The organism is Streptomyces sp. NPDC091377, assembly GCF_044757045.1.
Lineage (GTDB): Bacteria > Actinomycetota > Actinomycetes > Streptomycetales > Streptomycetaceae > Streptomyces.
On record NZ_JBIVUE010000006.1, the window covers coordinates 397,237 to 452,619 of the forward strand.

At 71.2% G+C, this 55,383-nt stretch carries 55 protein-coding genes and 3 pseudogenes (2 of these 58 cut by a window edge); 37 read left to right on the plus strand and 21 right to left on the minus strand.

Features of this window, described 5'->3' with window-relative positions; translation table 11 throughout:
• On the minus strand, positions 1 to 238 hold the 5' end (the start) of the coding sequence (locus ACIQNG_RS16510) for a helix-turn-helix domain-containing protein (RefSeq protein ID WP_401485575.1). The gene continues 944 nt to the left of window position 1, outside the view; 238 of the gene's 1,182 nt are visible here — the first part of the coding sequence; it begins with the start codon at positions 236 to 238; its stop codon lies beyond the left edge, outside the window.
• Positions 239 to 376: 138 nt separating this feature from the next.
• Here ACIQNG_RS16510 and ACIQNG_RS16515 point away from each other — a divergent pair, with 138 nt between their 5' ends.
• The 7 genes and pseudogenes from ACIQNG_RS16515 to ACIQNG_RS16545 form a co-directional block, all read left to right on the plus strand.
• Positions 377 to 745: a hypothetical protein gene (locus ACIQNG_RS16515; protein WP_401485576.1), complete on the plus strand. Its 369-nt coding sequence runs from the start codon at positions 377 to 379 to the stop codon at positions 743 to 745.
• Positions 746 to 798: 53 nt separating this feature from the next.
• Complete coding sequence (locus ACIQNG_RS16520; RefSeq protein WP_401439786.1) at positions 799 to 930, plus strand: hypothetical protein; 132 nt, start codon at positions 799 to 801, stop codon at positions 928 to 930.
• A 342-nt stretch (positions 931 to 1,272) separates the two neighbouring features.
• A complete protein-coding gene (locus ACIQNG_RS16525) occupies positions 1,273 to 2,310 on the plus strand; it encodes a DUF6082 family protein (protein ID WP_401485578.1) in 1,038 nt (345 codons plus the stop codon).
• A 315-nt stretch (positions 2,311 to 2,625) separates the two neighbouring features.
• A complete protein-coding gene (locus ACIQNG_RS16530) occupies positions 2,626 to 2,907 on the plus strand; it encodes a hypothetical protein (protein ID WP_401485580.1) in 282 nt (93 codons plus the stop codon).
• Positions 2,904 to 3,854, plus strand: coding sequence for an MvdC/MvdD family ATP grasp protein (locus tag ACIQNG_RS16535; protein WP_401439791.1), 951 nt, complete (start codon positions 2,904 to 2,906; stop codon positions 3,852 to 3,854). Before ACIQNG_RS16530 ends, ACIQNG_RS16535 begins: the two co-directional genes overlap by 4 nt.
• On the plus strand, positions 3,836 to 4,981 hold the full coding sequence (locus ACIQNG_RS16540; RefSeq protein ID WP_401485584.1) for a protein-L-isoaspartate(D-aspartate) O-methyltransferase: 1,146 nt from the start codon (positions 3,836 to 3,838) through the stop codon (positions 4,979 to 4,981). Before ACIQNG_RS16535 ends, ACIQNG_RS16540 begins: the two co-directional genes overlap by 19 nt.
• Before the next feature lie 478 nt (positions 4,982 to 5,459).
• Positions 5,460 to 5,687: pseudogene (locus tag ACIQNG_RS16545) on the plus strand (cystathionine beta-synthase); the annotation flags it as partial.
• A 496-nt stretch (positions 5,688 to 6,183) separates the two neighbouring features.
• Here ACIQNG_RS16545 and ACIQNG_RS16550 read toward each other — a convergent pair.
• Complete coding sequence (locus tag ACIQNG_RS16550; protein ID WP_401485716.1) at positions 6,184 to 6,615, minus strand: hypothetical protein; 432 nt, start codon at positions 6,613 to 6,615, stop codon at positions 6,184 to 6,186.
• Positions 6,616 to 6,811: 196 nt separating this feature from the next.
• Between ACIQNG_RS16550 and ACIQNG_RS16555 the strand changes: the two genes are divergently transcribed.
• The 3 genes from ACIQNG_RS16555 to ACIQNG_RS16565 all read left to right on the plus strand — a co-directional run bounded on the left by ACIQNG_RS16555 (position 6,812) and on the right by ACIQNG_RS16565 (position 9,865).
• Positions 6,812 to 8,305 (plus strand): aromatic amino acid ammonia-lyase, encoded by a 1,494-nt coding sequence (locus ACIQNG_RS16555; RefSeq protein ID WP_401439794.1) that lies wholly within the window; start codon positions 6,812 to 6,814, stop codon positions 8,303 to 8,305.
• Positions 8,302 to 9,180, plus strand: coding sequence for a MurR/RpiR family transcriptional regulator (locus ACIQNG_RS16560; RefSeq protein WP_401439795.1), 879 nt, complete (start codon positions 8,302 to 8,304; stop codon positions 9,178 to 9,180). Before ACIQNG_RS16555 ends, ACIQNG_RS16560 begins: the two co-directional genes overlap by 4 nt.
• Positions 9,181 to 9,271: 91 nt before the next feature.
• Entirely contained in the window at positions 9,272 to 9,865 is a 594-nt protein-coding gene (locus ACIQNG_RS16565) for a hypothetical protein (RefSeq protein ID WP_401439797.1), read from the plus strand.
• A 105-nt stretch (positions 9,866 to 9,970) separates the two neighbouring features.
• On the opposite strand, the gene ACIQNG_RS16570 is transcribed toward ACIQNG_RS16565, so the two are convergent.
• The 5 genes and pseudogenes from ACIQNG_RS16570 to ACIQNG_RS16590 form a co-directional block, all read right to left on the minus strand.
• Positions 9,971 to 10,345, minus strand: coding sequence for a hypothetical protein (locus ACIQNG_RS16570; RefSeq protein WP_401439930.1), 375 nt, complete (start codon positions 10,343 to 10,345; stop codon positions 9,971 to 9,973).
• Between the two features lie 38 nt (positions 10,346 to 10,383).
• Positions 10,384 to 10,773 (minus strand): annotated as a pseudogene (locus tag ACIQNG_RS16575) (roadblock/LC7 domain-containing protein); the annotation flags it as partial.
• Between the two features lie 91 nt (positions 10,774 to 10,864).
• Positions 10,865 to 11,611 carry a transcriptional regulator gene (locus ACIQNG_RS16580; RefSeq protein ID WP_401485586.1) on the minus strand — a complete coding sequence of 249 codons (747 nt, stop codon included), beginning with the start codon at positions 11,609 to 11,611 and terminating at the stop codon, positions 10,865 to 10,867.
• Positions 11,608 to 12,045, minus strand: coding sequence for a hypothetical protein (locus tag ACIQNG_RS16585; protein WP_401485588.1), 438 nt, complete (start codon positions 12,043 to 12,045; stop codon positions 11,608 to 11,610). The genes ACIQNG_RS16580 and ACIQNG_RS16585 overlap by 4 nt, the downstream gene beginning before the upstream one ends.
• A gap of 280 nt (positions 12,046 to 12,325) precedes the next feature.
• Positions 12,326 to 13,720: a diaminopimelate decarboxylase gene (locus ACIQNG_RS16590; protein ID WP_401485590.1), complete on the minus strand. Its 1,395-nt coding sequence runs from the start codon at positions 13,718 to 13,720 to the stop codon at positions 12,326 to 12,328.
• 195 nt (positions 13,721 to 13,915) lie between these two features.
• On the opposite strand from ACIQNG_RS16590, the gene hutU reads away from it, so the two are divergent.
• From hutU to hutI, 4 genes are all read left to right on the plus strand, one after another.
• A complete protein-coding gene (gene hutU / locus ACIQNG_RS16595; RefSeq protein WP_401439803.1) occupies positions 13,916 to 15,580 on the plus strand; it encodes a urocanate hydratase in 1,665 nt (554 codons plus the stop codon).
• A 227-nt stretch (positions 15,581 to 15,807) separates the two neighbouring features.
• Positions 15,808 to 17,010, plus strand: coding sequence for an allantoate amidohydrolase (locus ACIQNG_RS16600; protein WP_401485718.1), 1,203 nt, complete (start codon positions 15,808 to 15,810; stop codon positions 17,008 to 17,010).
• Entirely contained in the window at positions 17,007 to 18,347 is a 1,341-nt protein-coding gene (locus ACIQNG_RS16605) for a formimidoylglutamate deiminase (RefSeq protein ID WP_401439805.1), read from the plus strand. Before ACIQNG_RS16600 ends, ACIQNG_RS16605 begins: the two co-directional genes overlap by 4 nt.
• Before the next feature lie 59 nt (positions 18,348 to 18,406).
• On the plus strand, positions 18,407 to 19,591 hold the full coding sequence (gene hutI / locus ACIQNG_RS16610) for an imidazolonepropionase (protein ID WP_401439806.1): 1,185 nt from the start codon (positions 18,407 to 18,409) through the stop codon (positions 19,589 to 19,591).
• A gap of 246 nt (positions 19,592 to 19,837) precedes the next feature.
• On the opposite strand, the gene ACIQNG_RS16615 is transcribed toward hutI, so the two are convergent.
• On the minus strand, positions 19,838 to 20,710 hold the full coding sequence (locus ACIQNG_RS16615; RefSeq protein ID WP_401485593.1) for an RNA polymerase sigma factor SigF: 873 nt from the start codon (positions 20,708 to 20,710) through the stop codon (positions 19,838 to 19,840).
• Between the two features lie 286 nt (positions 20,711 to 20,996).
• Between ACIQNG_RS16615 and ACIQNG_RS16620 the strand changes: the two genes are divergently transcribed.
• The 6 genes from ACIQNG_RS16620 (at position 20,997) to ACIQNG_RS16645 (ending at position 26,812) form a co-directional block, all read left to right on the plus strand.
• Positions 20,997 to 21,374 carry an STAS domain-containing protein gene (locus tag ACIQNG_RS16620; protein WP_401439810.1) on the plus strand — a complete coding sequence of 126 codons (378 nt, stop codon included), beginning with the start codon at positions 20,997 to 20,999 and terminating at the stop codon, positions 21,372 to 21,374.
• A gap of 516 nt (positions 21,375 to 21,890) precedes the next feature.
• Positions 21,891 to 22,538 carry an ATP-binding protein gene (locus ACIQNG_RS16625; protein ID WP_401485595.1) on the plus strand — a complete coding sequence of 216 codons (648 nt, stop codon included), beginning with the start codon at positions 21,891 to 21,893 and terminating at the stop codon, positions 22,536 to 22,538.
• A 170-nt stretch (positions 22,539 to 22,708) separates the two neighbouring features.
• A complete protein-coding gene (locus ACIQNG_RS16630) occupies positions 22,709 to 23,452 on the plus strand; it encodes an LPXTG cell wall anchor domain-containing protein (protein ID WP_401485596.1) in 744 nt (247 codons plus the stop codon).
• A gap of 26 nt (positions 23,453 to 23,478) precedes the next feature.
• Positions 23,479 to 24,387, plus strand: a complete 909-nt coding sequence (locus ACIQNG_RS16635; protein WP_401485598.1) for a hypothetical protein — start codon at positions 23,479 to 23,481, stop codon at positions 24,385 to 24,387.
• Positions 24,388 to 24,395: 8 nt separating this feature from the next.
• On the plus strand, positions 24,396 to 25,514 hold the full coding sequence (locus ACIQNG_RS16640; protein WP_401485720.1) for a neocarzinostatin apoprotein domain-containing protein: 1,119 nt from the start codon (positions 24,396 to 24,398) through the stop codon (positions 25,512 to 25,514).
• Positions 25,515 to 25,555: 41 nt separating this feature from the next.
• Positions 25,556 to 26,812 (plus strand): hypothetical protein, encoded by a 1,257-nt coding sequence (locus tag ACIQNG_RS16645; RefSeq protein ID WP_401485722.1) that lies wholly within the window; start codon positions 25,556 to 25,558, stop codon positions 26,810 to 26,812.
• Positions 26,813 to 26,888: 76 nt separating this feature from the next.
• Here ACIQNG_RS16645 and ACIQNG_RS16650 read toward each other — a convergent pair whose 3' ends face one another.
• Positions 26,889 to 27,071: a hypothetical protein gene (locus ACIQNG_RS16650; RefSeq protein ID WP_401439816.1), complete on the minus strand. Its 183-nt coding sequence runs from the start codon at positions 27,069 to 27,071 to the stop codon at positions 26,889 to 26,891.
• Between the two features lie 317 nt (positions 27,072 to 27,388).
• Between ACIQNG_RS16650 and ACIQNG_RS16655 the strand changes: the two genes are divergently transcribed.
• The 4 genes from ACIQNG_RS16655 to ACIQNG_RS16670 all read left to right on the plus strand — a co-directional run bounded on the left by ACIQNG_RS16655 (position 27,389) and on the right by ACIQNG_RS16670 (position 29,985).
• Positions 27,389 to 28,231 carry a helix-turn-helix domain-containing protein gene (locus tag ACIQNG_RS16655; protein ID WP_401485724.1) on the plus strand — a complete coding sequence of 281 codons (843 nt, stop codon included), beginning with the start codon at positions 27,389 to 27,391 and terminating at the stop codon, positions 28,229 to 28,231.
• Positions 28,210 to 28,404, plus strand: a complete 195-nt coding sequence (locus ACIQNG_RS16660; protein ID WP_401485600.1) for a DUF397 domain-containing protein — start codon at positions 28,210 to 28,212, stop codon at positions 28,402 to 28,404. Before ACIQNG_RS16655 ends, ACIQNG_RS16660 begins: the two co-directional genes overlap by 22 nt.
• 88 nt (positions 28,405 to 28,492) lie before the next feature.
• Positions 28,493 to 28,846, plus strand: coding sequence for a hypothetical protein (locus ACIQNG_RS16665; protein ID WP_401485602.1), 354 nt, complete (start codon positions 28,493 to 28,495; stop codon positions 28,844 to 28,846).
• A 197-nt stretch (positions 28,847 to 29,043) separates the two neighbouring features.
• Positions 29,044 to 29,985, plus strand: a complete 942-nt coding sequence (locus ACIQNG_RS16670; protein ID WP_401485604.1) for a hypothetical protein — start codon at positions 29,044 to 29,046, stop codon at positions 29,983 to 29,985.
• Between the two features lie 53 nt (positions 29,986 to 30,038).
• Here ACIQNG_RS16670 and ACIQNG_RS16675 read toward each other — a convergent pair whose 3' ends face one another.
• The 8 genes from ACIQNG_RS16675 to ACIQNG_RS16710 form a co-directional block, all read right to left on the minus strand.
• Complete coding sequence (locus tag ACIQNG_RS16675; protein WP_401439938.1) at positions 30,039 to 31,460, minus strand: NAD(P)/FAD-dependent oxidoreductase; 1,422 nt, start codon at positions 31,458 to 31,460, stop codon at positions 30,039 to 30,041.
• 51 nt (positions 31,461 to 31,511) lie between these two features.
• The gene (locus ACIQNG_RS16680; RefSeq protein WP_401485606.1) at positions 31,512 to 32,663 is read right to left on the minus strand and encodes a M24 family metallopeptidase; all 1,152 of its coding nucleotides are present in this window, start codon (positions 32,661 to 32,663) and stop codon (positions 31,512 to 31,514) included.
• Positions 32,664 to 32,726: 63 nt separating this feature from the next.
• Positions 32,727 to 33,863, minus strand: coding sequence for a class II histone deacetylase (locus ACIQNG_RS16685; RefSeq protein ID WP_401485608.1), 1,137 nt, complete (start codon positions 33,861 to 33,863; stop codon positions 32,727 to 32,729).
• Positions 33,864 to 33,874: 11 nt separating this feature from the next.
• Entirely contained in the window at positions 33,875 to 34,291 is a 417-nt protein-coding gene (locus ACIQNG_RS16690; RefSeq protein ID WP_401439836.1) for a cupin domain-containing protein, read from the minus strand.
• Positions 34,292 to 34,423: 132 nt separating this feature from the next.
• Positions 34,424 to 35,695 (minus strand): ABC transporter ATP-binding protein, encoded by a 1,272-nt coding sequence (locus ACIQNG_RS16695; protein WP_401485610.1) that lies wholly within the window; start codon positions 35,693 to 35,695, stop codon positions 34,424 to 34,426.
• A 1-nt stretch (position 35,696) separates the two neighbouring features.
• Positions 35,697 to 36,500, minus strand: a complete 804-nt coding sequence (locus tag ACIQNG_RS16700; protein WP_401485612.1) for an ABC transporter permease — start codon at positions 36,498 to 36,500, stop codon at positions 35,697 to 35,699.
• Between the two features lie 3 nt (positions 36,501 to 36,503).
• Entirely contained in the window at positions 36,504 to 37,487 is a 984-nt protein-coding gene (locus ACIQNG_RS16705) for an ABC transporter permease (protein WP_401485614.1), read from the minus strand.
• 77 nt (positions 37,488 to 37,564) lie between these two features.
• Positions 37,565 to 38,617, minus strand: a complete 1,053-nt coding sequence (locus ACIQNG_RS16710; protein WP_401439842.1) for an ABC transporter substrate-binding protein — start codon at positions 38,615 to 38,617, stop codon at positions 37,565 to 37,567.
• Positions 38,618 to 38,747: 130 nt separating this feature from the next.
• On the opposite strand from ACIQNG_RS16710, the gene ACIQNG_RS16715 reads away from it, so the two are divergent.
• A complete protein-coding gene (locus tag ACIQNG_RS16715) occupies positions 38,748 to 39,527 on the plus strand; it encodes a TetR/AcrR family transcriptional regulator (RefSeq protein WP_401439843.1) in 780 nt (259 codons plus the stop codon).
• A 127-nt stretch (positions 39,528 to 39,654) separates the two neighbouring features.
• On the opposite strand, the gene ACIQNG_RS16720 is transcribed toward ACIQNG_RS16715, so the two are convergent.
• The gene (locus ACIQNG_RS16720; protein WP_401439844.1) at positions 39,655 to 41,148 is read right to left on the minus strand and encodes a peptide MFS transporter; all 1,494 of its coding nucleotides are present in this window, start codon (positions 41,146 to 41,148) and stop codon (positions 39,655 to 39,657) included.
• A 466-nt stretch (positions 41,149 to 41,614) separates the two neighbouring features.
• Between ACIQNG_RS16720 and ACIQNG_RS16725 the strand changes: the two genes are divergently transcribed.
• Positions 41,615 to 42,292 carry a response regulator transcription factor gene (locus tag ACIQNG_RS16725; RefSeq protein ID WP_401439845.1) on the plus strand — a complete coding sequence of 226 codons (678 nt, stop codon included), beginning with the start codon at positions 41,615 to 41,617 and terminating at the stop codon, positions 42,290 to 42,292.
• 177 nt (positions 42,293 to 42,469) lie between these two features.
• A complete protein-coding gene (locus tag ACIQNG_RS16730) occupies positions 42,470 to 43,741 on the plus strand; it encodes an ATP-binding protein (protein ID WP_401439846.1) in 1,272 nt (423 codons plus the stop codon).
• Between the two features lie 28 nt (positions 43,742 to 43,769).
• Here the strand turns inward: ACIQNG_RS16730 and ACIQNG_RS16735 are convergent, their stop codons facing one another.
• On the minus strand, positions 43,770 to 44,366 hold the full coding sequence (locus ACIQNG_RS16735; RefSeq protein ID WP_401439848.1) for a GtrA family protein: 597 nt from the start codon (positions 44,364 to 44,366) through the stop codon (positions 43,770 to 43,772).
• A gap of 219 nt (positions 44,367 to 44,585) precedes the next feature.
• Here ACIQNG_RS16735 and ACIQNG_RS16740 point away from each other — a divergent pair, with 219 nt between their 5' ends.
• The 4 genes from ACIQNG_RS16740 (at position 44,586) to ACIQNG_RS16755 (ending at position 49,247) form a co-directional block, all read left to right on the plus strand.
• The gene (locus ACIQNG_RS16740) at positions 44,586 to 45,746 is read left to right on the plus strand and encodes a 5-(carboxyamino)imidazole ribonucleotide synthase (RefSeq protein ID WP_401439850.1); all 1,161 of its coding nucleotides are present in this window, start codon (positions 44,586 to 44,588) and stop codon (positions 45,744 to 45,746) included.
• Positions 45,743 to 46,273: a 5-(carboxyamino)imidazole ribonucleotide mutase gene (gene purE / locus ACIQNG_RS16745; protein WP_401439852.1), complete on the plus strand. Its 531-nt coding sequence runs from the start codon at positions 45,743 to 45,745 to the stop codon at positions 46,271 to 46,273. Before ACIQNG_RS16740 ends, purE begins: the two co-directional genes overlap by 4 nt.
• 422 nt (positions 46,274 to 46,695) lie before the next feature.
• Entirely contained in the window at positions 46,696 to 47,916 is a 1,221-nt protein-coding gene (locus ACIQNG_RS16750) for a dipeptidase (RefSeq protein WP_401485617.1), read from the plus strand.
• Between the two features lie 212 nt (positions 47,917 to 48,128).
• Positions 48,129 to 49,247, plus strand: coding sequence for a dipeptidase (locus ACIQNG_RS16755; protein ID WP_401439855.1), 1,119 nt, complete (start codon positions 48,129 to 48,131; stop codon positions 49,245 to 49,247).
• Between the two features lie 60 nt (positions 49,248 to 49,307).
• Here the strand turns inward: ACIQNG_RS16755 and ACIQNG_RS16760 are convergent, their stop codons facing one another.
• On the minus strand, positions 49,308 to 49,451 hold the full coding sequence (locus ACIQNG_RS16760) for a hypothetical protein (RefSeq protein WP_401485619.1): 144 nt from the start codon (positions 49,449 to 49,451) through the stop codon (positions 49,308 to 49,310).
• A 492-nt stretch (positions 49,452 to 49,943) separates the two neighbouring features.
• Here ACIQNG_RS16760 and ACIQNG_RS16765 point away from each other — a divergent pair.
• The 5 genes and pseudogenes from ACIQNG_RS16765 to ACIQNG_RS16785 form a co-directional block, all read left to right on the plus strand.
• Positions 49,944 to 50,405 (plus strand): annotated as a pseudogene (locus ACIQNG_RS16765) (DUF6879 family protein); the annotation flags it as partial.
• Positions 50,365 to 51,198 carry a helix-turn-helix domain-containing protein gene (locus ACIQNG_RS16770; RefSeq protein WP_401485621.1) on the plus strand — a complete coding sequence of 278 codons (834 nt, stop codon included), beginning with the start codon at positions 50,365 to 50,367 and terminating at the stop codon, positions 51,196 to 51,198. The pseudogene ACIQNG_RS16765 and the gene ACIQNG_RS16770, both read left to right, overlap by 41 nt.
• Positions 51,199 to 51,292: 94 nt before the next feature.
• Entirely contained in the window at positions 51,293 to 51,781 is a 489-nt protein-coding gene (locus ACIQNG_RS16775; RefSeq protein WP_401485623.1) for a glycine-rich domain-containing protein, read from the plus strand.
• Between the two features lie 30 nt (positions 51,782 to 51,811).
• On the plus strand, positions 51,812 to 52,054 hold the full coding sequence (locus tag ACIQNG_RS16780) for a hypothetical protein (RefSeq protein WP_401485625.1): 243 nt from the start codon (positions 51,812 to 51,814) through the stop codon (positions 52,052 to 52,054).
• A gap of 252 nt (positions 52,055 to 52,306) precedes the next feature.
• Positions 52,307 to 52,792 carry a hypothetical protein gene (locus ACIQNG_RS16785; protein WP_401485627.1) on the plus strand — a complete coding sequence of 162 codons (486 nt, stop codon included), beginning with the start codon at positions 52,307 to 52,309 and terminating at the stop codon, positions 52,790 to 52,792.
• Between the two features lie 72 nt (positions 52,793 to 52,864).
• Here the strand turns inward: ACIQNG_RS16785 and ACIQNG_RS16790 are convergent, their stop codons facing one another.
• The gene (locus ACIQNG_RS16790; protein WP_401439866.1) at positions 52,865 to 54,022 is read right to left on the minus strand and encodes an acyl-CoA dehydrogenase; all 1,158 of its coding nucleotides are present in this window, start codon (positions 54,020 to 54,022) and stop codon (positions 52,865 to 52,867) included.
• A gap of 190 nt (positions 54,023 to 54,212) precedes the next feature.
• Here ACIQNG_RS16790 and ACIQNG_RS16795 point away from each other — a divergent pair, with 190 nt between their 5' ends.
• Positions 54,213 to 55,383, plus strand: partial view of a UDP-glucose dehydrogenase family protein gene (locus tag ACIQNG_RS16795; protein WP_401485726.1) — the 5' portion only. Its footprint extends 170 nt past the window's final position; only the first 1,171 of its 1,341 coding nucleotides appear in the window; its start codon is at positions 54,213 to 54,215; the stop codon falls past the right edge of the window.

The following is a 55,383-nucleotide window of genomic DNA, read 5'->3' on the forward strand; positions in this document are numbered from 1 at the left end:
GTAGATCAGACTGCTCGGAGGGGCCAAGGAAGGGTTGCCCGTAGATGCGTTGGGTCGGGACCTTCATGGCTTTGGACAAGGCAGCCACTACCGGAGGTGTAGCGGGGCGGAGCCCTACCTCGATCTTGGACAAGAGCGACACGGAGATTCCGGCGAGGCGGGCGAGCTTGGCTTGGCCCAGTCCTCTGGCTTTACGCAAGACGGCGATGTTCTCACCGGGTGCAGGTGTGCTGTCCATGTCTCTACTGTTCCACGCCCGGGTGCCGACGACCCATCAGAGCCCGTACCAACAGGGCCCGTTGTGAAAGCCTTGTGTTAACTGATCTTGGGCCCCTGGAGTTGTCTAGTAACAGACAGCGAAGGGAGACGCGCGGTGGTGACAAGCAAGACCGAAGCAACCCCCCTCATCGAAGGGCGTGGGCAGGGGCTTATAGAGCCCGAGTGGATTCGGGATGTGGTCGCCACGGCGCTCGCGATGAGGGTGGGGGTGTCCACCAGGACTGACATCGACGCGCGTATTACGGAACTCACGGTACATCTGTCTGACTTGGTTGACGTCCTGGCCGCCGACCCAGACCAGGCCGTGGAAGACCTCCGCCGCGCAGCCCACAGGCACATGGACCCCAGCGTCAGACCGACTCGGGAGACGCCGACCTTCCAGGCGTACACCTACATGCGGGAGCGTGCACAGCTCACCCTCGGTCTGCTGCGGGTCTTCACGGCCAAGCACGAGGCAGAGCCGTGAGGCCCAAGCAGTGGACCTTGGGATGGTGCTTGCTCTGCCGGGATGCCGTCCTCGTGACGTGGATCGGCCCGATCACCGTCAACGAGACCTATGCACCGGCCTTCGCCTGTGCGGCGTGCTGTGAGTGGGCGGACACGTATGTGCGCTCCTACGTCGTGCTCTACGACCAGCGCCCCGCCACATAGCTCCCGCTCCCATCCGGTGGTCGGCCCGGAGGGGAGCGGGTTCCATCAGAACTCGGACCGGAAGAACTCGATCATGACGTGTGCGACACAGCGGCAGGGAGGAGCTTGCTCCGGCTGCGGGGAGTGCTCTCCGGAGCAGTTTCTTCCTGCGCAGGATCCCTCCTTCGGCGCCGGTGAGCCGGGTGGGGACCGGGACGCGCATGAACAGCCAAGGGAGCACCCTCGCTGAGTCGTCCGGTTGCCCAACTTCCGCTCCGCTGAGGGCTAGTTGCGATGGGTCTCCCCCTGACCATCGGATCCCTGGGCGCGGCGGGCCCCCACTTCATCACGACAGGAGTTGCCTTGAAGTTCACCACCGTCTCTCGTGCTGGATTGCTGGCACTTGGCGCTGCCCACCTCTTCCAGTCGGCCCGGCACCACCGCGATCTCGTACACCTGAGTCCCAATGAGAAGCACGCGGAGATGCTCCGGGCCGTCGCCGGCAGCGAGGCGCTCACGGAAACGGTGTGGCCCGAGTGCGGTCACCGTGAGACCGGTCAGATGCTCTACGCCAACGGCTGGATGAGTCTGTGGTCCCTCATGCTGCGGACCGGCTTCTCCAGCGAGACGCACCTTCGCGCAACGCTCAAGGGATTCATGGAGAGCGAGACGGGGCGCCGCTACTGGGAGCGGGCTCGGGTCCAGCGGAAGGCCACGGCACGGAGCCGCTACGACCACATCATGCATGACTTGGCCGATGAGGCGCACGCTGCCGCTGTGGCGGAGGCGTGCCCCGGCAAGGCTGACGAGTTCACCCGCACTCTCGCGCGTTACACCGCCCCTCCGCCCCGGCGGGCGGGAACACAGGGCCTTGTCATCTGGCGGGGCAAAATCGCGATGGTCACCCGCGAGTACCTGGGCGACCAGGACGACAAAGAGCGCTGGGGCCTGCCCGGAGGCCACGCCCGCGCGGGCGAATCCCACCCCGAGGCGCTCCGCCGGCTCTTGGCCACGAGGCTGGGCGTCCAAGCCGAGGTGGGAAAGCTGCTCGCGGTCGACTACGTCCCCGCAGGGCGCTTCGTAGAGGGACAGGTCCACATCTACCGCGTGGATCTTCCGGCCGACGCTGAACCCGCCCTGACCGAGAAATCCGGCTTCGGCAATCTCCGGTGGGTAGACCCCGCCGACATCAGCAGTCTCTACGAGGATCCCGATTCCCACAGCTACAGGCGACTGCGGCACACCCTGAATGCGTACGACACGGGAACTGCCGCCGAGCTGCACCACGGGCACCCCCGCACCTCGGCCCAGGCCGCCGAAGTGCCCCGTTCTGCGGCAGGTTGGACCCTGCCGCAGGACGGGCCAGACCCTCTCTGCACGGCCTTCGGCAGGAGACTTTGAAGCCAACGGGAGGCGGAGTGCCCGGCAGAGAGAGCCCGCGAATCGCTGCCAGCGTCAGGTACCAACGGCCACGGCTGGTCGTTCGCGGGCACCGCTCCCTGTAGCTCAGTCAGGAAGAGCCCGAGCGTCAACTGACGCCAGCGTTTCTGGGATGCGTTGCGCTGTTGCGGTTGCATGGCCCGCAACAGCGCCGGAGGATCCGGTTCGAGTCCGGACAGGGAGGCGACGGCCCGACTACGGCGCAATGCGAAGGGCGGGCGGTCAGGGCGGTTTGCAGGTCCATACCGGAGTAGGTCTCACACGACAGGGAGTCACATGAATCTCATCCAGGCACTTCCCCTTGGGCGACTGGCCCCGACCAGCAGTGTCCCAACGGAGCTTCGTCCGTACGCCCTTCAGGGTGCGCGGTTCCACGTCACTGACCTCACGGCCCCGCCCGCGGAGACGCGGATCTACGATCCTCTCTCACAGACCGCCTCCATGAGCGACGGTACGCCGCTCGTGGCAATGGCGACGAGCCAGAAGACAAACCCGGACGGCGACCCGGGAAACCCGCCGCCGAACGACGAGGGCGCTGACCCCGGGTACGTCGAGTGACCGTGCTCGTAGTTGACGGCCCGTTCGAGGCCGGAACCGACCTCATCGTTGGTGAGCTGGCTTCGGCGGGCGTCTCCGTCTTCCGCATGGACACAGCTGAATTTCCGCTTGAGCTGGAATTCCACTCGACTTTCTGCAAGGGCCAGTGGAACGGCTTACTGGCTACCAATCATCGCAGGGTGTCGCTCTCCGACATTAAGGCCGTGTACTGGAATCGCCCCGGAACCTTCCGTTTCCCCGGCCTCTCTGAGGCTGATGAGCACTACGCCCGCGGAGCGGCCAGAATCGGCCTGGGCGGCATCCTGGCAAGCATTGATGCCCCGTTCATGAATCACCCGTCCAGGGCCACCTACGCGGAGTTCAAACCCCAGCAACTCCGCATTGCCGGCGCCGTGGGGCTCGCGACTCCGCATACTCTCATCACGAGCGATCCGGATGCTGTGCGGCGGTTCGCACGACTCGTTCACGGCCCGATCATCACGAAGCCGCTGGGAGCCCCCGTCGTTGCGCACAAGAGCGGGTGGGACCAGATGTACACCCGCCGTGCAGACCTGTCGGATCTCAAGGGCGTTCCCATTACTGCTCATCTGTACCAAGAAGAGGTCGCGAAAGACTTCGAGGTACGTGCCATGTTCATCGGCGGTACCTGCTATAGCGCACGCATTGACGCGGGCAGTGATCAGGCTCGGCTGGATTACCGGTCCGACTACGACGCGATCACGGTCACACCCATGCCGACGCCCGCAGCAGTGCAAGAGTCCTTGCACAGGTACGCCGCTGCGTTCAACCTTGCCTACTTCGCAGCCGACTTCATCGTCACACCGGCAGGTGAGTGGGTATTCCTGGAGGCCAACCCTTCCGGTCAGTGGGCTTGGGTCAATTCTGTGGATCTGCCTCTCGCCGCCGCTTTCGCCAAGACCCTGGAGGAATGGTGCAGCAATCGCTGAACTGGAAAGGCATGGCGGCGAACCTTGCCGCTGAACTGAAGGCAACAGGAGACCTCACGGCGCGGAGCTTGATCGATGCCGTCTCCGCGACACCCCGTCACCTCTTCGTGCCCCGGTACTTCCAGAACTCCGGAGGTGCTCCAACCCTCTGGCAGGAGCGCACGGAACCGGACGGCGAAAGCTGGCTCAGGCCGATCTACTCGAACACCACGTTGGTCACCGCGCTCGACCAGGCCGAGCAGGTCACGAACGGCTGGCATGGGATTCCCACGTCATCCAGCACCCAGCCGAGCCTCACGTGCCGCATGGTCGAAGCACTCGACGTCCGCAGTGACGACCGGGTCCTGGACGGCGGCCTCGGCACTGGCTACCAGGCCGCTCTGATCGCCTCACAGCTCCGCCACGGAAGTCAGCTGACTGCCTGCGATCTGAGCGGCACTTCCGAGGCAGGCAAGCGGCTGGTGCAACTCGGACATGACGTCGATGTACTGCCGGCCGACGCAACGTCTCAGGCATTCAACAAGAAGTTCGACAAAGCAATCTTCTCGTTCGGCCTCCCCCGGATCACGGACACGATCCGTTCCGCGATGGCTCCGGGCGGACATCTGATCGCCAATGTCCTCGGCCCCCTCAGCGCCGCCCTGGTGCTCCTGGAGGCCGACGGAGACGGCAACCTCAACGGTCCGTTTCTCCAGGGCGGGGGGCTGTTCATGCCTGCCCGTCATAAGGACAGGGACCCCGTGTCGCTCCCGGCGCAGGTCCCCGCCTCCCAGGGGCTCACAGACATCCCGGTCGAGACCTTCGACAACTACCAGTTCAAGTTTCTGTTGGCTGCCCATCTGCCGGGTGTGAATCTCCAGTACGGCACGGAAGAAGGCCAGAGCACGCGCCGCCTGGTCATGCCCGATGGCCGGTGGTGTGAGTTGGCCTACCGCGATGCCAGTCCAAGGGAACCCCGGTATTACGGCCAGGGGGCCCCGGAGATCTGGAAGACCCTTCGGTGGGCGTGGCAGTGGTGGACAAAGCGCGGCATGCCTCGGTGGGAGCGCTTCGGTCTGACCGTCACTGACGCAGGGCACAGGCTTTGGTATCAGAGCCCCGAGGGCGAGTCGTGGGCCGTGGGGTAGCCCACAAATCCGGTAGTACTCAGGCCCCCTTGGCGACAAGGGGGCCTCTTTTCCCTGGATGTGGCGTGGATGATTTACAGGTGTTCCGCAACGGCTGAGGTACACGAAATAATTCTCAGGCTCGCAGAGATGTCTGTAGCCGACGACCGAGACGAAATTTACTGGGCGCGATACGAGTGACCACTGTCGTGCTCCCTTGGGGGTCCCCACGACTTCCACGCCGCGTTTCTCTGTGGAATAGCGGCGGGTAAGGACTATTTTCCCTGCTGGGACGATTTTTCTTCCGCGCAATGGTTCAATGCGTTTCTGGCGTGCCACATGCAGGCACCAGAGCGTGAGGAGTGGTGTGAGGCATACGCCTCCCATCATTAATGTTGTTACCGCACCCATGTGATGCAGCATTACGGGCCCCCTGAGGGACCTGACAGGCCCGCGGTCGGCGGCCGAGGGGGGGCTCGAAGTGTGTTCGGGGCGATCAGGGCGCGAGTTGCTCGACGCCCTCTTCAACCGCCGTGCCTCCCTGGACGACCCGCTGGAGAAGCACATGTCGTCGCCCCTGCCGCAGGTCGGCTCCGGGGAGCCGGTCTCCGACCTGATGCAGGTCCTCGGCACCGCGGACGCCGCGATCGTCCTGGTCGAGGGCAAGCCGACCGGCGTGATCGGCCGCCAGGACCTGCTGGCGTTCCTGGCGAAGACCGGCAAGTAGCACCCGGCCCCGCCGGGCGGCTCGCGGGCCGCGGCGACATGCGGGCTTCGCGGAAGTGGTACGAGCGCGTCACGTCGGCGCAGCACCGGCTTAACACGGGTCCGGCACATTGGTGGCTGTCGGCAGGGCGGGAGCGGCTCCCCGCCCCGGCCGGCGCCGAACGGCGTCAAGGACCTCCGGAGCGGCTCCCGGACCTCCACCGACGCCTGTGGACGCGCGCACCGGCTCGACCGGCCCGCGTCCTTCGCGGGGACCGCCGTCGTCCCGCCCCCCGTTGACGGGGGTGCGGCGGTCCCCGCGCATACGTTCCCCGGGGCCCGGGGCCCGGGGCACTGGTCCCCCGTATGCCCGGCGGACCATTCACCGGGGCACTGGTCCCCCCGTACACCCGGCGGACCAGTCCCCCGGGGACCGGCCACCCCCCGTACACCCGGCGGACCAGTCCCCGAGGACCACCCCCCCCGTACGCCCGGCGGACCCCTGGTCCTCTAGTCCCCTAGTCCTCCCAGCGGTCCTCGTCCTTCGGGCGTTTTCTGCCGCGGGTGCCGAAGAGGTCGGGGTTCACGCGGGTGGCCTGGAAGACGTTGACCCCGACGATGCCCGCCCACGCCACCAGCAGGCCCGCCAGGTCGGCCACCCCGCCGCCGATCGCGGACAGCGGGATCGCCAGCACCAGCGAGACGATGCCGAAGCCGAAGCGCTCGCCCCAGGAGTCCGTGGGCGCCGGGGAGCGGCTGTCGCGGGCCTTCGTCATCTGGTGCTCGGCCAGCTGACGGCGCACCCGCCGGTCCACCGCCCCGTCGATGCGCTGGTCCACCTTCTCCAGGAACGAGTCGACCAGCGCGGACTCGTACTCCTCGCCCAGCTCCCTGCGGGCGTGCAGGGTGGCGTCGAGTTCCTTCTTGAGGTCGGCGTCGTGCCCGTCCATTCCGCTCATGCGCTCCACCGTAGGCAGCCGCCCGCACGCCCGCACTGGGGTTAGCCCCCGTTTCCACCGGAGGCGGGCCCGCGGGATCTCCCGGGCCGCCCAGCAGTCTCCCTTGCCCCGCTGTATAGCGTCATGCAGAGTTCTCCCAGCGTGAATAGGCTGGTGTCCGGGTCGGTCGAGGGGAGCGTGGGCGGTGGTGGCGTCGCGGAGTGTGCTGACCCCGGCCGGGATCGTCGTCCTGGACGGCATCGGCCTGCGGGTCGAGGACGTCGTACGCCTCGCCGACCGCGGCGCGCGCCCCGTCCCCGGCACCGACGCGATGAAACGGGTCGAGGTCTCCTGGGACGCGGCCCGCCGCATCGCCGCGACCGGACGCGTCTACGGCCGCTCCACCGGCGTCGGCGCCAACCGCGGCGAGTCCGTGCCGACCGAGTCCGCCGCCGGGCACGGACTGCGGCTGCTGCGCAGCCACGCCGGGGGCATCGGCGCCGAACTGCCCGCCCGGCAGGTCCGCGCGATGCTCGCCATAAGGGCCAACCAGCTCCTCGCGGGCGGCGCCGGGCTGCGGCCCAGCGTGGTCACCGCCCTGTGCGAGGCGCTGGAGAGCGGCGCGCACCCGGCCGTCAACGAGTTCGGCTCGGTCGGCACCGGCGACCTCTCCGCCCTCGCCCAGCTCGGCCTCGCCCTCGCCGGGGAACACCCCTGGCGCGGCACCGGCGCCCCCGCCCCGCAGCCCCTCGACAACAACGACGCCCTCGCCCTGATCAGCAGCAACGCCCTCACCCTCGGCCAGGCCGCGCTCGCCCTCGACGAACTGCGCGGACTGATCGCCGCGACCCAGGTCGTCGCCGCGCTGTCGCTGCTGGCCGTGGACGGGTCGCACGAGGCGTACGCCGCGCCCGTGCACGCCGCCCGCCCCCACAAAGGGTCCACCGAGGTCGCCCGCCGGATGCGTGAGCTGATCGGCGCGCGGGACCGGCCGACGCCGCCGCTCGGGCGGATCCAGGACCCGTACGGCTTCCGCTGCCTGCCCCAGATACACGGGCCCGCGCACGACGCCGCCGACGCCCTGGACGACGTACTCGCCGTCGAGCTGAACTCCGCCGCCGAGAACCCGCTGATCTCCGCCGAGGATCTCGCCGCCTACCACCACGGCGGCTTCTACCAGGCCCAGCTCGCCCTCGCCCTCGACCACTTCCGCCTCGCCCTCACCCAGGTCGCCCGGCTGTCGACCTCCCGGCTCTCCACCCTCAACGAGCCCGCGTACACCCGCCTCAAGCCGTTCCTCGCCGACCAGGAACCCGCCTCGTCCGGGGTGATGATCCTGGAGTACGCGGCCGGCGCCGCCCTCGGTGATCTGCGGGCCTTCTCCGCGCCCGCCTCCCTCGGGCACGCCGTGCTCTCCCGCGGCGTCGAGGAGCAGGCCAGCTTCGCCTCGCTCGCCGCCCGGCAGACCCTGCGGGCCTGCGGCGCGTTCCGGCTGGTCGTCGGCTGCGAACTGGTCGCCGCCGTACGGGCCCTGCGCCTGCGCGATCTGAGCCCCGACCCCGGCCTGCCGGCCGGCCGGGCCCTGCGCCTGGCCACGAAGGCCCTGGACCCGGACCTCGCCGACCGCCCGCTCACCGACGACGTGACCACGGCGGCGGCACTTCTCGACCGGTTCACCGACATCTGGAGGGGCAGCACGTGACGAGCGGGACGCAGGGCCAGGAGGCCGCCGAGGAGCGGGTGCCCGACAGCGCCGCCGCACGGCTCCAGGCGCTCTTCGAGGGGCACCGGCTGACCCCCACCCAGCGGCGGATCGCGCACAGCATGGTGCGGCGCGCCGCCGACGTGCCGTTCCTGTCCAGCGTCGAACTGGCCGAGCTGGCCGGCGTCAGCCAGCCCTCCGTGACCCGCTTCGCGGTCGCCCTCGGCTTCGACGGGTACCCCGCCCTGCGCCGCCATCTGCGCGAGGTCGCGCCCGCCGAACCGGCCCCCGACAACGGCACCTACAACGCCTACCAGCAGGCGGTCGAGGCCGAGATCGAGAACCTGCGGCAGCTCGCCGAGACCCTCGCCGACCCGCGCCCGGTGCGGCGCGCGGGCCGGATCCTCGCCGCCTCCCGCCCGCTGCCGGTGCTCGGCCTGCGCGCCGCCGCCGCGCAGGCGTACGGCTTCAGCTACTTCGCCGCCAAGGTCCATCCCGACGTACGGCTCCTGGACGAGGGCGGCACGATGCTCCAGGACCGCATCGCCGCCGCCGTCCACGCCGGGGCCTCCGCCCTGCTCTGCTTCGCGCTGCCCCGCCATCCGCGCGAGGTCGTGGAGACCCTGACCTACGCCAAGGAGGCCGGACTGACCGTCGTCACGGTCGCCGACTCCGCCTTCGCCCCGGTCGCCAAGGTCTCCGACCTGCTCCTGCCCGCCGCCGTCGGCACCGGCCTCGCCTTCGACACCGCCTGCGCGCCCATGCTGCTGGGCCGGGTCCTCCTGGAGGCCATGTGCGACGACCTGCCCCAGGCCCAGATCCGGCTGGAGGAGTTCGACGCGCGGGCGGCGGCGCGCGGGCTCTTCGTGGAGTAGCCGCACCCCACGGCGGGGCGTTCTCAGACGGGTCTCAGCTTTTTCCGCTAATCTCCGGCGCCCGGACACCACAGGCCGAGGAGGCGGGAACATGGCACACGCGGATCGCAGGGCTCAGGGTTTGGCTCGGGTGGCCGTCGTCGTACGGGCCGGAGCGGGGCCGCTGTGGTGGCTCGGGGTGTTCGCGGCCGGGATCGGGGTGCTGCCGCCGGGGATCACCGGCCGGCGCATCGGGGTGCTGGCCGGGGCGGCGCTGTTCATCGTCGCGTTCGCCGTGGTCGCCCTCGCCCGCCGCAAGCGGTACGTCGCCCTCGCCGACGGCGCCGCCCGCGCGGGCAAGCACGATGTGCTCCAGGACCGGGCCGTGACCACCCGCAACTGGCGGCGCGGACACCGCTGGTGGCTGGTTCTGGCGTTCCTCGCCGCGCTGGGCGGCGCGTTCGCGGTGCCCGCCGCCGGGGGGATGCTGCTGGCCGGCTGCGGAGCGGGGCTGCGCCTCAAGGCCGCCTGGCTCGGCCGCCGCGAGCAGACCGAGGAGGCGCTGCTGTGGGTCCGCGTCGACTGGCTCTCCGGTGGCGGCGGACGCCCGGCCGGCCCGGCGGTCAAGGCGTACCGCACCACCGGTGTCGCGGCGGGCGACGCGGCCCCGGGCGGGGCCCGCCGCCGCACCGGCGCGCCGGTCTGACCCGCCCCGCGGAGCCGGACCTCCGGCTCAGACTTCCCGCTCAGACCTCCGACTCGGACTTCCCGCTCAGACTTCCCGCTCAGACCTCCGGCTCAGACTTCCGGTTCAGACTTCCAGGTTCTCCTCGATCTTCTTCAGCTGGTGGCGGGCCATCGCCAGGTTCGCCCGGCCGGAGTCCAGGACCAGATAGAGGAAGAGTCCGTTGCCGCCGCGGCCCTTGAGCAGCCGGATCAGGTGGTACTGGCCGGACAGGGTGATCAGGATGTCCTCTATCTCGGCCTTCAGGCCCAGGTGCTCCATCGTGCGCATTTTCGCCCGCACCACGTCGGTGTTGCCCGCCGCGGCCACGTTGAGGTCGAAGCTCTTGCTGCCGCCCAGGGTGCCCAGGGCCATACCGCTGGTGTAGTCGACCAGCGCGACCCCGGTGGCGCCCTCGATGGAGGAGAGCGCTTCCTTGAGGGCGGTCTCGGTGTTCGCCATGGTGATGGTGTCCTCTCGGTTCTTGCTGTCTGTCATTTCGGGAGCGGGGCGGCGTCCAGGAGGGCGCCTATCCGGGCGGCGGCGCGGCGGCCCTCCAGATGGAGGCGGCCGACGTTGACGCGGTCCTCGGTGAGCAGGGTCAGTACGGCTGTACGGCCCGCCGCGTACGTCGCCACATAGCCGCGTGTGCCGCGCAGCAGCAGTTCGCGCAGCTCACCGCGGGCGGTGGCGTCCGTGGTGCGTACGGCCACGCCCAGCGCGGCGGCGGTGAGCACGGCCAGGCCCTCCGGTTCGACGCCGGGGGTGTCGTGGGCGACGACCAGGCCGTCGACCCCGGCCGCGAGGGCGCCGGTGAGCTGGGGCATCAGGGCGCGCAGCCGGTGGAGTTCGTCCAGCACGGGCGTCGGGCGGCCCGTCGGGAGGTTCATGGGTTCGCTCCTTTCGGCGTACGTCGTCCGGGTGTGCGTCCGCGTCCGCGTGGGCGGGTGCGTCCGCGTCTCGTCGTACGGTCGTCGGCGGTCAAAGGGCCTCCAGCGCATCCCTGAGCCTCTTCAGCAGGGTGATGTCGGGGTCGGCGGCACGGTCGTCCCGGAGCGGCCCCGGCCTAACCAGCCCCGCGGCGGCCAGCCGCCGTACGTCCACCAGGGTGTGGAAGGCGAGCCGGCCCAGGTCGCGGGCGATCTCCGGTGCCGTACGGATCCCGTCCACCCGCTCCAGCACGGCCCACTGGCGGGCGGTGACCGAGCGCGCGGCGGTCCCGGCCGGGCCCGGCGCGGCGGGTGCGCGGGTGAGGGGCGCGGTGTCGGCGCGGGCGTCGGGCCAGATGCGGTGGAGCAGTGCCCGGCGGCGTACGACCGACCGCTCCAGCACCCCCACCGGCACCGGTCCGCCGTGCTCGGGCGGGGGAGGGGCGCCGTACCGGAAACGGCCGGGCACGCTGCTGGGCGCGAGCGCGAAGTACGCGGCGTCGTAGAGGGCTTCGAGGCGGTACAGCTCCCACGCGCCCTCGGCGAGCGGCCGGTCGTCCCCCGGCGCGGTGACCGGCCGCCGTGGCGCCGAGGGGCTCTCGGCGTACGTCACCTGCCCGTCGGTCAGATGCAGGGTGCCGCGTTCGCGGTGCAGGGTGCCGGTGGCGTGTTCGGCGGCCAGCCGGGTGAGCATGGGGGAGACCACGACGGGTACGGCGGTCCGGGGGGCGGGCGCCGCCGCCCGGGGCGCGGGGTGGGACCGGGACGGCAGTGGAGGCTTGGTGGCCACGGCGCTCACCCCAGCACCAGCCGGCCGGCCATCTCCCCCAGACGGATACGGGCGAGCGCGAGGTTCCCCTCGGCCCGGCCGAGCCACACATGCAGGAACACGGTGCTGTCGAAGCCCGTCGGCAGAAAGCGCAGGACGTGATAGCCGTCCCGGGTCGTGACGATCAGATCCTCGACCGGAAGCCCGCCCGCGCCCCCCGCCCCGCCGTCCGCCGCCCCGCCGTCCGCCGCCGGGGTCCCCGACCCGTCCTCCGGCGCGAAGACCTTCAGCTCCATCGCCGGACGGGCCAGTTCCGCCGCCTCCGCCGCCGCGGCCTCCGCGTCACCGCCCGGGAACTCTCCTACGACCCCCAGCGCCAGCCCGCTCGTCCAGTCCACCAGCGCGGCGCCCCGCGCGCCGGGCAACCGCATCGTCTCCAGCAGACACTCGTCGATTCCGGGCACGCCTGTCTCCCCTCCCGCCTGGTGTGCGCATGAGTGACGTAGAAACTACGCACCGTACGGGCGGCTGGTGAGGCTTCCGGCATTTTCCAGTGGAACATGCATCCGTCGTACTAGTGTTGGTCAACTGACGTGTGTCTCACCGGGATTGACGTTCTCCGACCGGTCTGAACCGCCGGGTCCGGGTCATCGGACCGGGCCACCGGGCCACCGGGTGATCGGACCGGGCCACCGGGCCGACCCGCCGGACCGACCCACCGGACCGACCCGCCGGTCCGGGCCGTCAATGGCTCTCGGGGGCGCACAAGGTGGTGAGCGCGTCCGTGTGCGCCTCTCCGGACTCCGCGACGATCTCCTCCAACCGCTGCGGCTCACGCACCGTCGCGAACCCCGTCCCGCCCCTCTCCTCGGGACCCTCCGTCACGAACCCGTACACCCCCGGCCTGCCCAGGGAGTTGTACGAGTAGTGGTGGGCGAAGTAGTACGCGCCGGTGTCCAGCGCCGCCGCGTAGTCGCCCTGCTCCAGCAGGGGCAGGGCCCGGCCCTCGGCCAGCAGGTCGCCCGAGAAGCAGGCGGGGCCCGCCACGTCCTGCACCACCGGGGGCCCCGCCTTCGGCCGCCCCTCCGTGTCGTACCCGGTGATCCGCAGCGGCCACGCCTGCGGCGCGTACACCGTCCGCGTCGCCACCTGTACGCCCGCGTGGGTGACGGCGACCGGCCGCCCGCCCGCGCTCTTCGCGTACTCCACCCGCGCCACCACCGTGCCGTGCTTGGCCAGCAGCGACCGCCCGAACTCGGTCACCAGCCCGTACCGCCCGTCGAACAGCCCCGGCACCGCCTCCCTCAGCACCCGCGCGTACCGCGCGTACGTCGGGGTCTCCGCGTCCGAGTCGAAGTTGACCGGCAGTCCGCCGCCGATGTCGAGGGTGTCGATCTGGCGCCGCCCGATGCGCGCGTTGATCTCCTCCGCCAGCGCGTACGTCTCCGCCACGCCCCGCGCCAGCAACTCCAGCGGGATGCCCTGCGACCCGGTGTGCGAGTGCAGCCGGGTCAGCCACGGCCGCTCCAGGAACATCCGTACGATCCACTCCCGCGCCCCCTCGTCCCCCAACGCCACCCCGAACTTCGAGGTCGCCGTGGAGGTGGACGTGGACGCGATCGCGCCACCGCCGACCTGCGGATTCACCCGGATCCCCAGCGGCGAGCGGCTCGGCGCGGACCGCATCAGCGCGTCGATCCGGGCCAGTTCCTGCGGGTTGTCGGCGTTGAGCGCGACCCCCAGCGCCAGCGCCTCGCGCAGTTCGGCCGGGGTCTTCGCGGGCGAGTCCAGCACCGTCCGCTCCGGCGGCAGCCCCGCCGCCCGGGCCAGCGCCAGCTCACCGGGGCTCGCCACCTCCGCGCCGATGCCCTCCTCACGCAGCAGCCGCAGCACCGGCACCAGCGGGCACGCCTTCACCGCGAACGCGTGCAGCACCGGCGTGCCCGCCGCCGTCACCTCGGCGAACGCCGCCCGCAGTGCCGCCGCCGACTCGCGGATGCCGGTGACGTCCAGCAGCCCGACGACCGGAGCGGCCGGGCCGAGCAGCCCCTGCTCGACGGCCGCCCGCACCGCCGCGTCCCGCCGCACCGCCCGCGCACCGGCCCGCCCCTCGTCCGTGGCCGCACGCACCTCGGTCATGTCGCCGTCCCCCGTTCCGTACGCAGCGTGTGAACCGTTCGACCCCATGGGTCCAGCCAAACATCCGCCATCGGCGCGTGCCGGGCCACCCCGGTATTGACTAGCCCTATTCATCGGATCAGGATGTGAATAGCTGAGGTATCAGAGTGCACGGGCGTCGCCGCTCCGCGACACCGAACCGGCCAGGAGGCAGCCATGTCAGGACCCCGCCCCGTCCGAGCCCCCCGAGGAACGGAGCTGAGCGCCCTGGGATGGCAGCAGGAAGCCGCCCTCCGGATGCTCCAGAACAACCTCGACCCCGAGGTCGCCGAGCACCCCGACCAGCTCGTCGTCTACGGCGGCACCGGCAAGGCCGCCCGCGACTGGCGCTCCTTCGACGCCATGGTCCGCACCCTCCAGGGGCTCAAGCAGGACGAGACCATGCTCGTCCAGTCCGGTCGCCCGGTCGGCGTCATGCAGACCCACGAATGGGCGCCGCGCGTCCTGATCGCCAACTCCAACCTCGTCGGCGACTGGGCCACCTGGGAGGAGTTCCGCCGCCTGGAGGCCCTTGGGCTGACCATGTACGGTCAGATGACCGCCGGGTCCTGGATCTACATCGGCACCCAGGGCATCCTCCAGGGCACCTACGAGACCTTCGCCGCCGTCGCCGCCAAGCGCTTCGGCGGCAGCCTCGCCGGGACCATCACCCTCACCGCCGGACTCGGCGGCATGGGCGGCGCCCAGCCCCTCGCCGTCACCATGAACGACGGCGTCGTGATCTGCGTCGACTGCGACCCCCGGGCCATCGAGCGCCGGATCGAACACCGCTACCTCGACGTCCGGGCCGACAGCCTCGACCACGCGCTCCGGCTCGCCGTCGAAGCCCGGGACGCCCGCCGCCCGCTCTCCATCGGGGTGCTCGGCAACGCCGCCGAAGCCTTCCCGCAGCTCCTCGCCCAGGGCGCCCCCGTCGACATCGTCACCGACCAGACCTCGGCCCACGACCCGCTCGCCTACCTCCCGGCCGGTGTCGCCTTCGAGGACATGGCGTCCGCCGCCGCGAAGGACCCCGCCGGGTTCACCACGCGGGCCCGCGAGTCCATGGCCCGGCACGTCGAGGCGATGGTCGGCTTCCAGGACGCCGGCGCCGAGGTCTTCGACTACGGCAACTCCATCCGGGGCGAGGCCCAGCTCGCCGGATACGACCGGGCGTTCGCCTTCCCCGGCTTCGTCCCCGCCTACATCCGCCCCCTGTTCTGCGAGGGCAAGGGCCCCTTCCGCTGGGCCGCGCTCTCCGGGGACCCGGCCGACATCGCCAGGACCGACCGGGCGATCCTCGACCTGTTCCCCGAGAACGAGTCCCTCGCCCGCTGGATCGAGCTGGCCGGTGAACGCGTCCGCTTCCAGGGGCTGCCGGCCCGAATCTGCTGGCTCGGCTACGGGGAGCGGGACAAGGCAGGCGAGCGGTTCAACGACATGGTGGCGAGCGGAGAGCTGGCCGCCCCGCTGGTGATCGGCCGGGACCACCTCGACTGCGGGTCGGTCGCCTCGCCCTACCGGGAGACCGAGGCCATGCGGGACGGCTCCGACGCCATCGCCGACTGGCCGCTCCTCAACGCCATGGTGAACGTCGCCTCGGGCGCCTCCTGGGTCTCCCTCCACCACGGGGGCGGCGTCGGCATGGGGCGCTCCCTGCACGCCGGTCAGGTGACGGTCGCCGACGGCACGAAGCTGGCGGGTGAAAAGATCCGCCGGGTGCTGACCAACGACCCCGGGATGGGCGTGATCCGGCATGTGGACGCCGGGTACGACATCGCGGAGGACGTCGCGGAGCAGCGGGGCGTCCGGGTACCGATGCGTGAGGGTGACGAGGCGTGAGGGACGGCAAGGCCGCCGGCAAGGACGCCGGAAGGGACGAGGACAAGGCCGCCGGCAAGGACGCCGGAAGGGACGAGGACAAAGTCTCCGGCAAAGAGGTCGGCAAAGACGCCGGCAAAGAGGTCGGCAAAGACGACGACAAGGCCGCCGACAGGGGCGACGGCGACGGCGACGGCGGCGGGGCCCGCGACCGCGCCCGACCGGTACCGGGTGCCTCCTTCCACACCATGTGGCGGGAGCTGCTCCCCGTAGGCCGGCACCCCGACTCGCACGGCTACCGGCGCTTCGCCTGGACCCCGGCCGACGCCGACTGCCGGGGCTGGTTCGAGGAGCAGGCCGTGGCGCGCGGACTGCGCCACGAGGTCGACCGGAACGGCAACCAGTGGGCCTGGGCCGGGGACCCCGCGCTCGGGGACGCGGTCGTCACCGGGTCCCACCTGGACTCCGTGCCCGACGGCGGCGCGTTCGACGGCCCCCTCGGTGTGGTGTCCTCCTTCGCCGTGCTCGACGAACTGCTCCGGCGCGGCGTCCCGCTCGACAGACCCCTCGGCATCGTCAACTTCGGCGACGAGGAGGGGGCGCGGTTCGGGCTCGCCTGCGTGGGATCCCGGCTGACGGCGGGGCGTCTCAGCCGCGAGGACGCCCACCGGCTGACCGACGCTGACGGCGTCACCCTGCCCCGGGCGATGGAGGCCGCCGGTCACGACCCCGGCAGTATCGGCGCCGACCCCGAGCGGCTGGCCCGGATCGGCGCGTTCGTCGAACTCCACGTCGAGCAGGGGCGGGCCCTCGATCTCAGCGGTGACGCCGTCGGCATCGCCAGCGCCATCTGGCCGCACGGACGCTGGCGGTTCGACTTCCGGGGCGAGGCCAACCACGCCGGGACGACCCGGCTGGCCGACCGGCGCGACCCGATGCTGCCGTACGCCGAGACCGTGCTGGCGGCCCGGCGCGCGGCGCTGCTCCACCGGGCCGTCGCCACCTTCGGCAAGGTCGCCGTCGAACCCAACGGCGTCAACGCCGTCCCCTCCCTGGTCCGCGGCTGGCTCGACTCCCGGGCCGCCGAACAGGGCGACCTGGACGCTGTCGTCGCCGAGATCCAGGACACCGCCCGGTCGTACGCCGAGGCGCACGGCGTCGCTCTGGACGTCACCCGCGAGTCCTTCACCCCCGTCGTGGAGTTCGACCACGCCCTGCGCGACGAGATCGGCCGCATCCTGGGCCGGGACACCGACCTCACCGTGCCCGTCCTGGGCACCGGGGCCGGGCACGACGCCGGGATCCTCTCCGGCAGCGTCCCGACCGCCATGCTGTTCGTCCGCAACCCGACCGGTGTCTCGCACTCCCCGGCCGAGTCCGCCGCCGAGGACGACTGCGTGGCCGGAGTGCTCGCGCTGGCCGACGTACTGGAAGGGCTGATCCGCGCATGACCCGGACCCGCACCTACTGGCTGGAACACGCCTGGCTCGCCACCCATGTCGAACCCGGCGTCACCCTCACCGTGCGCGACGGCCGCGTCCACACCGTCGCCACCGGGGCCGACACCCCGCCGCCCGGCGCCGAGGTGCTGCGCGGACTCACCCTCCCCGGCCTCGCCAACGCCCACTCGCACGCCTTCCACCGCGCCCTGCGCGGCACCGTCCAGGTCGGCTCGGGCACCTTCTGGACCTGGCGCGAGATCATGTACTCCGTCGCCGACCGGCTGACCCCGGAGACCTACCACGCGCTCGCCCGTGCCGTGTACGCCGAGATGGCCCTCGCCGGGATCACGGCCGTCGGGGAGTTCCACTACCTCCACCACGCCCCCGGCGGCACCCCGTACGCCGACCCCAACGCCATGGGCGAGGCGCTCATCGCCGCCGCCTCCGAAGCGGGCATCCGCCTCACCCTCCTCGACACCTGCTATCTCTCCTCCGGCTTCGGACAGCCGCCCGACGTCCACCAGCTCCGCTTCTCCGACGGCACCGCCGACGCGTGGGCACAGCGCTCTTCAGTTCTCAAGGACCGCGATCACGTACGGATCGGGGCGGCCGTCCACTCCGTGCGGGCCGTGCCCGCCGACGCGTTGGCGACCGTCGCCGCCTGGGCGCGGGAGCGCGGGGCCCCGCTGCACGTCCATCTCTCCGAGCAGACCGCCGAGAACGACGCCTGCCGGGCCGCCCACGGACGGACCCCCGCCCAACTCCTCGCCGACCACGGGGTGCTCGGCCCCCGCACCACCGGCGTCCACAACACCCATCTCACGGACGCGGACATCGCCCTGGTCGGCGGCTCCGGCACCGGCACCTGCATGTGCCCGACGACCGAACGGGACCTGGCCGACGGCATCGGCCCCGCCCCCGCCCTCCAGCGCGCCGGGTCACGCCTCTCGCTCGGCTCCGACAGCCACGCCGTCATCGACCTGTTCGAGGAGGCCCGCGCGATGGAGCTGAACGAGCGGCTGCGCACCCGCGCGCGCGGTCACTGGACGGCCGCCGCGCTGCTGCGGGCCGCGACCGTCGACGGCCACGCCGCCCTCGGCTGGGACGAGGTCCGCGGTATCGAGCCGGGCGGGCTCGCCGACCTCACCACCGTCGCCCTCGACTCGGTCAGGACGGCGGGGCCGGAACCCAGGCTCGGCGCGGAGACGGCCGTCTTCGCCGCGACAGGGGCCGACGTACGGCACACGATCGTGGGCGGGCGGCAGGTCGTCCGCGACGGGGCCCACACCCTCGTACCCGACGCGCCGCACGAACTGGCCCGCGCGGTCGCCGCCCTCCGCGGCTGACACCCTCCTCCTCGGCAGACCCCCCAGCCACCGCCACCACCGTCCCCCACGAGGCCACGATGAGCAGCAGCACCGTCATCACCAACATCGCCACGCTGGTCACCAACGATCCCTCCCTCGGTGACGGCTCCCCTCTCGGACTGGTCCGGGACGCGGCCGTCGTCATCGACGGCGACCGGGTCGTCTGGACCGGTGAATCAAGCAAAGCACCCGCCACTGACAATCGGGTCGACGCCGACGGCCGGGCCGTCGTCCCCGGCTTCGTCGACTCGCACTCCCACCTCGTCTTCGCGGGCGACCGCACCGAGGAGTTCAACGCCCGGATGTCCGGCCGCGCCTACAGCGCGGGCGGTATCCGCACCACCGTCGCCGCGACCCGCGCCGCCACCGACGCCCAGCTCGAAGCCACCCTCGTCCGCCATCTCGCCGAGGCGCTCCGGCAGGGCACCACCACCATGGAGACCAAGTCGGGCTACGGCCTCACCGTCGCCGACGAGGCCCGCGCGCTGCGGATCGCCGCCGCCCACACCGACGAGGTCACCTACCTCGGCGCCCACATCGTCCCCCCGGACCTCGCCGACGACCCGGATGGCCCCGCACGGTACGTCGCCCTCGTCACCGGCGAGATGCTCGACGCCTGCGCGCCGTACGCCCGTTGGGTGGACGTCTTCTGCGAGAAGGGCGCGTTCGACGGCGACCAAGCCCGCGCGATCCTCACCGCGGGCCAGGCCAAGGGGCTCCTCGCGCGCGTCCACGCCAACCAGCTCACCTACGGCCCCGGCGTCCGGCTCGCGGTCGAACTGGGCGCCGCCAGCGCCGACCACTGCACCCACCTCACCGACGCCGACGTCGACGCCCTCGCCCAGGGCGACACCGTGGCAACCCTGCTGCCCGGCGCCGAGTTCTCCACCCGCGCGCAGTGGCCCGACGCGCGCCGGCTGCTGGACGCGGGGGCCACCGTCGCGCTGTCCACCGACTGCAACCCCGGCTCGTCGTTCACGTCGTCCGTGCCGTTCTGTATCGCCCTCGCCGTACGGGACATGCGCATGACCCCCGACGAGGCCCTCTGGTCGGCCACTGCGGGCGGCGCCGCGGCCCTGCGCCGCACCGACATCGGCCGCCTCACCGAGGGCGCCTACGCCGACCTGACGCTCCTGGACGCACCCAGCCATGTCCACCTGGCCTACCGGCCCGGCGTCCCCCTCGTCTCCGAGGTGTGGCGCCGCGGCACCCGCGTCGTCTGACGGCGACACCGCCCCACGGAACGCCGCCCGCCGCCCGCCGCCCGCCGTCTTCCGCAGAACGTCGCCGTACAACGCCGACCGGCGCCGCACAGAATGCCGTGCGGCGCCGGTCGGAAAGCCCTGAGCGTGCTCGAACGGGTCGCTCGAAGGGTCGCTCGAACGGGTCGCTCGAACGGCCGGTGCCGGGTCGGTGGCCGTGCTCCCGCGCCCGTCGGTGGTCGTCCTCCGCGCCCGTCGGTGGTCGTCCTACTCCACGACCGACAGCCCCCGCCGCAGCCGTGCCAGCGTGCGCGACAGCAGCCGCGAGACGTGCATCTGCGAGATGCCGAGTTCCTCGCCGATCTCGGACTGGGTCATGTTGGCGACGAAGCGCAGGGAGAGGATCTTCCGGTCCCTGGCGGGGAGCCCGGCGATCAGCGGCTTCAGGGACTCGACGTACTCGATGCCTTCGAGCCCGTGGTCCTCGTAGCCGAGCCGGTCCGCGAGGGCGCCCTCCGAGTCGTTCTCCTCGGGCTGGGCGTCCAGCGAGGAGGCCGTGTACGCGTTGGACGCCGCCATGCCCTCCACCACCTCGTCGGTGGAGAGGCCGAGGTGCTCGGAGAGTTCGGCCACGGTGGGCGCCCGGTCCAGCCGCTGGGACAGTTCGTCGCCCGCCTTCGCCAGGTCGAGCCGCAGTTCCTGGAGGCGGCGCGGGACGCGCACGGACCACGAGGTGTCGCGGAAGAAGCGCTTGATCTCACCGACGATGGTCGGCATCGCGAAGGTGGGGAACTCCACACCGCGGGAGAGTTCGAAGCGGTCGATCGCCTTGATCAGCCCGATGGTGCCGACCTGGACGATGTCCTCCATCGGCTCGCTGCGGGTACGGAAGCGGCCCGCGGCGAACTTGACCAGGGCGAGGTTCAGCTCGACCAGCGTGTTGCGGACGTAGCTGTACTCGTGGGTGCCTTCCTCCAGCGACTCCAGCCGCTCGAAGAGCGTCTTGGACAGGGCCCGTGCGTCGACCGGCCCGATCTGGTCGAACGGTGGGATCTCCGGGAGGCCGTCCAGTGGGTCGATGTCGGTTTCGTGCATCGACGTCGTCGTCCGGGTGTGCGAGGCGTCGAGCCGGGGTGACATGTGTCCTCCATCGTTCTCGGCGTCAGGCCGCCGAAGCCAGTGCGTGCGTGTGCGGTGTAGCGGCGCCTCCGAAGCCGGCCGTGTCGGTTACGTGTCTCTACTAGCCCTACCCGGTTCCGCATACTCACTGCAAGTGCGTTTCGGTGTTAAATGTCCGTTTATGGGTTGGTTGTTCGGCTCTTCGAGGGGGGTACGGGTGACGTATCGAAGGGACGTCGGAGGCGCCGGGAGGGCGTAGGCTGCGGAGGGCATGAGTCAGCAGCGCGACCCTCGGGAGAGAGACGGCATGGACCACGGGACGCTCGGCAGCGCACAGTCGGGCCGGCTTCTGGTGGAGGTGCGGCGGGAGGGCTCCAGTGCCGTGGTGACACCGGTGGGTGAGTTGGATCACCATACGGCCGATCTGCTGCGCGAACCGCTGGAGCAATGCCTCGAAGACGGGCTGAACCGGCTGGTCGTGGACTGCGCCCGGTTGGACTTCCTCGACTCCACCGGCCTCAACGTACTGCTCGGCGCGCGGCTGAAGGCCGAGGCCGCCGGGGGTGGTGTCCATCTCGCGGGGATGCAGCCCGTGGTCGCCCGGGTCTTCGAGATCACCGGCGCGGACGCCGTCTTCACCGTCCATGACTCGGTCGCGGCGGCGCTGGCCGACGAGGCCCGCTGACCGGCGGGCCGCCCCCGTGTCCCGCAGCCGCCGGCTCTCGGTGGCCGGCCCTTCGGGCATGCCCCCCGAGGTGATGTCGGGCCCGTTCTCCCCACCTGTCCGTACCAATGTTGCGGACGGGGTGGTGTTCCCTACGGATCACCGGGCAGGAGACTCCCTGACGTCGGACAAAACCGGCTCCGGCGATCGCCGTACGACAAAACGCGGCCCGAACCGTGCCGTGCACACGTAATGACATACGGTGACGCCGATACGGGCGGCTGCACGGGCGGCTGCGCCGACGGCGACAATGTACGACGCTTGAACTGTGAACTGGTGAACCGGTGAGGTGAAGCGCTGATGAGCACCACCCGGCCTTGCACGCCGGGCTCTCCGGAGCCCAGCGGCGCTTCCGGTGCGTCCGAGGGGGGCGAGTCGATGGCGGGGACCGCCGAACAGGGGCCGACGGGCGTGGTGTCCACGCCCGGAGGAACGAGTACCCCCGGAGCGACCGGGGCGACGGGTGCCTCGGGAACGATGAGTACCCCCGGAGCGACACAAGTCTCCGGTACGACGAACAACTCCGGCGGAACGAGTGCCTCCGGCGGAACGAGTAACTCCGGCGGTACGGGCACCTCCGGCGGGACCGGTGTCTCCGGCGGGACGAGTACCCCCGGCGGTACGGGTACCTCCGGCACCCCCGGCGGGACCGGTGTCTCCGGTGGCACGGGCACCCCCGGCGGAACGAATGCCTCCGGGGTGACGGCCGCCCCCGCCCGGCAGGTCCGCCGCCTGAACCTGCACGGCGAGAGCGGTGTCGTACCGCTCGCCCGGGACTTCGCCCGGCAGGCCCTCTACGCCTGGGGCTGGCTGCCCGCCTCCGGCGCCGACCGGCGGGCCGTCGCCGAGGATGTGCTGCTGGTCGTCTCCGAACTGGTCACCAACGCGTGTCTGCACGCCGAGGGCCCGGACGAAATGTGGATCTCCAGCGACAACAAGGTGATCCGGGTCGAGGTCTCCGACCGCGGCGCGGGCCAGCCGGCCCCGCGCACCCCCCACCGCTCGGGCCGCCCGGGCGGTCACGGCATGTTCATCGTCCAGCGGCTCTGCCTGGACTGGGGTGTCGTACGGACGCCGGGCGCGTCCGGCAAGACGGTCTGGGCGGAACTGGGCGCCCCGGCGTAACCGCCGCCACCGCGTCCCACCGTCACGCGCCGCCACCCACCGGCCCGCACGCACGCGCCACCACCCACCCCCAACTCTCACAACTCCGGGGCGCGGAGTCTCTTCCTTCCTCACGGCATCGGCCGTACCTTGACGGCCCATCTGATAAGCCGTCAGAAAAGAGGGGACCCGTGCCGTACCGGAAGCGAAGCGCCGCGGCTCTGGCCGGCGCGGCCGTACTGCTGGCCGCTCCCGCGGCCCGTGCCGAGGTCGTGGACGTCGACTACTCGTGCGAGACACCGATCGGGAACAAGACCGCCGTGTCGCCCATCGACATCAAGGGGGTCGAGAGCGGCGACGGCTACAAGATCACCATGTCCTGGCAGAAGGGCGTCTCCTCCAGCCCCGTGGAACTGGGCAAGGGCGCCATGAGCCCGAGCGCCACCGTCCGACTCGGCGGCGCCGAGAACGGCACCCTGAAGGTCACCGGCCCCGCCAACGCGGAGGCGATCCCGGCCAACACCCCCATCAAGGTCAGCGACCTCTCCGGGACGTACACACCGGAGAAGTCCGGCGAGGTCACCTTCACGGCCGGGATCCTCACCATCAAGGCGCTGGGCACGACGACCACGTGCAAGCCGACCAACGACCCCGGGCCGTCGCTGACACTCGACGTGAAGGCGGCAGGCGCGGACGACGGAGACACCGGCTCCGATGCCGATGCCGATGCCGATTCCGGCTCCGGCTCCGGCTCTGGTACGGACACGGGCGCCGATGACGGTGCCTCGGGCGGGCGGCTCCCGGAGACCGGCCCCGAGGAGTCCGCGGTCGCCCTCGCGACCTTCGGCGGCACCGTGCTGCTCGTCGGCGCGGCGGGCACGCTGTGGCTGACCCGGCGCAACCAGCGCGACGAACCGGCCCGCGTCCGCCGCTGACCCGCACGCGCACCCGGGAGCCGCCGATGCCGCCGAAGTCACCGAGATCGCAGCCGATGGCCGGAGCCCTGACGACCACTGCCGCCGCTGCCGCCGCCGCTGTCCTGTTGTCCCCGCTCGCCGTGGTGGTGCCCGCCTCGGCGGCCGACGGCTGGACCGCGGCGCCCGGGGGCGGCGCACGCCCGTCGTTCTACGCCGAGGGCACCGCGGGGACGGCCCTGCGGGACACGGTGACGGTGACCAATCGCGGGGCGGACCCCGTCGACGTACGGCTGACCGGCACCGGTGTCCCCGTGCGCTTCGCCGACGCCGAGCTGAGGGTGCCCGCCCGGACCCGTGCCGAGGTCCCCTTCACGGTGACCGTGCCGGGCGGGGCGGCGCCCGGTGACCGGGACGGCGCGATCGTCGTACGGGACGAGGACGGGCGGACCAGGACCCTCCCCGTACGGCTGCGCACCGGCGGCCCCGCGCTGTCGGCACTGACGGTCGAGAAGGTCGCCGTACACGCAGGGAACATCGGCTACGACCTGGTCAACCGGGGTACGACCACGCTCGCGCCGCGTCTGGCGGTGCGGGTGGAGGGGGTGTTCGGCACGGTGCTCGACCGGGCTCCGCGCACCCTCCCCGTGGAGCTGCCGCCCGGCCGCCGGGTGCGTCTCACCGAGCCCTGGCCCGACCGTCCCGCCCTGGACGCGGTGGACGTACGGCTGACGGTGACCGCCGGGGGCGGCGCCCGGGACAGCGCGCGGACGTCGGCCCGCTTCGTGCCGTGGGGCGCGTTGGCGGGCGGGGCAGCGGTGGCGGCGGTCGCGGCCTCGATGGCCGTACGACGACGAAGGCGCCGTACGACGACGACGGCGGCGGCGCCTGTCGCCCCCGGGCGGCCGGGTGAGCGGGCCGTCGGTGGGTCCGAGCTGACGGGAGCGGTGGTGTGAGGGTACGGATGCTGTCGGCCGGGGTGCTGGCGCTGCTGCTGGTCGGGCTGATGACGGGCGGGGCGCGGGCCGCCGAGGACGGTCCGGCCGTGAGGGTGTCCGAGGAGCAGGCGGGCACCGGCGGCACGGTCACGGTCAGCGGCACGGGATGGCGGGCCGACACCCTGCTGATGCTGCTGATCTGCGGACGGGCCGATCCGTCGCGCGGGGTGGTCGGGGGCACCAACTCCTGTGCGAACGCGGACGGCAGGGCGGTGACGACGGACGCCGAGGGCCGGTTCAGCAGACGGCTTCCGGTGGTGGAGCCGCCGGTGCCGTGCCCGTGTGTCGTGCACGCGGCGACGGCGACCGGCCCGAAGGCGCAGGCGGACACGGAGTTCCAGGTGGCGGGCCACGCCGTGGAACCCCTGCCCGCGGAACCGGCGGGCGGACGGCTCTCGGTCCTCACGGACACCACGCTGGACGGCTCCGGCGGGCTGCTGACCTGGTTCGGCGCCCCGCCCGCCCGCACCCTCGTCTTCACCGTCGGCAATGTCGGCACGGAGGCGGTGAAGGACCCCGTCTTCGAACTCGGCGCCTCGCACGGGGTGTTCGCGCCGAAGTGGGAGGAACAGCAGTGGCAGGGCACGATCCGGGCCGGGAAGAAGGCGCGGATCGAACTGCCGGTGGAACTGGCGGCCGGGGCGCACGGCGACTACACGGTGTCGCTGAAGTACAGCGGCCGGATCCTCGCCGAGCAGCCCTGGGACGTGGGCCGGCCCTGGGGTGTGACGCTGTTCTGGGTGCTGGTCTGCGTGGTCGTCCCGGCGGCGGTGTTCCGGGTGGGGATGGCCGTGGTGGACCGGGTGGCACCGAAGCACCGCCGCCCGCTCCGCGACCGGCTCCGCGCCCCCTTCCCGCTGCGGCTCCCGCTCCCGTTCCCGGCCCGGCTCGCCGGGCGAAGGCCGGGACGGACTCCTTCGGCGCCTCCCTCCGCGCCCCCTTCCCCGGCTCCTTCTCCTTCGACCACGCTGCCGTGGTTCACCCCGGACTCCGTCCCGCACACGGCGTCCGGCACGGCCGGTGGGCTCTCCGCACCGCACGAAGACCCTTCGACGTTTCCGACGTTCGGGAAAGGACCACCGTGAGCAGGCCAAGGAGAGCCGTACCGGCGGGAGTCGCGCTGGCCATGGGCGCGGCGGCGGCGCTGATCGGTGTGGCGGCGGCCCCCGCGCAGGCGGCCGAGGTCGCGTATCTGACGGAGTGCCAGCCGCCCCCGATCTCGGGGTTGCCGCCGGTGGAGGGCACGACGAAGGTGGCGGTCGAGGCCCCGGCGGAGGCGGCGGTCGGGGACGAGGTGGCGGTCGTCTGGACGTTCGTGCAGGCCGCGTCCAAGAACCCCGACATCCTGGACCTCGAAGCGGACACGATGCTGCCGACCGGCACGCTGAAGGCGAAGGGCGCCCAGACCGCCGACATCGCGATGGAGGGCACCCGCACCAACCCGCCCATCCCCAAGGGCGGCGACATGCTGCTGTCGGCGATGAGGGGCACGCTGAAACTGACGGCGCCGGGTGAGGTGACACTGACGCCGGACGCGTACGACATCAACGTCAGCAAGCCGATCTCGACGGACACCAAGTGCGCGCCGAAGGAGCCGGTGGAGGCGGCGGCGACGATCAAGGTGACGGAGGGCGGCGGTACTCCGACGGACTCCCCGACCCCGACCCCCACCCCGACCCCGAGCCCGTCCCCGACCCCGAGCCCGACTCCGACCCCTTCCGACACGGAAGACGGCGGTCGGACGGACTTCACCGGCAAGGAGGTCCAGATCCCCTACGCGTGCAAGACGCCGATCGGGGACAAGGAAGCGACCTCGCCGGTGCGGATCAACGCGAGGAAGAACGGCGGGAGTTATGACCTCACGGTCCAGTTCGAGCAGTCGGTGATGGACAGCCCGGCCGAGATTCCCAAGGACTCGGTCAAGCCGTCCATGGAGGTGGTGCTGGGCGGCGACGACAAGGGCACCGTGCGGGTGGAGGGCGCGACGAACCCGGCCCCCATCAAGTCGGGTGACCCGATAGAGATCCCCGACCTGAAGGGCACGTACAAGCCGGGCGCGACCGGCAGGGCGACCCTGTCACCGGGCGTCCTGACGGTGGAGGCCCTGGGTACGACCACGACCTGCACCCCCACCAGGACGGAGGTCTCCCTCACCCTCGACACGGAGGAACAGGAAGGCGGTGCCTCCGGCGGCTCGTCGTCCTCGGGCGGAGCCGCGGGCTCGGCCGGCGGTTCCGGTACGTCGTCCTCGGGCGGCGGCGGCCTGGCGGAGACCGGCGCGGGCGACAACGGCACGCTGAAGGCGCTGGCCCTGGTGGGGGGCACGGCGGTGCTGCTGGGCGGGGCGGTGTTCACCTTCATGCCGAGCCGCAGAACCCCCTGAGTCCCTGACGGCCCGAGTGAGGGCCCCGCTCAAGAAGGCGTCATCGAGCGGGGCCCTCCGCTTCACCCCCGGCGCCTCACGGCCGGTGCTCCAGCCGTACGTGCCGCCGCAGCAGTACGTTCGCGTCGACCAGCGCGCTGTCGTCCTGTTCCGCCCGCGCCGCGTCCTGCCGTGCCTTCAGCTCGGCGCAGTAGCCGCAGCCGTCCAGGGCGACGGCCGGATAGATCGTCGGGAACGGGTCACGGAGGAGCTGGATCATCCGGCCCTCCTCGCCAGCAACGCGGCCTCGATCGCCTTCAGAACCGCCCGACTCGGCCGCGAGGGCACGACCGCCGCCCGGTGCCGGGTGCGCCAGGGGAGCGGGCGCCGGGTGACTGTGGGGGAGTACGACATGGGGTGCTCCTCGAATGGGGGGAGTGATTTCGTTCGCCCGTACGGAACGCGGTCGTTGCGCTACTTTGCGTTGACGGGCTGCTGAAGAGCATCCCGCGTTTGCGGCGCGAGAAAGCGCAGGTGGCAGGGGTCTTCCTTGTTGAGAACCGCAAACCCAACACCTTCACCGGAGGGGGCGGCGCGATGCCAGCCAGGCGGGTCATCACTCAACGCAGCCAGGAGCCGAGGCGGCGGTTCGCGGAGGAATTGAGGGCACTTCGCACCGAGAAAGGGGAGAGCCTGCGGCAGCTTGCGGAGCGGTTGGGTTGGGACTCCTCCCACTTCGCGAAGATGGAGAGCGGCGAGACACTCGGCGGCCCCGAGGTCGTGGAGGCGCTGGATCAGCACTACGGAACGTCAAGGCTGTTGGTGAGCCTGTGGGAACTGGCGTTGGGGGACATGACCCAGTTCAAGGAGCGATATCGCAGGTACATGCAGCTTGAGGCGGAGGCGGTCAGCCTGTGGCACTTTTCCGTGAGTGTGGTGCCCGGCCTGTTGCAGACTGCCGCGTACGCGGGTGAGGTGATGACTGTCAGCGGAACCAAGAAAGAGGAACTGGCCGGTCATGTCCGGGCGCGGCTGAGCCGACGCGAGCGGCTGATGGAGGAGGATGCGCCGCCTTTCCGCACCATTCTCGCCGAGGCTGCGTTGCGCACCCCGCTCAGGAGCCCGGAGGTGTGGCGGGAGCAGCTCACCTTCTTGCTGGAGATGGCCGCCCGCCCGAACATCACTCTGCAAGTACTCCCCCAAGGAGCCGGCCTGCACATGCTCATCAGTACGACTGCGATGTTTCTGCGGCTCGGTGACGCACGGACGGTTGCCCACACCGAGACCGCTCACGATGGTGCACTGGTGGAGGACAACGCGGCGGTTGAACGATTGCAGCGCGCGTACGATGCGGTGCGCGACTTGGCGCTGTCCCCCACCGACTCCCAGAAGTACGTCGGGCAGATCTTGGAGGAACCATGGTGCGACCCGTGGACCTGACCGCGGCCACTTGGCGTAAGAGCAGCTACAGCAACGGAGACGGCGGCGAATGCCTCGAAGTCGCCGACATCCTCTCCGCCCACCTAGTCCCGGTCCGTGACTCCAAGAACCCCAGCGGACCTGCTCTCGTCTTCGGTGCCGTCGCCTGGGGTGCGTTCACCAAAGCGCTCTAGCGGGACGAGTCGGGGTGAACCGCCCTCTGTCGCGGGCCCGTTGTAGGTACTGACAGCGCAAGCCCGCAACACCGACAGGAGCGGCACGATGAGTGACGGCAATCGGCAGAACGCGAGCGGTCAGGACGCCACGGACCAGGCCCGTGAGGAAGTGTTCGCGGCCTACCGGAGCCTCGCCGCCCAGGCGGGGCTCACCGGACAGGTGGGCGACTCGCCCAACCCCGGTCACTGGCAGAGGGTCATGACGACCTCGGCCCCGACCACCACCGCCACATCCACCGCGGGCCAGACCAACGCGACCGTCTCAGCGGCCAGTTGGATGCAGCCGTTGACCCAGGAGTCCTACGCCCGGTCGGCCCAGAACACCTCGGGGACGTCCCAGCCGAGCGCGTACCAGGGCAACAACCAGACGCGGCAGAACCAGTCGGGGCGGAGCCGCTGAAGAAATCAGCCGAGACAAGGGGCCGCCGGGCCCCTCGGCTCGGCGACCCCTCGTTTCACCCGGTCCGGATAGGTTCCCTGCGTCCGGGCGGCTGATTCCCGCTCCTCCTGAGTGATGACATGGATGCGCCCGTCGGCTGACGCCCGCACGGCAGCGGTGAGTGAGACTCGAACTCCGTTGCCTGATACGGGAGTCATATGGATGGATGGGATCGGATCGGCCGGTTCGCGGCATACGGGGCAGCACTGGCGCTGACGCCGTACGCGCTGATCAAGGTGGCGTGGGTGGTCGGCTCACTCCTGGGGCTGCTGCCGGTCGGAGCCGGGTTCGGCAAGGCGGAGTGGGTGGTGCTCAACACCGCGACGATCGGTATGGCGGTGATCGGGATCGCGGTGGCGCTCGCGTTGGTCCGGCCATGGGGGATGCGCATACCGGGAGCGCCGTTCGCGTTCTGCGCGTGGGTGGGGACGGGGTTCCTCGTCCCGGTGCTGCCGTACGCGGTGCTGAGTTCGCTGCTGGGTTCGGGGGACGGCAGTCCGGAGAAGGACGGCGACGCGGGCCCGTCGATGCCGGTGTGGGAGGCCGCGCTGGTGCAGATGGGGTTCGTGGGCATGGGACTGGGCCTGGCCCTCGCGCTGCCCATGTACGTGCGGCGGCGCTGGCCGGAGATGTTCGCGGGTCGGCTGGGGGATGGCGGCGGGGGCTCTCCGAGGGTTCCGTCGTGGACGACGGTGGTCGGCCCGGTGGTCGGCTCGGTCTGGCTGTACTGGGCGTTCGGCGGCACGGTGGGCGTCGCCCGGCTCGGCGATCGGGACCTGACGTGGCATCTGCTGTCCGGCGTGTTGGGTGTCTGGGCGTGGGTGGCGTCCGCCACGATGTGGGCGACGCTCCGAGGCCGACCGGCACGGGTACCCCGCTGGGGCCCGACCGCGCTCGGCTGGCTGGGCTCGGGCTCGCTGTTCGCCTGGAGCGGCTGGAAGCTCCCGTTCACGGTGTACTTGGCGATCGCCCGACCCGCCGACGCGACCCTCCCGGAGAACCTCGCCCTCGCGGCGGCCCTGCACCTCGCGGCGGTGGCGACGGGCATCACGATGCTGAGGTCCCTCGTCCACACGCGCCCGGTGCCGACGGCTCCTTAGGCGGTCCTTTCCTGTCACAGCCGATGGAAGCCGATCACCCAGCACGCCGATCGTCAGGAATCGAATCCCAACCCCAGCCGGTCCAACGTCCGTAGCCACGCGTTGCGGTGGCCGCCCTGTCGGTCCGCGCGGTCCAGGGAGCGGCGGGTCAGTTCCACGCCCGCGTAGCGGGCCGGTTCCGGGGGGAAGGGGAGGGGCTTCGTGCGGACCATCCGCAGGCGGGTGCGTTCGGTCTCGCGGCCCGACAGCAGGTCCAGCATCACCTGTGCCCCGAAGCGGCTCGCGGCGACGCCGAGGCCCGTGTAGCCGAGGGCGTACGAGACCCGGCCCCGCATCGCCTGGCCGTAGAACGCCGTGAAGCGGGTGCAGGTGTCGATGGCGCCGCCCCACGCGTGACTGAACCGGACGCCCTCCAGCTGCGGGAACGTCGTGAAGAAGTGGGATGCCAGCTTCGCGAACGTCTCCGGGCGCTGGTCGAGTTCGTCACGCAGGCCGTTGCCGTAGTGGTAGATCGCGTCGTAGCCGCCCCACAGGATCCGGCGGTCCTCGGTCAGCCGGAAGTAGTGGAACTGGTTGCCCAGGTCGGACATGCCCTGGCGGCCCCGCCAGCCGATCGAGCCGAGCTGGGCCTCCGTCAGGGGCTCGGTGGTCAGGACGTAGTCGTAGACCGGGACCGTGTACAGGCGCAGGCGCTTGAGGAGGGACGGGAACACGTTCGTCGCCAGCGCCACGCGGCGCGCGCCTATCCGGCCGTACGGGGTCTCCAGCACCACCGCGTCCGTGCCCACGCCCTCCCGCATCCGCCGCACGGGCGTGTTCTCGTACACCCGCACTCCCGCCCGCACACATGCCTCCAGCAGGCCCCAGACCAGTCGGGCCGGGTCGGTGAGGGCGTAGCCCCGGGGATCGTGCGCGCCCGCCAGGAAGGTGGGGGAGTGGACCTCCGCCTGGATCTCCTCCCGGGACAGGAAGGAGATCTTGCGGCCGTGCGCGGCGGCCAGGTCGCACAGCGCGCGGGCCTCCGCCACCTGGTGCGGCTCGGTCGCCGCCCACAGCTTGCCGTCCCGGCGGAAACCGCAGTCGATGCCGTACCGGGTCAGGGCCTCCTCGATCTCGTCCAGGTTCTCCAGCCCCAGCCGCTCCAGCGTGGCCAGCTCCTCCGGCCAGCGCTCGGCGCCGTTGCCCAGGCCGTGGGTGAGGCTGGAGGAGACGAAGCCGCCGTTGCGGCCGGACGCCGCCCACCCCGCCGTACGGGCCTCGACCAGGACGACGTCCTGCGACGGGTCGCGCTCCTTGGCCAGCAGCGCGGTCCACAGGCCGCTGAACCCGCCGCCCACCACGGCCAGTTCACACACCGTGTCCCCGGTGAGCGCGGGACGCGGCGCGGGCGCGTCCGGATGGTCCAGCCAGTGGCTGCGCGGCAGGGCCTCGGCGAGGGCGTCGGCGTACAGGGCGCTCACAGCGGTTCCTCCGATCGGAGAGGGGGGAGAGGGGGATGTCCGGGGGTGCCCGGTGTCCGGGGTGTCTCAGGTGGCTATGTAGAGGCTGTGCGGGAGCTTCGACAGGCTTCTCGGGCCCCGCTCCGTGCACAGCACCGTGTCGCCCATCTTGATCCCGAAGCCCTCGTCGGGGAGATGGAGATTGGGCTCGATGGTGAAGGACATACCGGGCGCCAGGGTGTGCGGGTCGCCCTCGACCAGCGTCATCGGCTCCAGCCAGCCGGGCGGGTAGGCGACCCCGAGGCTGTAGCCGATGCGGTGGCAGCGACGGCGTACGAGATCCAGCTCGGCGAGGACCGCGTTGCAGGCGTCGTCCGGGGCGGGCGCCGGAGCCCCGGGGACCGACGCCGCGATGGCCGCCTCCGTCGCCCGCTCCACGCACTCCGCGACCTCCCGCACCCGGGGCGTCGGCTCGCCGACCACGATCGTCCGCATCAGCACCGCGTGATAGCGGTGGACCACCCCGGCGAACTCCACACACACCACGTCCCCGCGCGAGAGCGTGCGGCGCGACCCCATCGCGTGCACCATCGCACTGCGCTCCCCGGACACCACCATCGGCGGGATCGCCGCGAACTCGCTGCCCGCCTCCCCGAGCGCCCGGCTCGCGATCCCCGCCAGCTCGGTCTCCGAGACACCGGGGCGTACGGCTGCGAAGACCTGCTCCATCGCGTGGTCGGCCATCTCGGCGGCCTGCGCCTGGTACGCGATCTCCGCCGGCGACTTGACCAGCCGCTCCTCCGGCACGAGGTCGGTGGCGTCCACCCAGCGCACCTCGGGCAGCAGGGCGCGCAGCCGGTCCCAGTTGCCGGGCAGCAGCGTGAACGCGCCCAGCTCGACACCGACCGTCGCCCGGTCCAGGCCCCGCTTGCGGACGGTGTCGGCGATCACCTCGACCGCGTCCTCGGTGGCGATGTCGTAGACCCGGGGCGCGCGCAGCCAGGACAGCATGTGGACGCCGGGTTCCTCGGTGGTGCGGGTGACGTACTCCGGTTCGCCGTCACCGGCGTCGATCACGAGGGCCTGCGGCCACAGATAGCCCACCGAGCTGACGCCGGTCAGCCAGTGGACGACGTCCGGCATGCTGACCACGAGCCCGTCCAGGCCCCGCTCGCCCATCCGGGCACGGACCCGGCGCAACCGGTCGTCGTAGGTGGGCAGGGTGAAGGGGAGTTCCATGACGGGCCTTTCGTGAAGCGGCAAAGAGGCGGAGAGGGCGAGGAGAAGAGAAGAAAGCGGGGGTCACAACGGCCAGTGCGGGGACAGGGACCGGCGGATCCGGTCGATCGCCGCGTCACCCCGGGTGCGGTCGTCGGGGACGTAGGCGATCGGGTCGGCCAGCGAGGGCGCGCGGCCCAGCAGGCCCTCGACGGTGGCGTGCAGGCAGTACGCGGCGTAGCTGCGGGCGTACCCGCCCTCCTGGGTGAGGACCAGCCGGCCGCCGGTCAGCTCCTCGCTCAGCTCCCGCAGCAAGGTGCCGATGCGATGGAAACCGGCCATCGTCACGTTGTGCTGCCCGTTGGCGTCGAAGGTGGCCGCGTCCTGACCGGAGGCGGCGACGATCAGACCGGGGCGGAAAGCTCGCAGCACCGGCGCGACGACCCGCTCGAAGGCGTCCTCGTACGCCCGGTCACCAGCCCCGACCGGAAGCTCGACATTCACGTTGTGGCCGAGCCCGGGGCCGCGGCCCAGTTCGTCGGGGGCGCCGGTCTGCGGGTGAGAGGCCCCCCAGGCGCCGTGCGCCATGTGCAGGGAGACGGTCAGGACATCGGCACGGTCGTAGAAGCACTCCTGGGTGCCGTTGCCGTGATGGACGTCCCAGTCCACCACCGCCACCCGCTCCACGCCCCGCTCCCGCGCCCGCTGCGCGGCCAGCGCCGCGTGCCCGAACACGCAGTACCCGTCGGCCTGTCGCGGCTGCGCGTGATGGCCGGGCGGGCGGACCAGCGCGTACGCCCGGTCGCACTCCCCGTCGAGCACGGCGTCCACCGCCGCCAGACAGGTGCCCGCCGCGGCCAGCAGCGGCTCCCAGGAACCGGGGGCGACCGTGGTCGTGGAGGTCAGCCAGTGGCGGCCCGTCCCGCCCCGCTCGCACAGCTCCCGCACCTCACGCACGTACGACCGGCTGTGTACGGTCGTCAGCTCGGCCTCCGTCGCCAGCCGGCCCGGGCGCCACACGATCGCGTCGGAGACCGGGCCGCGCTCCAGGACCGCCTTCATGTTGCGGATCCGCGGCGCGCTCTCGGGGTGGAGTTCGGGCTCGGCGAGCAGTGCGGAGGGGGCCGCCTCCCAGAAGCCCGAACCGGTGTCGTGGTCCAGGACCCTGGCGTCCCAGAACACATGGATGTCGTCGCGCGGGTGCGCCCCTGTCCCGGTCATCGCCGCGGTCCTCACTCCTGGCTCGGGGTCATCGAGTAGGTGAAGAAGGCGGGCTCGTCGCCCGTGTTCTCCAGGTGGTACGTCCAGCCCGGCGCCAGGTAGACACAGTCCTCGGGGCCGAGGTCGAAATGCCCCTCGTCCCAGGTCAGCCGCAGCCGCCCGCGGATGATGAAGTACGTCTCCTCCACCGGGCCGTACCAGTGGTCGCCTTCGGCGGTGTCGTCGCTGCCGCGCGAGGACCACACGTTGGTCTTCTCGCCGGGGTCCATCCACGCGGCCCCGAGCATCAGGTCGGAGCCGTTACGGCGCTTGGTGATGGCCCGCGCGATCCGCACCCTGGTCACCGCCTCCGCGGCCGGGGTGACCGGCACCTCGGAGAGGGCGACGACACTGGGCGGGACACGGGTGGTGCCGGGCGGCGTGGGCATGGGGGCTCCTCGGAGGGACTCGGTGGGGTGACGGGGGGTGACGGGGGGTGTGTCGGGGTGTGTCGGGGGTGTCGGGGGGTGCTTCAGGCACGGGCTCAGGCAGGGGCTCAGGCACGGGCTCAGGCAGGGGCTTCAGGCGCCGACCGGGGCGACCGGCACCACCGCCGACCGCTCCACCGGCCAGATCACACGCGCCGAAGCGCCGACGCTCAGCGGCGCCTCCTGTCCCGCCGGTTCGCGCAGGTGGAGGCGGTCCCCGGAGGGCAGTTCCACGGTCACCTTGCGATGGGCGCCGAAGTACACGATCTCGGTGACCGTGCCGCCGTCGAGGTGGTTGTGGGCCGGGGGGACCGGATCACCGGGGGCGAGGATCCGCATCCGCTCGGGCCGCACCACGAGCGCGACCTCGCCCTCCGGCACCGGCCCCCGCCCGGAACCCTCCGGCCCCCGCCCGGGAAGAGCCAGCTCATAGCCCTCCCCCGTGAGCGTCCCGGGCTTCGCGCACCGCCCGGTGAACACATTCGACTCGCCGATGAACCGGGCCACGAACAACGTCGCCGGACGCTCGTACAACTCCTCGGGCGTGCCCACCTGTTCGATGCGGCCCTCGTTGAACACCGCGATCCGGTCGGAGAGGGCCAGCGCCTCCTCCTGGTCGTGGGTGACGAACACGAAGGTGATGCCCAGCTCGCGGTGCATCCGGGAGATCTCGCCCTGGAGCTGCTCCCGGAGCTTCTTGTCCAGGGCGCCCAGCGGTTCGTCCATCAGCAGCACCCGCGGGTTGAAGACCACGGCGCGGGCGAGCGCCACCCGCTGCTGCTGGCCGCCGGAGAGCCGGCTCGGCAACCGGTCCGCCAACTGCTCCAGCTCGACCATCCGCAGCGCCTCGGTCACCCGCCGGGCGATCTCCGCCTTCGGCACCTTGCGCTGCTCCAGCGGGAAGGCGACGTTCTTGGCGACCGTCATGTGCGGGAAGAGGGCGTAGTGCTGGAAGACCATCCCCAGGTCCCGCTTGTGCGGCGGGAGCGCGGCCACATCCGTGCCGTCCACCGTGATGGCCCCCTCGGTGGGGCTGCTGAAACCGGCGATCATGTTGAGGGTGGTGGTCTTGCCGGAGCCCGACGGGCCGAGGAAGGTCATGAACTCCCCGACCTCGATGTCCAGCCGCACCCGGTCCACGGCCGCGCGTCCGCCGTAGCGCTTGGTCAGGTCCCGCAGCCGTACCGCCGCACCGGACGCCGGGGCGGCACCGCGGGCCGTGGCACCGGCGGGGGCTGCGGCGGCGGTGGTGGCCGTAGCGGCGGGGGCGGGGGCCTGCGCGGAGGGCGCCCGGGTGGTCGGGTCGGTCGCGGTACCGGTGGTGTCGGTCGCGACACCGGTGGGGTCGTCGGTGGTGTCGGCCATGTCAGCGTTTCCCCTCGCGCCGGGTGCCCCGCAGCAGTTGCGGCAGCAGGATGAGCGCGGTCGTGGCGACGAGCACGATGCTCGACGCGGCGGCGATCGTCGGATCCGTCTCCACGGTGACGCTGCTGAACATCGTCACCGGGAGGGTGTGCAGGGTCGGGCTCTGGAGGTAGAAGGCGATGACCACCTCGTCCAGCGAGGTGACGAAGGCGAAGACCGCGCCGGACAGCACCCCGGGCGCGATCAGGGGCGCGGTGACCCGCCGGAAGGTGGTCAGCGGACTCGCCCCGAGCATCGCCGCCGCCCGGTCCAGGCCGCGGTCGTAGCCGCGCAGGCTGGTGGAGACGGCGACCACCACGAAGGGCACGGCGAGCGCGGTGTGCGCGACGACGAACCCGAGGGCGGTACCGGCCAGACCCCAGTCGAGGAAGGCCGCGTACACCGCGATGCCCGCCACGATCTGCGGCACCACCATCGGCGCCATCAGCAGCCCGTTGAGCAGGCCCTTGCCGGGGATCCGGCCCCGGTCCAGGCCCAGCGCCGCCAGGGTGCCGAGCACGGTGGCGAGGACCGCCACCGCGAGGGCGATCTGGAGCGAGGTCAGCAGCGAGTCGCGCCAGACGGGGTCGGTGAAGAAGTTCCGGTACCAGTCGAGGGACCAGTCCTCGGGCGGGAAGGCGAAGCTGCGCCGGCCCGTGAAGGACAGCGGGATGACCACCAGCGTCGGCGCCACCAGCAGCGCGCCCACCAGCGCGGCCCACAGCCGCAGTCCGAAGCCGCCGCGGAACAGGGTGTTCTCGTCCATCGCTCAGTCCTCCCCGCGCGTGCCCGCGCCGCCCGGTCCCAGGGCCGCGCCCGCCCGGCTCACCCGGGCCACCAGGATCAGCAGCAGCGCGGTGATGGCCAGCAGCAGCACCGAGAAGGCGCCCGCGCCGCCGAAGTCCAGCAACTTCTCCACCCTCGCGCCGATGACCTGCGCGACCATCGACTCCTTCGGCGACCCCAGCAGCTTCGGGGTGACGTAGAAGCCGAGGGCGAGGACGAAGACCAGCGTCGTGCCCGCGATCACCCCGGGCATCGACAGCGGCAGATAGATCCGCCGGAAGCAGGTCAGGCGGGAGGCGCCCAGCCCCGACGCCGCGCTCAGCAGCCGCCGGTCGATGCCGCTCATCACGCTGTACAGCGGCAGCACCATGTAGGGCAGCAGCACCTGGATCATCCCGATGGCCACCCCGGGCGCGCTGCCGAGCAGCCCGTGCCCGTCCCGGCCGAAGAGCGAGCCGAGCATCCCGAGCGGTCCGCCGTCCTGGAGCAGCACGATCCACGCGAAATTACGCGCCATCAGACTGGTCCAGAACGGCAGCAGCACCAGCGCCATCAGCACCGCCCGCGCCCGCGGCCCGGTCACCGTCATCAGATAGGCGTACGGATACGCCAGCAGCAGCGTGGTCACCGCGACCACCAGCGAGGTGACCAGGGTCCGGGTGATGACCCGCAGCGTCACCGGATCGGCCAGCAGGTCCTGGAAGTTGCCGAGACCGGGCTCGGGATCGGTGAACGCCAGCCGGACGATGTCCACCAGCGGATAGCCGAAGAACACCAGCAGCATCAGCACGGCCGGGGCGAGCAGCAGCGCGTGCCGGTCGGGCCCGCGGCGACCCGCGCGGGCAGGGCGCCGGCCCGGTGGCCCGGCGGGGTCCCGGCCGGCGGGGCGAGCGGCCCCGCTGCGGCCGGTCCCGCTGCGTTCGGTCCCGCTGCGTCCGGTCCCGCCGTCCGCGAGGAGTTCGGTCATGGCGCGTCACCTCGGTCCTGGGGGGTTCGTCGTACGTCGTGCCTCATAGGTGAGGGGAGGGGGCCGGTCGGGGTGGCTCAGCCCGTCGCCCAGCCCGTCCACCGCTCGGTCGCCTCGTCCTGGTGCTTCGCCCACCAGGCGACGTCCTGGTAGAAGCCCTGCTCCTGGATGTCGGCCCGCGCGGTGTTCCACTGCTGGGCGAGATCGTCCAGCTGGGGCTCGGCGTCGGAGTTGACGGCGGCGTACGGCTGGTCCTCGGCGAAGGCCGCCTGACCCTTCGCGCTGGTGGCGTACCCGATGAAGTCCATGGCGAGGTCCTTGTTGGGAGCGCCCTTGGGGACCATCAGCACCGCGTAGGCCAGCATGTTGTCCTGCCACACCGGCTTGTACACGGACCCGTTCTTCGCCGCCATGTAGGCGCGGCCCGACCAGACCAGGGCCATGTCCGCCTGCCGGGACTCCAGGGCCTGCTGGCTCTGCGCCGAGGTCTCCCAGAAGCTCAGGTCGTCGCCGAGGGTGTCCAGCTTCTCGAAGGCCCGGTCGTAGTCCAGGGGATAGAGCTGCTCGGGCGTGACCCCGTCACCGAGCAGCGCGGCCTCGATGCTGCCGCCGGTGGCGAAGCCGGGCGCGAGCCGCTTGCCGGGGAACCGGTCGGTGTCGAAGAAGTCGGCGACGGAGGACGGCTGGGCGTCCTTGTACTTCTCCGGGTCGTAGACCAGGACCAGGGAGTACATCGCGTCCGGCACCGCGCAGTCGCTGACCGTGCCCTCCGGGAACTTCGACCGGTCGATCTTGGTGAAGTCGAGCTTCTCGGCGTACGTCCCGCAGGCCCCCACCGGGAAGAACGGCTCGGTGTCGACCACGTCCCAGGTGACCCGCTTGGCGTCGACCATCGTCTTGATCTTGGCGTAGTCGGTCGGCTGGTCCTCGACCGCCTTCACCCCCGCGTCCTTCGCCCAGGGCTCCAGCCAGGCCGCGGCCTGCGCCTTCTGGTAGCCGCTGCCGTACGAGGTGAAGGTGAGGTTCTTCCCGTCGCCGGCGCCGCCGGAACCGGTGGAACACGCGGTGGTGAGCAGGGTGAGCGCGGCGGCCAGCGCTGCCGCGCCCGGATAGCGCGAGCGGATCTGCACGGTGGGACCTCCCTAGCGGCCACAGTGCCGGGAATGGCGCCTGTAGTGGCAATAAGCGATTATTATTGCGACGGGTCGGTGCTTGGCAATACCCTCGGGCCAACTCGTGAACACCCGGGAGGGCACACAGATGGTTCGACAGAGCGCGCACGCCGAGGGCTCAGAAGGCTCCGTACGCGCCTCGAACGCCGCGGGCGAGGCCGACCTCAAGGACCTGCGCCGCCTCCAACTCATCAGCGCGGCAAGCGAGGTGATCTGCCGCAACGGCGTCGACGGGGCCCGGCTGAAGGACATCGCCCAGGAGGCCGGGGTCTCGCTGGGGATGGTCCAGCACTACTTCAGACGCCGTGAGGAACTGATCAGCGAGACGATCAGCTCGATGCTGGAGCTGACCCTCGCCACCTGGCGGTCGGTCTCCGAGCGCGAACCCGACCCGGTGCGCCGGCTCTTCGCGCTGCTGCGCTTCCAGGTCGCGGGCTGGGCCCCGTTCACCAAACGCTGGTCGTTCTGGATCGAGTTCTGGTCCGCCGCCAACCGCGACACCACCCTCCAGACCTACGCGCACGACGTCTACGAGCGCTGGCAGGAGCCGTTCCGCGCCTCCATCGACGCCGGGGTGCGCACCGGGGACTTCAGCCCCGCCGTCCCCTCGGAGCGGGTCAGCCTCATCCTGATGTCCCTCGCCGACGGCGCCGCCATCCATGTGCTGATGGCCCGTGACTCCTTCGACGAGGAGCAGATGTTCGACCTGCTCATCGACATGGCCTGCCGGGTCCTCGGTATCGACGCGCAGGTGCGCGACCGCGCCCTGACCGGGCTGCCGAAGATCATCAGCCCGCGCTATCCGGAGGAGCCGGAGCCGAGCGAGAGCATCGACTGGGGGCCGATGATCGCGGCCCGGCCGGAGTAGGCGGGACCGCGAGGCGGGAGAACAACGGGACCGCGAGGCGGGAGAACAAGAGGATAGGCGGCAAGCAAGAAGGGGCCGCCGGGCCTTTCGGCTCGGCGGCCCCTCGTTCACGGGAGCGGGGTCGGCGTCAGCGGACGTCGCCCATCAGTTCCTTGACCTTGCGGCGGTACATGAACACCGCCGCACCGGCCAGGACCGCGAGGGCGGCCTCCGCCGCGACCACGCCCGTCTTGTTCAGGTCGACGCCGTAGGTCGACAGCAGACCGGTGACCGCGTCGCCCGCCGTGACGGCCAGGAACCAGACACCCATCATCTGCGAGGCGTACTTCGCCGGCGCCATCTTCGTCGTCACCGACAGACCCACCGGGGAGAGCATCAGCTCACCGGTCGTCTGGCAGAAGTAGATCAGCACGATCCACCACGGGGAGACCGCGCCGCCGTCCGCCGCGACCAGCGGCAGCAGGAAGACGAAGAAGGAGATGCCGACCATCACCAGACCGCCGGAGAACTTGGCGATCGTGCTCGGCTCCCGGCCGCTGCGGTTCAGCGCCAGCCACACCATCGCGAAGACCGGGGCCAGGGCCATGACCAGGACCGGGTTCACGGACTGGAACCAGGAGACCGGGAACTCCCAGCCGAAGACCTGGTTGTCGACGTGCTCGTCCGCGAAGAGCGACAGGGTCGAGCCGCCCTGGTCGTAGATCATCCAGAAGACGGCGGCGGCCACGAAGAACCAGATGTAGCCGGAGACCTTGGACTGCTCGGTGGCGCTCAGGTCCTTGTCCCGCTTGATCCGGGCCAGCACGGTGATCGGGACGACCAGACCGATGATCATCAGCGGGACCATCACCCAGTTGAGGGTGTAGGTGCCGGTGCCGACGACGATCGCGTAGAAGACGACCGCGATCAGCATCCAGATCATCGCCTTGCGCAGCGTGGCGTTGCGCTCGGCGGTGTCCAGCGGCTTCGGGACGACGCTGGACTTCTGCGAGAGGTGACGGCTGCCGATCAGGAACTGGGCCAGACCCAGCGCCATGCCGAGGGCGGCCAGCGCGAAGCCGAGGTGCCAGTTGACCTTCTGGCCGACGGTGCCGATGATCAGCGGCGCGGCGAACGCGCCGAGGTTGATCCCCATGTAGAAGACCGTGAAGCCGCCGTCGCGGCGCGGGTCGTTCGGGCCGTCGTAGAGGTGGCCCACCATCGTGGAGATGTTGGACTTCAGCAGGCCGGACCCTATGGCGACCAGCAGCAGACCGAAGTAGAAGGTGCCCGCCGTGGGCAGCGCCAGCACCAGGTGACCGGCCATGATGACCGCGCCCGCGATGGCGACCGTCTTACGGGGACCCCAGACGCGGTCGCCGAACCAGCCGCCCGGCATCGCGAGCAGGTAGACCGTCGAGACGTAGACGGAGTAGATGGCGATCGCCGTACCGGCGTCCAGGCCGAGCCCCGCGGGGGCGACCAGGTAGAGGGGGAGGAGAGCCCTCATGCCGTAGTAGGAGAAACGCTCCCACATCTCGGTCATGAAGAGGGTGGCCAGTCCGCGGGGGTGGCCGAAGAAGGTCTTCTCGGAACCCGGGGTGCCCGGGAGGGCCGAGTCCTTCGTCAGGCTGGACGCCATGGGTCGTTCCTTGCTGTCGGGACGCGCGCTTGGAGCGGTGCGCGCCCGGTGGGGGAGCCGGCACCGGCGGGCCGTGACGCCCACCCCACGCCCACGGGGTGTCCGCTCCGGGTCACGGAACGGCGGGCGGCGACCACCGGGATCCACGCCTCTACGCGCGTCGCTGCGCTACGAGGCCCGGCCACAGGTCATTCCTTTCAAGGCCGGCGAGGGGGCCGGCCCGCACACACAAATGTGACCTTCAGCGTCAAGTCGCGCCAAAGGTCATCTGTGGTGCTACAGGCGTCCAATCACCATACGGCACTTCACAGTAGGAAATAAAAGGGCTTGAGACACGGATCACAAGCCCAAGTGGAACCATAGACTCCGCCCTCGCTCCCGATGAAATGTCCCCCATGTGCCCCGGTAAGAACGCGTCCCGGCGATCTCACCTCGGTGTCATGGCCTGCGGGACTACCATCACCCCATGACCCGTGTACTGCTCGCCGAGGACGACTCCTCCATTTCGGAGCCCCTGGCCCGCGCACTGCGCCGGGAGGGGTACGAGGTCGAGGTGCGGGAGGACGGCCCCACCGCACTCGACGCGGGCATGCAGGGCGGCATCGACCTGGTCGTACTGGACCTGGGGCTGCCCGGCATGGACGGACTGGAAGTGGCCCGCCGGCTGCGCGCCGAAGGTCACACCGTGCCCATCCTGATCCTCACGGCCCGCGCCGACGAGGTCGACACGGTCGTCGGGCTCGACGCCGGGGCCGACGACTACGTCACCAAGCCCTTCCGGCTGGCCGAGCTGCTCGCCCGGGTCCGGGCCCTGCTGCGCCGCGGCGCCGCCGAGCCCCAGCAGCCCCCGGCCACCCACGGCGTACGGATCGACGTCGAGTCGCACCGGGCGTGGATGGGCGACGAGGAGCTGCAACTCACCGCGAAGGAGTTCGACCTGCTCCGGGTGCTGGTGCGGGACGCGGGGCGGGTCGTCACCCGCGACCAGCTCATGCGCGAGGTCTGGGACACCACGTGGTGGTCGTCCACCAAGACCCTGGACATGCACATCTCCTGGCTGCGCAAGAAGCTCGGCGACGACGCGGCGAACCCCCGGTACATCGCGACCGTGCGCGGGGTCGGCTTCCGGTTCGAGAAGAGCTGACGGGCCCGTGACGGGTTCTGTCCCCATGAAGATGAGCACGGGTACGGGTTCGGGTACAGGTGTGGGCTCGGGTTCGGGTGTGGGCTCGGGTTCGGGTACGGATGTGGGCTCGGGTTCGGGTACGGGTACGGGTGTGGGCTCGGGTACGGGTACGGGTGTGGCGTCGGGCAGAACCTCATGCGGCGTCGGCTGATCCAGTCCACGCTGGCCGTGGTGCTCGTGGTGATCACCGTGTTCGGGGTCTCGCTGGTGATCGTCGAGACCCGGACCATCAGCGAGAGCGCCGAGGAACGCGTCGAGTCCGAGTCCCTGCGCCTCGCCAGCATCGTGGACAGCCGGATCCTCGGGCGGGAGGAGATCTCCGCCGCGTTCCTCCGCGAACAGGTCGGATCGGGGCAGTACGCCGTCGTCCGGCTGCCCGGCGAGGCCCCCATCGAGATCGGCGAGAAGCCGACCGGTGACGTCATCACCCACACCGCCCGCGGCGAGGAGGGCGAGACCGTCACCTACCAGGAGCCGCGCTCCTCGGTGACCGAGGAGGTCGGCCGTACGCTGCTGATCATCGGGCTGGTCGCGCTGCTCGCGGTGATCGCCGCCATCCTGCTCGCCGTCCGCCAGGCCAACCGGCTCGCCTCCCCGCTCACCGACCTCGCCGAGACCGCCGAACGCCTTGGCTCCGGCGACCCGCGCCCCCGCCACCGGCGCTACGGCGTCCCCGAGCTGGACCGGGTCGCCGATGTGCTGGACGCCTCCGCCGAGCGGATCGCCCGGATGCTCACGGCCGAGCGCAGGCTCGCCGCCGACGCCTCCCACCAGCTGCGCACCCCGCTGACCGCGCTGTCGATGCGGCTGGAGGAGATCACCCTCACGGACGACCCGGACACCGTGAAGGAGGAGGCGACGATCGCGATCGCACAGGTGGAACGGCTCACCGACGTGGTCGAACGGCTGCTGACCAACTCCCGCGACCCGCGCACCGGCTCCGCCGTCTCCTTCGACCTGGACGAGGTCATCCAGCAGCAGCTCGCCGAGTGGCGCCCCGCCTACCGCCAGGCGGGCCGGGCCATCGTCAGCTCCGGCAAGCGCCACCTCCAGGCCGTCGGCACGCCGGGCGCGGTCGCCCAGGTGCTGGCCGCGCTGATCGAGAACTCGCTCATGCACGGCGGGGGCACGGTCGCCCTGCGCACCCGCGTCACCGGCAACCAGGCCGTCATCGAGGTCACCGACGAGGGCCCCGGCGTCCCGGCCGACCTGGGCGCGCGCATCTTCGAGCGGGCGATCAGCGGCCGCAACTCCACCGGCATCGGTCTGGCCGTCGCCCGTGACCTCGCGGAGGCCGACGGCGGCCGGCTGGAGATGCTCCAGGCCCAGCCCCCGGTCTTCGGCCTGTTCCTCTCCCGCAACCCGGTGCGGAAGACCTCGGGCGAGGAGGACCGGACGGTCCGCTGACCCACCCGGGCTGCGGCGGGGGCCGGGGTCAGACGCGGGCGCGGGCGCGCTGCCGGCGGCGGGCGGGGCGGGAGGCGCCGTGGCGGGTGTCGGGGTCCGCCGCGAAGGTGCCGCGCGCGGTGGCGGGGACGGCGGGCGGCTCGGCGACGGGCAGCGCGCGGAACACCCACGTGCGGTACGACCAGAAGCGGAACAGGGTCGCGACGCCGATGCCGACGAACTTGAAGATGTTGCTCTGGAGCGGGCTGTCCCAGCCGAACCCGTAGGTCGCCAGGTACAGCACCCCGTTCTCGATGACCAGTCCGATGCCGCTGAACAGCAGGAACAGCGACATCTCCCGGCCGCGGCCGTTCTTGTCGCGGTCACGGTAGGTGAAGTAGCGGAAACCGATGTAGTTGAAGAGGATCGCGACGACGGTGGCGATCACGCTCGCGCGCACCACCGCCAGCTCCGTGACGCTCCGCACCAGGTTGAACACCAGCAGGTTGACCAGCAGTCCGGCGCCGCCCACGGCACCGAACTTCGCCACCTCACGCGTCAGTCGCTCGAAGCGCGCGCGCAGGGGGCCGGGGGGCGCCGCCGGGCCGGGGGGCGTCGTGTGCAGCCCCGTAGAACCACGTGCCATGCGGTGCAGGCCCCCGTCCGGTCGGAAAGCGTCAACTCCGTCATGCTAACCACCCCCCTTCCGTGATCGCCCCTGGTCCGGTTCACGGTTTCGGCAAGAAACGGCGGGTGTCACCGGGCCACCGGCGCCGGGAACCCCGTGGCGGGCGGTACATGCGGGACAAGGCGTACCAAATCTTGTCGTGTCCGGCCCGGGACGGGTGGCCGATACCCTGGGGTCGTGACGTTCCCGGTAGTCGGCATGGTCGGCGGGGGCCAGCTCGCTCGTATGACACACGAGGCGGGCATCCCGCTCGGCATCAGGTTCAAGCTTCTCAGTGACACCCCCCAGGAGTCCGCGGCGCAGGTCGTCAGCGAGGTCGTGCTCGGCGACCACCGCGACCTGGAGACGCTGCGCGCCTTCGCGCGGGGCTGCGATGTGATCACCTTCGATCACGAACATGTCCCCACCGAGCATCTGCGTGCCCTGGAGGCGGACGGCATTCCCGTCCGCCCCGGCCCGGACGCCCTGGTCCACGCCCAGGACAAGGGGGTGATGCGGGCCCGCCTCACGGAGATCGGGGTGCCCTGCCCGCGCCACCGGATCGTGGCCGACCCGGCGGACGTGGCCGCGTTCGCGGCGGAGGGCCTCGCGGAAGGCTCCGAGGGCGACGGCTTCCCGGTCGTCCTCAAGACCGTGCGCGGCGGCTACGACGGCAAGGGCGTGTGGGTGGTCCGCTCCGCGGCGGAGGCCGAGGCCCCCTTCCGGGCCGGCGTCCCGGTGCTCGCGGAGGAGAAGGTCGACTTCGTTCGCGAGCTGGCCGCCAATGTCGTACGGTCCCCGCACGGCCAGGCCGTGGCCTACCCCGTGGTCGAGTCCCGGCAGGTGGACGGCGTCTGCGACACCGTGATCGCGCCCGCGCCCGGTCTGCCCGAGGAGCGGGCGCTGGCGGCCGAGGAGATGGCCCTGCGGATCGCCAAGGAACTGGACGTCGTCGGGCATCTCGCCGTCGAGCTGTTCGAGACCCGCGACGGGCGGATCCTCGTCAACGAACTGGCCATGCGCCCCCACAACTCCGGTCACTGGACCCAGGACGGCGCGATCACCTCCCAGTTCGCCAACCACGTCCGGGCCGTCCTCGACCTGCCGCTCGGCGACCCCCGCCCGCGCGCCCCCTGGACCGTGATGGTCAACGTCCTCGGCGGCGACTACCCCGACATGTACTCCGCGTATCTGCACTGCATGGCCCGGGACCCCCGGCTGAAGATCCACATGTACGGCAAGGACGTGAAGCCCGGCCGCAAGGTGGGGCACGTCAACACTTACGGCGACGACCTGGACGACGTGCTGGAGCGCGCCCGTCACGCTGCCGGCTATCTGAGAGGGACGATCACGGAATGAGCGCGGGGAACCCGGTCGTCGGGATTGTCATGGGGTCGGACTCCGACTGGCCCGTCATGGAGGCCGCCGCCCAGGCACTGGACGAGTTCGAGATCGGCTACGAGGTGGACGTGGTCTCCGCGCACCGGATGCCGCGCGAGATGGTCACCTACGGGGAGCGCGCCGCCGAGCGCGGGCTGCGGGTGATCGTCGCGGGCGCCGGGGGAGCGGCCCATCTGCCGGGCATGCTGGCCTCCGTCACCCCGCTGCCGGTGATCGGCGTCCCGGTGCCGCTGAAGTACCTCGACGGCATGGACTCCCTGCTCTCCATCGTGCAGATGCCGGCCGGGGTGCCGGTGGCGACCGTCTCCGTCGGCGGCGCGCGCAACGCCGGACTGCTTGCCGCCCGCATCCTCGCCGCGCACGACGAGGAACTCCTCCAGCGGATGCGCGACTTCCAGCACGAGCTGAACGAGCAGGCGACCGAGAAGGGCAAGCGGCTGCGGGCCAAGGTCGAGGGGTCGAGCGGCTTCGGGTTCGGGAAGTGACAGGTATGAGCTACGAGACGGAAGCGACGCCCACGCAAGCCGCCCAGGCGCAAGCAGCCCGCGCGACAGCCGCCCCCGTGCAAGGAACCTCCGCACGGGCAACCCCCGGGACAGCCGCCCCAGCGACAGCCGCCCCCGTGCAAGGAACCTCCGCGCGGGCAACCCCCGGGACAGCCGCCCCAGCGACAGCCGCCCCCGTGCAAGGAACCTCCGCGCGGGCAACCCCCGGGACAGCCGCCCCAGCGACAGCCGCCCCCGTGCAAGGAACCTCCGCGCGGGCAACCCCCGGGACAGCCGCCCCCGCGACAGCCGCCCCCTTGCAGGGAACCTCCGCGCGAGCAACCCCCGGGACAGCCGCCCCCGCGCAAGCCGCCTCCGCGACAGCCGCCCCCGCGCAAGCAACCCCCGCGCAAGGAACCTCCGTGCCGGCGGTCTCCGCGCATGCGGCCCCCTCGCCGGACGCCCTGCGGGACGCCAGGGCCCTGCTCCGTGAGTTCCCCGTCGTCGACGGCCACAACGACCTGCCGTGGGCCCTGCGCGAGCAGGTCCGCTACGACCTGGCCGCCCGGGACATCGCCGCCGACCAGACCGCCCACCTCCACACCGACCTGCCCCGGCTGCGCGAGGGCGGCGTCGGAGCGCAGTACTGGTCGGTGTACGTACGCGCCGACCAGCCCGACCCGGTCCCCGCGACGCTGGAGCAGATCGACTGCGTACGGCAGCTCCTCGCCCGCTACCCGCAGGACCTGGCCCCCGCGCTCACCGCCGCCGACATGGAGGCGGCCCGCGCCCAGGGCCGGATCGCCTCCCTCATGGGCGCGGAGGGCGGTCACTCGATCTCCTGCTCGCTCGCGACCCTGCGCGGCCTGTACGACCTCGGCGTCCGCTATCTCACCCTCACCCACAACGACAACGTGCCGTGGGCGGACTCCGCGACCGACGCCCCCGGTGTCGGCGGCCTGTCGGCGTTCGGCCGCGAGGTCGTCCGGGAGATGAACCGCACCGGCATGCTGGTCGACCTCTCCCACGTCGCCGCCACGACGATGCGGGACGCGCTGGACGAGACGACCGCGCCGGTGATCTTCTCCCACTCCTCCTCGCGCGCGGTCTGCGACCACCCGCGCAACATCCCCGACGACGTCCTGGAACGCCTGCCCGCGAACGGCGGCATGGCGATGGTGACGTTCGTACCGAAGTTCGTCCTCCAGGCGGCGGTGGACTGGACGGAGGCGGCCGACGACGCCATGCAGGCCAACGGCTTCCACCCGCTGGACGGCACCCCCGAGGGCCTGAAGGTGCTGCGCGCCTTCGAGGCGGCGCACCCGCGCCCGGTCGCGACGGCGGCGACGGTCGCCGATCACCTCGACCACATGCGGGAGGTGGCCGGCATCGACCACCTCGGCATCGGCGGCGACTACGACGGCACGGCCTTCACCCCCGACGGCCTGGACGACGTCTCCGGCTACCCCAACCTCCTCGCGGAACTCCTCGACCGCGGCTGGTCCAAGCCCGACCTCGCCAAACTGACCTGGCAGAACGCGGTACGGGTGCTCGGCGCGGCGGAGGACGTGGCCCGCGACCTCCAGGGCCGCCGGGGTCCGTCCAACGCGACGATCGAGTCCCTGGACGGCACGAAGCCCTGACACCGCGCGAGCGGCGGGACGGCGGGACGGTGGGGGCGGCGGGGGCCGCAGGCGGACGGGCGACGGGCGTACACCCGAACACCCCGTTCATCAGGAAGCCCCCGGCGCCCCGTGCGACGGTGATCCGTACAGCGAACGCGCATCGCGTGGCGGCTCCCCGCGTCGGAGAGGAGCCGCGGCGACCGCACCTCCCGGACGTACGGAGCCGTCACATGGCAGATCTCCAGGACGACCTGCACACCCCCACGGAGGTCGACGCACTTGTCGACCTGATGCCGGTCGCCGAGCCGTTCCCGCCCGAGCCGTACACCCCCGTCGGGGACGACGCCACCCTGGACCGGGCGCACGAACTGCTCGCGGCGCACCCGGTCGCCGACGGCTACAGCGGACTGCCGTGGGCGGTGCGGCACCTGCCCTGGTACGACCTCCAGCTCGGCGAGAGCACCGTGGAGACGGACGTACCGCGGCTGCGCGCGGGCCATGTGGGCGCGCTGTTCTGCTCCCTGCACCTGCCCGAGGGACTGGCGGCCGACCGGGCCGTGGCGGCGACCCTGGAACAGCTCGACCTGGTCCACACCATCGTCGCGGCCCACCCCGAGGGGCTGCGTCTGGCGCACACGGCGGGCCAGGTGATCGACGCGCGCAACTGCGGCCGTACGGCGGTCGTGCTCGGTCCCGCGACCGCCGCGGCCCTGGACGACTCCCTCGCCATCCTCCGCCTCCTGCACAGCCTGGGCGTGCGGATCGTGACCCTCACCGGCACCACCTGGGCGAGCGAGGGCGGGCTGACCCGGTTCGGCGAGGAAGTGGTCCGCGAGATGAACCGCCTGGGTGTCCTGGCGGACCTCTCCGGCGCGTCCGAGCAGACCACCCGCCGGGTCCTGGCCGCCTCCAAGGCCCCCGTCGTCTGCACCCGCTCCGCCGCCCGCGCCCTGCGCCCGCACCCCGCGAACCTTCCCGACGACCTGCTGGCCGCGCTGGGCGCCGCGGACGGCCTGTGCCTGGTCCCGCTGGCCGCCGAGCAGACCGGGCCGACCGTCCGCGACGTCGCCGACCACCTCGACCACATCCGCCAGGTGGCGGGCCCCCACGCGGTGGCCCTCTCCGGCACCTACGACGCCGGCCCCGCCCACCCCCAGGAACTCCCGGACGCCGCCGCCTATCCCCACCTCGTCACCGAACTCCTGCGCCGGGGCTGGCCCGACGCCGACCTCGCGCTTCTCACCTGGGGCAACATCCAACGCGTGCTGCGCGCAGCGGACTTCACCGCGCGGGCGGCCCAACTCCGGCGCTCCCCTTCGACGGCGAGCATCGCGGAACTGGACGGCTGAGGGCGGCCCCGTACGCCCCGGAGCGCGAGATCGAGGACATGGCCGCCCTGATCGACCGTCTCAGCGCCGTCGTTTGAAATATCCGTGCTGATACAGCTTGTAGATGACGATGGGGGCAAGGGCCAGCCACACTCCCAGGAATGCCCATTTGAACCAGGGAGGTCCCTCCGGCTTGCCACCCTCGGCCAGCTCTACGGCGGCCACGCTGAGTCGAATCATTCTTCTCCAGTGCCCAGCCCGCAGGTCGACACGCATTTCCCGCACCCGACGTGCGAGGGCCGACGGCCCGGTGCCGCTGTCCGGCTCGTCCTGGGGCGCGGTGCTCGTCCTGCGCCCGGCGGCGGCCGGGGCGGACCCACTGCTCGCGCAGCACCGGCCCGCCGAAGCGGTCCAGTACTTCATGACCCGGGTGCAGGGCATGCCTGCCCGGCATCGCCGTGTCCCTCATGTTTGGCCTGAGCGGCTGACGTTCTACGACAGCCCCCGGCATCGCGCCGGGGGCGGTGCGGTCCGTGCTGCTGATGCGGTGGCAGAGCATCCCCAGGTGATCATCTACCCCACAACGCGAATATTCGCGATGTGCCATGGACCGGGCACCCGGGCCCGTCCTACCGTCCTCATGGCGGCAGGGAACGGCCCTGCGTCCGAGGAGGGAAACGATGGCGCGTGCGGAACTGACCCGCCTGACCGGTACTTAAAGAGCAGGAAAATGTGGCCCGCTTTCTGCGCGGTGCGGAAAAGCCCATCGACCACAATGCCCGCTGGCATGAACGGGTGCGCGGCTATGTCGCATCCGGCAAGCTCATCGGCCGTGTCCGCGTCGTGCGGCAGCCGCTCACTGACTACCAGCGGTATCAATTCGCCTGGGGCATCCCTGGAAACATTGCGGCAGGGGAGGACATCCGGATCCTGGACGTGACGCGGGACGACTTCGGGTTGCCGCTCTCGGGCCGTGACTGGTGGATGTTCGACGACTCCCGCATCGCACACCTGAACTTCCGCCCGGACGGGACACAGATCAATCGCGAATCGCGCGAAGGTGACACGGGGCCTTATCTGGAGTGGAAGCGGGTCGCCCTGGCGCACGCAGTACCTTTCGAGGAGTACGTGAAGGGTCTTGACGCTCGACTCCGACCAGCTGGGCCAGTCGAAAGCTGATCTGGCAGAAACACTTCGCAGTATGCGCAAGCGAGCCGGGCGTACCCAGGTCTGGCTCGCTCAGCGCTGCACCATGTCTCAGACCAAGCTGAGCAACATCGAGACCGGACGGGTCACGCCCGGCCTTGTCGATGTCGAGTTGATCCTCAGAGCCCTCGCTGCGCCTCCGGAACTCCTGGCGGAAGTCACGGCCCTCGCGCGCCTTGCCCATACCGAGTGGCAAGGCAAGCGAGCATCGTGGCGAAGAGGACTGGAGAAGCGACAAGCCGAACTGGCGGGCCTCGAAGGGGAAGCCACGGCACTTCGCTACTTCTTGCCCGCGATGGTGACGGGTCTCCTGGCGACGCCTGAATACATCAGGGCCGGCCTCGGCCACTCCCCGGTGGACACGACCAAGACGGTCGCAAGAAAGCTGGAGCGACAGACAGTCCTCTATGACGAAACGAAGCGCTTCACCTTCCTGCTGACAGAACAAGCTGTCAGATGGGCCGTCGTCCTGCCTGCGGCGATGGCCGTCCAGATGGATCGGCTCGCCTCGATCTCCCGGCTGCCCCACGTGCGTATCGGAATCATCCCCACGGGGACAGTTGTCAGCCGTGGACCGATGAACACTTTCACCGTGTATGACCAACGGCTGGCAACAGTCGAGACATTCACCGGACGTATCGTTTTCCAAGATGCCAGGGATATTGCGGAACACCTTGAAGTGTTCCGCATGTATGAGCGTCACGCATTGTTCGGTGAAGAAGCCAGAGAACTGCTCGGAGAATGGGCCGCAGGCTGCCGTGCTTGATCGTCTACCCGACAACGCCAATAAATGGAGGAACCTGCCGTATTTCGAGGGATCATCGAATCTCATGGAAGCGCCACAACAGGGAGGAACGGACATGCGCGATGTACGCGCGTTACTCACCTCTGCCGCGTTCGGGGGCGTCGTCGCCACCGTTGTCGACAACAACCCCGGCATGAGGGCGGACACCGCCGAGCGGATCGTGGGGGAAGCGCTCAAGTTCACGGACGCGGCAGCGCGGTTCCCCACCGTAAGGATCACGCCCTCCCACGTGGTGGACGAGGGGTGGCACGCGTTGATCCTGCATACACACCTCTACGGGAAGCTGTGCGGACGTCTGGGGCGGTTCGTGCACCACTGGCCCGAACGTCCCGACGCCGAGCGGCACGACGAGCACGCGCTCACGCGTACGGTGGCCGTCATCGAGCAGGCCGGGCACACCGTGGACAGTGAGCTGTGGACGGCACCGGCCAGGGCCTTGGTGCCGGTGGCGGCCACCTGCTCCCACACCCCCAAGCCTGGCGGGTGCGGACCGATCAACCCGGGCAAGTGCGCATCCCACTGCTCGGACGCACATGGTGGCTAGGCCGACCGCGAGCAGACGGAGGGTGGAAGCGTGGACGCCGAGCAGGCCCGGCAGGTTGACGCCGTACTACGACAGTTGGGAATCCCCGGCGTGGTGGCACCGGTGGACCAGGAGAACCCGGCGGGGCAATGGCGCGTGTACGACACGGCCGACCCCACCACACGCCGGGAGATGACCGCCGACGCCCTGGCGTCCGTGGCCGCTGAGTTCCCCGGGGAGAAACCTGGTCCGGGGCCGACGCGAGGATTCGTGATCCCGCCCGAGGGCGAGTGACCATCTGCGACGCCCACCCGGACCTGAACGCCCCTGCCACGAACGGCAGGGGCGTTTCTTCGGTCCGTCCGAGCGGTTCAGCGCGCGGTGTCGGCCCAGGATTCCGGAACTGGGCGCGGCCGGGATCGAACCCGCGCGGTTCGGCCTGAGCGCCTGACCTTTCGGCCTCTGTCCGACCGGCTCCGGCCCCCCACGGGATCGGGGCCTGTCGGTTCTCCGACCGACCACAGGGAACGGGAACGGGAACGGCGCGTGCATCATCACGGCTATGTGCGGACCGGTCCGAAAGAGCGCTTCGACAACGAGGCGTTGCGAAGACCGCCGCATCCCGACCCTCCGCCGGCTCCGGTGTCGGGTCGGGATGTGCAGGCGGAGCGGCTGCTCAAGCGCTACCGGGATGTGGTGGCGGAGTTCCCCGCGGTCGACCTCCCGCCGCTCGAAACCGCGTACTGGCTCATCAAGCCCCGTCCCCTGGTCCGGGGGACCTGGTGGGAGGCCGAGGGGGCGGCGGCCTGGCTCGGTGAGCGGCTGGCCGAGTACGCGCCTCGATGCGCGTCGCAGACCGATGAGGACCTCGCGCGTGTGGCGCGCCTGGTCGACGCCTTCGCCGAGCGGCTGCACTCGGGCGCCGACGTGTCCTACGGCTTCTACCTCGAACGCCCCTCGTACCTGTCCCTGGCCGTGGTGACGTGCTCCCCGAACCGCTCACGTCCCGAACTGCCCTGCGCCATCGCGTAGTCCCGTACGCGGACGGCCCCCGGCGCGATGCCGGGGGCCGTCGTGTTCCCGCGGGTCAAGCGCCCGCGCCTGCTACGGCAGGTTCCTCGCCATCACGATCCGCTGGACCTGGTTCGTCCCCTCGTAGATCTGGGTGATCTTGGCGTCGCGCATCATCCGCTCCACCGGATAGTCGCGGGTGTAGCCGTATCCGCCGAGGAGCTGGACCGCGTCCGTGGTGACCTCCATGGCCACGTCGGAGGCGAAGCACTTCGCCGCCGCGCCCTGGAAGGTGAGGTCCGCGTCGCCGCGCTCGGACTTGGCCGCGGCGGCGTAGGTGAGCTGGCGGGCGGCCTCGATCTTCATGGCCATGTCGGCGAGCATGAACTGGATGCCCTGGAAGTCCGCGATCGGCCTGCCGAACTGCTTGCGCTCCTTGACATAGCCCTTGGCGTAGTCGAGCGCGCCCTGGGCGATGCCGAGGGCCTGGGCGGCGATGGTGATGCGGGTGTGGTCGAGGGTCTTCATCGCGGTGGCGAAGCCGGTCCCCTCGGCGCCGATCATGCGGTCCGCGGGGATGCGGACGTTGTCGAGGTACACCTCTCGGGTCGGGGAGCCCTTGATGCCGAGCTTCTTCTCGGGGGCGCCGAAGGAGACGCCCTCGTCGGACTTCTCCACCACGAACGCCGAGATCCCCTTGGAGCGCTTCTCGGGGTCGGTCACGGCCATCACCGTGTAGTACTCGGAGACGCCCGCGTTGGTGATCCAGCGCTTGACGCCGTTGAGGACATAGTGGTCGCCGTCGCGGACCGCCTTCGTCTTCATACCGGCCGCGTCGGAGCCTGCGTCCGGCTCGGACAGGCAGTACGAGAACATCGCGTCGCCCTTGGCGAGCGGCCCCAGGTACTTCTTCCTCAGCTCCGCCGAACCCGAGAGGATCACCGGCAGCGAGCCCAGCTTGTTGACCGCCGGGATGAGGGAGGAGGACGCGCAGACCCGGGCCACCTCCTCGATCACGATGACGGTGGCCAGCGCGTCGGCACCCGCCCCGCCGTACTCCTCGGGCACATGCACCGCGTGCAGGTCGTTGGCGACCAGCGCGTCCAGCGCCTCCTGCGGGAAGCGGGCCTCCTCGTCCACCGCGGCGGCGTACGGCGCGATCTTCGCCTCGGCCAGCGCGCGTACGGCGTCACGGAGCATGTCGTGCTCCTCGGACGGGCGGTACAGGTCGAAATCAGCCGATCCGGCCAAGGTCTCTCACGCTCCAACGACGGGGTGAAACTGAGGCTAATTACCGTTAAGTAACTCCAATTTTAGGGGGCACCGCGCCGGATGGGTACGTGACCTGGGCGACAGGGGGAAAGTTCCCGGTGAGGGGCCGCGCACAGCCGCACACTATGCTCGGGCACCGCATGTGACGACGCACTCCCTGGAGCATCCCATGGCCCTGAAGATCACCGTGATCGGCACCGGCTACCTCGGCGCCACCCACGCCGCGGCCATGGCGGAACTCGGCTTCGACGTCCTCGGTCTCGACGTCGTCCCCGAAAAGATCGAGATGCTGCGGCGCGGCGAGGTCCCGATGTACGAGCCGGGCCTGGAGGACCTGCTGCGCAAGCATGTCGCCGGGATCGAGGGCTCCACCGGACGGCTCGGTTTCACCACCGACTACGCCGAGGCCGCCGCGTTCGGCGACATCCACTTCGTCTGTGTGAACACCCCGCAGAAGCAGGGCGAGTACGCCTGCGACATGAGCTACGTCGACGCCGCCTTCGCCGCGCTCGCCCCGCATCTGACCGGCCCGGCGCTGGTCGTCGGCAAGTCCACCGTGCCCGTCGGCTCCGCCGCCCGCCTCGCCGCCTACCTCGCCGCGCACGCCCCCGCCGGGGCCGACGCCGAACTGGCCTGGAACCCGGAGTTCCTGCGCGAGGGCTTCGCCGTCCAGGACACCCTCCACCCCGACCGGATCGTCGTCGGCGTACGCGGTGAGCGCGCCGAGAAGCTGCTGCGCGAGGTCTACGCCACACCGCTCGCCGACGGCGCCCCCTTCGTCGTCACCGACTTCCCGACCGCCGAACTGGTCAAGACCGCCGCGAACTCCTTCCTCGCCACCAAGATCTCCTTCATCAACGCCATGGCGGAGGTGTGCGAGGCCGCCGACGGCGACGTCCTCAAGCTGGCGGAGGCGATCGGGTACGACGACCGCATCGGCGCCAAGTTCCTGCGCGCCGGGGTCGGCTTCGGCGGCGGCTGTCTGCCCAAGGACATCCGGGCGTTCATGGCGCGCGCCGGTGAGCTGGGCGCCGACCAGGCGCTGACCTTCCTGCGCGAGATCGACTCCATCAACATGCGGCGGCGCGGCCAGATGGTCGAGATGGCCCGCGAGGCCGTCGGCGGCTCCTTCCTCGGCAAGCGGGTCGCGGTGCTCGGCGCCGCGTTCAAGCCGGACTCCGACGACGTACGCGACTCCCCGGCCCTGAACGTCGCCGGGCAGATCCACCTCCAGGGCGCCCAGGTCACGGTCTACGACCCCAAGGGCATGACCAACGCCCGTCGGCTGTTCCCGACGCTCGGGTACGCCGACTCCGCGACGGAGGCGGTGCGCGGCGCCC

Bases quoted from the DNA above. Each gene is read 5' to 3' on its own strand.
- ACIQNG_RS16680 (WP_401485606.1), bottom strand. From the start codon at position 32,663: ATGGAACTCCCCTTCACCCTGCCCACCTACGACGACCGGTTGCGCCGG.
- ACIQNG_RS16660 (WP_401485600.1), top strand. From the start codon at position 28,210: ATGGTGCGACCCGTGGACCTGACCGCGGCCACTTGGCGTAAGAGCAGC.
- ACIQNG_RS16670 (WP_401485604.1), top strand. From the start codon at position 29,044: ATGGATGGATGGGATCGGATCGGCCGGTTCGCGGCATACGGGGCAGCA.
- ACIQNG_RS16735 (WP_401439848.1), bottom strand. From the start codon at position 44,366: ATGGCACGTGGTTCTACGGGGCTGCACACGACGCCCCCCGGCCCGGCG.
- ACIQNG_RS16620 (WP_401439810.1), top strand. From the start codon at position 20,997: ATGGACCACGGGACGCTCGGCAGCGCACAGTCGGGCCGGCTTCTGGTG.
- ACIQNG_RS16590 (WP_401485590.1), bottom strand. From the start codon at position 13,720: ATGACCGAGGTGCGTGCGGCCACGGACGAGGGGCGGGCCGGTGCGCGG.
- ACIQNG_RS16530 (WP_401485580.1), top strand. From the start codon at position 2,626: ATGAATCTCATCCAGGCACTTCCCCTTGGGCGACTGGCCCCGACCAGC.
- ACIQNG_RS16600 (WP_401485718.1), top strand. From the start codon at position 15,808: ATGTGGCGGGAGCTGCTCCCCGTAGGCCGGCACCCCGACTCGCACGGC.
- ACIQNG_RS16755 (WP_401439855.1), top strand. From the start codon at position 48,129: ATGGCAGATCTCCAGGACGACCTGCACACCCCCACGGAGGTCGACGCA.
- ACIQNG_RS16705 (WP_401485614.1), bottom strand. From the start codon at position 37,487: ATGACCGAACTCCTCGCGGACGGCGGGACCGGACGCAGCGGGACCGAA.
- ACIQNG_RS16605 (WP_401439805.1), top strand. From the start codon at position 17,007: ATGACCCGGACCCGCACCTACTGGCTGGAACACGCCTGGCTCGCCACC.
- ACIQNG_RS16725 (WP_401439845.1), top strand. From the start codon at position 41,615: ATGACCCGTGTACTGCTCGCCGAGGACGACTCCTCCATTTCGGAGCCC.
- ACIQNG_RS16685 (WP_401485608.1), bottom strand. From the start codon at position 33,863: ATGACCGGGACAGGGGCGCACCCGCGCGACGACATCCATGTGTTCTGG.
- ACIQNG_RS16700 (WP_401485612.1), bottom strand. From the start codon at position 36,500: ATGGACGAGAACACCCTGTTCCGCGGCGGCTTCGGACTGCGGCTGTGG.
- ACIQNG_RS16640 (WP_401485720.1), top strand. From the start codon at position 24,396: ATGCTGTCGGCCGGGGTGCTGGCGCTGCTGCTGGTCGGGCTGATGACG.
- ACIQNG_RS16665 (WP_401485602.1), top strand. From the start codon at position 28,493: ATGAGTGACGGCAATCGGCAGAACGCGAGCGGTCAGGACGCCACGGAC.
- ACIQNG_RS16540 (WP_401485584.1), top strand. From the start codon at position 3,836: ATGGTGCAGCAATCGCTGAACTGGAAAGGCATGGCGGCGAACCTTGCC.
- ACIQNG_RS16645 (WP_401485722.1), top strand. From the start codon at position 25,556: ATGGGCGCGGCGGCGGCGCTGATCGGTGTGGCGGCGGCCCCCGCGCAG.
- ACIQNG_RS16655 (WP_401485724.1), top strand. From the start codon at position 27,389: ATGCCAGCCAGGCGGGTCATCACTCAACGCAGCCAGGAGCCGAGGCGG.
- ACIQNG_RS16695 (WP_401485610.1), bottom strand. From the start codon at position 35,695: ATGGCCGACACCACCGACGACCCCACCGGTGTCGCGACCGACACCACC.
- hutI (WP_401439806.1), top strand. From the start codon at position 18,407: ATGAGCAGCAGCACCGTCATCACCAACATCGCCACGCTGGTCACCAAC.
- ACIQNG_RS16625 (WP_401485595.1), top strand. From the start codon at position 21,891: ATGAGTACCCCCGGAGCGACACAAGTCTCCGGTACGACGAACAACTCC.
- ACIQNG_RS16720 (WP_401439844.1), bottom strand. From the start codon at position 41,148: ATGGCGTCCAGCCTGACGAAGGACTCGGCCCTCCCGGGCACCCCGGGT.
- ACIQNG_RS16550 (WP_401485716.1), bottom strand. From the start codon at position 6,615: ATGGACGGGCACGACGCCGACCTCAAGAAGGAACTCGACGCCACCCTG.
- ACIQNG_RS16715 (WP_401439843.1), top strand. From the start codon at position 38,748: ATGGTTCGACAGAGCGCGCACGCCGAGGGCTCAGAAGGCTCCGTACGC.
- ACIQNG_RS16775 (WP_401485623.1), top strand. From the start codon at position 51,293: ATGCGCGATGTACGCGCGTTACTCACCTCTGCCGCGTTCGGGGGCGTC.
- ACIQNG_RS16690 (WP_401439836.1), bottom strand. From the start codon at position 34,291: ATGCCCACGCCGCCCGGCACCACCCGTGTCCCGCCCAGTGTCGTCGCC.
- hutU (WP_401439803.1), top strand. From the start codon at position 13,916: ATGTCAGGACCCCGCCCCGTCCGAGCCCCCCGAGGAACGGAGCTGAGC.
- ACIQNG_RS16565 (WP_401439797.1), top strand. From the start codon at position 9,272: ATGGCACACGCGGATCGCAGGGCTCAGGGTTTGGCTCGGGTGGCCGTC.
- ACIQNG_RS16730 (WP_401439846.1), top strand. From the start codon at position 42,470: ATGCGGCGTCGGCTGATCCAGTCCACGCTGGCCGTGGTGCTCGTGGTG.
- purE (WP_401439852.1), top strand. From the start codon at position 45,743: ATGAGCGCGGGGAACCCGGTCGTCGGGATTGTCATGGGGTCGGACTCC.
- ACIQNG_RS16635 (WP_401485598.1), top strand. From the start codon at position 23,479: ATGCCGCCGAAGTCACCGAGATCGCAGCCGATGGCCGGAGCCCTGACG.
- ACIQNG_RS16570 (WP_401439930.1), bottom strand. From the start codon at position 10,345: ATGGCGAACACCGAGACCGCCCTCAAGGAAGCGCTCTCCTCCATCGAG.
- ACIQNG_RS16650 (WP_401439816.1), bottom strand. From the start codon at position 27,071: ATGATCCAGCTCCTCCGTGACCCGTTCCCGACGATCTATCCGGCCGTC.
- ACIQNG_RS16615 (WP_401485593.1), bottom strand. From the start codon at position 20,710: ATGTCACCCCGGCTCGACGCCTCGCACACCCGGACGACGACGTCGATG.